Raw genomic sequence first — 49,956 nt, forward strand, 5'->3', positions numbered from 1 at the left:
AGGCAGTAGTTGGTCAGGCCGCGTTCGCAGTTCTTACAGAATCCGCACGAGATGTTGAAAGGGAGCACAACCCGGTCTCCGACCCTGACCTTCTCCACACCACTACCGACCTCGATGACCTCCCCCATGTTCTCGTGACCGAACGTCCGGCCTACCTCGAAGGAGGTCCGCCCCTCGTACATGTGGAGGTCCGAGCCGCAGATGTTCGTCGTCGTCACCCTGACCAGCACATCGGTAGGGCGCTCGATCTTCGCGTCCGGGACGTCCTTCGTGCTGACCTGACGGGGTCCCTCGTACACCACTGCCTTCATGTCCACTCCGTTCCGATGTGTTGCTCGGTGTTTCTTTGGTAGGGCCTCGACAACGCTGGGCCCTGCGCGAGACAGCAAACGCCCCCACCGAACGACATGTCAAGGGGCTCGCCTTGAGTTGATGTGTTTGATGAGGAGCCGGTACCGCAAAGGGGTAAGCGTCACGACTGTGGTCGTCAGCGCGGGCCCTGTGCCAACCAACGCGGCTGTGCGAATCAGCGGTGAGTAGCGCGCCGCTTGCGCTCGCAAGCGCCGCCGGTCACGCGGCGGACGACCCGTCGGGTTCGATGCCGCCGACTACAAGGGCCGCAACGTCATCGAGCGCCACTACTGCCACTCCAAGCAATGGCGTGGACTCGCCACCCACTACGACAAGCATGCGATCGTCCATCGCACCGCAGTGATCCTCAACGCCGTCATCGCCTGGACCCGGCTATTGTCAGACACGCCCTAGGTCGTCAGACGATGGCTGCTCGGAGTTCCGCGGCGGCAGCACCGACATCGGGAGCGCCGTAGATCGCGCCTCCCGCCACAGCCACCTGCGCCCCAGATTCCTGCACCGAAGCGATCGTCGAGCTATTGATGCCGCCTGCGACTGAGAACGGCACGCCCGAAGCTTTGCCGTCCTCGAGCAGGGTGGCAAAGGTGAAGCCCTCTTCGGCCTGCTCGTCGAGGCCCGCGTGCATCTCGACGAACTCCGCTCCAAGTGCAACGACCTCCTTCGCACGCTTCGCCTTGTCGCTCACGCCGATGAGATCGACGACAACGCCCTTACCGTGCTTCTTCGCCGCCTTCACGGCACCGGCAATCGTGCTGTCACCGGCGCTACCGAGAACCGTCACGAGATCGGCACCCGCAGCGAAGGCAATATCAGCCTCGAGCTCGCCGGCATCCATCGTCTTGAGGTCGGCGAAGACGACCTTGTCGGGGTGGGCCTTCTTGATCGCGGTGATCGCCGAAAGGCCAGCACTCTTGATAAGCGGGGTACCGAGCTCGAGGATGTCGACGTGCGGCGCGGCGGCAGCAGCGAGTTCGAGCGCGGCCTCGGTAGAGAGGGTGTCCATGGCAAACTGCAGTTTCATTTGGATTCCTTTCGTGCAGTGGTTTGCGTCATTCGAGATTTGCGTGGCGAGGCCAGAGCTCATCAGCGGTCAAGCCGGAGCGGCACCAGAGTGTGTGGAAAAGCGCGTCGCCGAGGACAACGACCAATTGCTCGAAGAGACTGCCGGCATACTGCTCAGATGCCGTTTCAGAGCGATCAAGCTTGCCCGCAGCCGGCACGACTACCGTGACGGCTGCCAGCGTTGCGAGCGGAGAGTCTGGGACTGTTGTAATCGCCGCCACCCGGGCGCCAGCATCGACGGCTGTCTGTGCCGCGCGCACGATGCCGTCCGTTGTTCCGGAACCGCTGGCAGCGAGGAGCAAGTCACCTGGTTCGATCGCAGGAGCGGTGACCTCCCCGACGACGTGGACGGTCAGGCCAAGATGCATGAGTCGCATCGCGGTCATTCGCAGCGCGAGCCCCGATCGGCCTGCACCCAGCACGAAGACTCGCGGAGCAGCGCCGACGATATCCGCGAGCTCCGCCAATTCCGCCCGGTCGCGAGCGATCAGTCTGTCGGTGGCGAGTTCGAGTTCGCGGGCGATGCGGCTGAGCGAGTTGCCCACACCGATTTCGAGGACGTCCATCGCCCCATCATCACGGCCGTCGGCCGCGTTGGCTCCTCCGCAAAGGACCAGGCCAACCTACCCGTAGGCATGGGCCTACCTGAGTGGGTAGGTTGTCACCGTGGACCTCACCGAACTGGCGTCGCCCGCGTCCCGTCAGCATGTCGCCGACCACGCCCGAATCGTCGCCGAGCATGCTGACCGGCACGCGATCACGCTCGAATCTCTGCTCGCACTTCTGCGATCGCCTCGCCTCGATGACCGCGCAGCACGCAACATGGCGATCGAGGCGGCAACGAGCGCCTTGATCGGGCTGCGCGCTGTCACCGATCAGGAACGCAGCAGCATCCTCGAACCCGTCGTCGGAGCGTTCGCCCGACTGCAGAGCGACCTGCTCCCCCTCGTCCGGTTCGGCGATCTCGACGTGCAGTTCGTTGAGCCGCCCGCGACCGGTCGGGCACTCCCCGGAGAGGTCGCGCACGCGGCGCGCGCCATCGTCCGCAGCTCGGTGCTCGCACTCGCGGATCGCAGCGAGGCTCGGCGGGTGCGCATCCAGTGGGACTGCGACGGCCTAAATCTCCTGATCGGCATCCGAGATGACGGGGCCGGCGAACTTTCCGCACACGACGACTCGATCCGCCCAATCGTCGAACGCGTCACAGCCCTCGACGGCGCGATTGCGGTCTCCTCAACACCCGGCTGGGGGTCCTCAGTCGACATCCGCCTCCCCCTCGATCCGCCGGCGGAACCCGAGCCACTTCCGGAATTCTCACAACTCTCCATGCGCGAACGAGATGTGTTACGGCTTCTCGCATCGGGAGCGCGCAATGCCGAAATCGCGGAGGAGCTCCTCATCTCCGTCAACACGGTGAAGTTCCATGTGTCGAACCTTCTCCGGAAGGTCGGCGCGCGCAATCGGGCGCAGCTTATTGCAACGTCGAGATGATTTTCACCAGCGTCACCCGTGACCTAGGGCATGTCTGACAATAGCCGGGTCCAGGCGATGACGGCGTTGAGGATCACTGCGGCGCGATAGACGATTGAACCGTCCCCGGTTCTCTACCGCTCCTATGCGGGTGCCAGCCCACTAGTGTCGTCGCGCTCGTATCCTGAGCACCATGGACGGACTGGAGACGACCACGACGGGCGCTTCGGTATAGCCGAGGTTCTCGACCACATAGTCACGCGCTGCGCTGTTCTCGCGGATGTCTGCCTCGGTGAACGACGCGCCTCCATCCGCTTCTGATGCCTGCCGGCCGCGCGGTAGACGCTGCTGCGCGACGTGTTGAATAGCGTGGCGATCTCAGCCGGAGTCATCTCGTTGTCCGCGAGGTGCCTGGCGATCGCCGCATCCTTCTCGGGCGACAAGCTCGGCTGCCGGCCTTTCAACTTCGCCCGGACCGCGGGGCGCGCCATCGCCTCCTGGGTCCGGAGACTGATCCATCCACCCTCCGCCTCAGCCATGCCAGCGAGGAAAGTGAGAAACAGCTTCGACCACGGGTCGCGAGGGTCGTACGTGGTGCGCCCCATCTGAAAGATCACGCCGCGTTCGGTGAGCTCACGAACACGCCGGAGCGTCTCTTCCGCATTCCGCGCGAACCGGTCCAGCCGTGGGACGACGAGAGTATCCCCTTCTCGCACCGCGGCCATCGCTTCACGCAGCCCCGAACGCTCGAGGTTCTTACCCGTGAACCCCTCGTCGGTGTAGATCCGGTCGGGGGCGACACCCAGCTCGAGCAGGGCGAGGCGCTGCGTCTCGACGTCCTGGGCGATAGTGGACACCCGCGCGTAGCCAACGATCATCTGACCCTCCTCGTCGTCCCATATAGGGAACCGTCAGCGGGATTCCTTACGAACACGCTATATGGGACGGTCGACATCGTCGGTGGGGCACGTGATTCTGCCTGAGTCGTCAGCAAGCGCGCACGCTCGATGCCGTCCCACAAAGCGATCCCTAAACGGGCAGTTCCGTTATCGAGCCCGGCGGGGCAGCAGCTCTCCGCTATGAACATGCCGGAGGCGCGCTTAACCAACCGGATGGTAAAGTAGATGCATGGCATCGAACTCGCGTGAAGAGATCCTCGCGCACGCTCTCGACATCATCCGTGGCGGTGGGGCGATCTCGTTCGACTCGGTGGCGCAGTCTTCCGGGCTGTCCAAACCGGGTCTGATGTATCACTTCCGAACGAAGGAAGCGCTCATGCTCGGCCTTGTCGATCACGTCGCCGACGAGTGGCAGCGCGAGATGGACGCCCGGCTCACATCCCCGTTCCAGGGCTCGACAATGCGCGAGCGAGCGGGCATCTACGTCGAGGCCTGCGTCACCCGTGAACCCGACCCTGCCGACATCGTGATGCTCACCGACCCCCGCCTGCGCCAAGAGCTCACCGCCCGGTGGGCGGAGCGGATCTCGACCTGGTTCGTGGGCCTCGAGCAGCTGGCGCTCCCTGAGCGCGGATACATCACAGCTGTTCGGCTGCTCGCGGACGGCGCCTGGTTCGCCGGCGCCACAGGCATCAACATCCCCACACCCGACGAACGGGCCGTGATCCTCGCGGCTGCGTATGAACTCCTCTCGAAAGTCGAAGCATGAAGAAGTGGCTCTTCCTCGTCGGCGCGATCCTCAGCGAGGCCGCCGGCTCCCTCTCCCTGAAGGCGGCACTCGACCACCCCGCCTGGTACGCACTCGTGGCAGCCGGATTCATCAGCGCCTTCCTGTTCCTCTCCCTCACTCTGCGGCAGGGGATGGCGCTCGGCGTCGCATACGGGATCTGGGGCGCCTCCGGTGTCGCACTCACCGCCATCCTGTCCGCGGTCATCTTCGGTGAAGCACTCACCCCCGTGATGCTGGGCGGGATCGCGCTGATCATCCTCGGCGTCCTCACCATCGAGCTCGGCTCCCAACGAGCCGCCAAGAAGCGAGAGGCACTCTGATGGCCTGGCTGTTCCTCATCGGCGCGATCCTCTTCGAAGTCGCCGGCACCCTCGCACTGCGCATGGCCACACACGGCAAGAAGATCTGGATCGCCGGCGTCGCGATCGGCTACCTCGCCGCCTTCGCATTCCTGTCCCTCACCCTGAGCGCCGGAATGGGCCTCGGCGTTGCCTACGGCATCTGGGCAGCATCCGGCGTCGCCCTCACCGCCATCCTCAGCAAACTGCTCTTCGACGAACCCTTCACCTGGATCATGGCCGCCGGCATCGCCCTCGTCGTCGGCGGAGTCCTCCTCGTCGAACTCGGCGCCACACACTAACCACGCGAACCGGACGGGCCCCTGCAACAAGTTCGGAGCGGGATCCCGAACTGCGTCCCTGTCGAGGACCCGCTGCTTCGATCAGGCGCGCATGTTCGCCCATCGAGCGGCGCCCGCAAGCCGATCCCCTTACGGGCATGCGATCTGGGCTGACGCCTGTGAACGAGTGTTCAGTGCGCGCTGTATAGTTCAGTTCATGCTGACTATTGCTTCGCGTCTCGACGTGATGAACCGCCTGGGTCGTGCACTGGCCGACCCCACTCGATCCCGGATCATCTTGACCCTGCTCGACCATCCCGCTTACCCGGCGGAACTGGCCCGAGATCTGGACCTGACACGCCCGAACGTGTCCAACCACCTGGCATGCCTGCGCGATTGCGGGATCGTCGTCTCCGAGCCCGAGGGTCGTCGGACACGATATGAGATCGCCGATTCGCACCTGGCGCAGGCGCTGACGGCACTGGTCGATGCCACCCTGGCAGTGGACGAAGACGCCCCGTGCATCGATCCCGCCTGCTCGCTTCCCGGATGCGACGCAGCTGGGGAGGGCGCATGATCCTCACCTCGGTCTTGCAGGCGATGGGCCTGTTCGCAGCGACCAACATCGACGACATCATCGTGCTCTCCCTCTTCTTCGCGCGAGGGGCAGGCCAGCGCGGCACTACCGCCCGCATTCTGGCCGGCCAGTACCTCGGATTCGCCGGCATCCTCGGTGCCGCGGTCCTGGTGACCATCGGTGCCGGAGCATTCCTGCCCTCGGCAGCCATCCCGTACTTCGGTCTCATCCCTCTGGGCCTCGGCCTCTGGGCCGCATGGCAGGCCTGGCGCGGAGACGATGACGACGATGACGACGAGGCCAAGGTTGCCGGCAAGAAGGTCGGCGTGTGGACAGTCGCAGGCGTCACCCTTGCCAACGGCGGCGACAACATCGGCGTCTACACCCCTGTCTTCCTCAGCGTGGAACCTCTCGCAGTAGTCGCCTACTGCATCGTCTTCCTCGCGCTCGTCGCGGTCCTGGTGGCCCTGGCAAAGTTCGTCGCCACCCGCCCCCCGATCGCAGAAGTGCTCGAACGCTGGGAGCACATCCTCTTCCCCATCGTTCTCATCGGCCTCGGCATCGTGATCCTCGTCAGCGGCGGAGCCTTCGGACTCTGACGTAGCGGCAGCGATCCAAACGGCCCCGACCGGGCGCACCCCTCTCGGTTCAGACCGCGACACCTACCTGCAGCCAGTCCTGCGTGATCGCGGCAACAAGACCGCCACGGAGCGCTGCAAAAACCCCGCCACCAAGCGAACCAAGCCACATGTCGCGCAGCTGCCCGTCGATGTCGACGGGCCTGCCGGAAACGATCGTTTTCGGCAGGAACGGACAGAGGTAACGAGGGTCAGGGGGCCGATGGTGAGGCGGGAGATTTCGCGGCATAGGCACGATCGGTGCTGAAGACTCGTTAGGAGCGCTCGGTTTCCTGCGCAACGAGGGACCGCGTTACCGCGGACGCCGAAGCTTGCCGGAAGACGGCATCATGACAGCGCCGCTCCCCAGCTCATGCCGACTGGCTCGGGTCGGAGTAAATCTGGCGAGGTTTAGTGAGACAGGTATGCTCACGCTCTCCGGGCCCTTTTCATTGACCCAATCGATCAAGTCCTCCGTGAGCTCTGGGTCGTTCATCTCACCGAACCAGACGGGGTCGGGCTCGGTATGGCGTGCTGCATCGCCGGGGACAACCACAATGACATTGGAGTGCTCACACGCATCGAGGCACTTGCTGGTGGCGACAAGTGCTGAGTCGGATGCTCCCTCTCTGACCCGGCGCAGCTGTTCCATATGGTTGATCTCGGGATGCTTGGTACGACTACCGCAGTCCCCGCCGCGGCACACCACGATGACAGGTTGGTCTTGCGTGTGCAGCTCATCGGATGTTCGCCGCTGAGTCTTTCGTTGCTTTGTCATGGCAGGAGACGGGTCACGGACGGGCCGTTGTGAGGGAGGTGACGCCTGTCTGATCCACCGTGACGACGTCACCGTCGTTGGTGATGGCGACAGCTTGCACGCTAAGACTGGTACTGCCGGCCTTGTCCCATCCGGTCGCGCCGGCAGTGGTGACCCATACGGTCCCTTCCGTGTCTACGCCCACGATCTGTTCGTGGTCGGGCGAGTTGTTCAGGAGCGCGATGGTGGGGGTGTTGGCCCAGTTGGTGAAGGTTGCTCCCGAGTCTGTGCTGGTCTGCAGTCCGTTCTCTGTGGAGGCGATGACGCGTTTGGTGGCGTCAACGACGAGGTTGTATGCGGGGAGGGTTGCGCCCGCGGGTTCCCAGGTGTGCCCATTGTCTTTGCTGATGAGGAGGTCGGGGCCGTCGGTGGCGATTCCGTAGACGACGCCCCAGGGGGTTCCGGCTAGGACGTGGAAGTCCTTCTCGTTGGTGAATGTCACAGGAGTCCAGGACATCGCCCGGGTGGTGCTTTGGATGATGCCCAGGTGTGGTGTTCCGAGCTCGGCCGGAGTGTCCTCACCGGGATGACCGGATGCCAGCAGGGTGTCTCCCGCAAGGGTGAGACCCATTGCGTCGAATCCGGGCCCGATACGGGCGCCGATCGCACCCTCAGCGGTGGCGGGGATGATTCCCGCGTGGGTGGCGACGAGGAAACCGTCGCCCGCGGGGTCAGTGACGACCCCGTGCACATGGGTGAGTTCCGGTTCGGGAGCCGCAGTGGCATCGCGGGGATTGGCGCCGCATCCGGTGACCAGCATCGCGGCGGCGATCGCTGCTGCTGAGGTCAAGGCGCGGCGGACGGAGTTGGCGGAGGACTTGTGGGCGCTGGGGATGGAGCTGCGGCGCATTGTCGGGACCTGGCAGGGGTCTGACCCGGGTGTGGAGCGCGGGAGCGCTCCACACGTTCGGGGTCAGAGCGTTGCGAGGATGTCCTCCATCTCCGTGATCTCCGCGGTCTGGGTGTCGACGATGTCTTGCGCCATCTGGGTCGCGCCCGGGTTCTGGCCGTTATTGACTTCGTCCTGCGCCATCTCGATCGCCCCTTCGTGGTGCGCCGTCATCTGCTCGAGGAAGAGTCGGGAGGCGTCGTTCCCGGTGGCATCATCGAGGGCCTGCATGTCCTCTTCGTTCATCATCCCGCTGCCGTGGTCCATCCCGTCCATGCTGTCCTTGGCGGGTTCGGCGCCCCACTCTTCCAGCCACTGTTCGAGCTGGTCGATTTCGGGTTGCTGGGCAGCTTTGATCTTCTCGGCCAGTGCGGTCACCCGCTCGTCGACACCGTCCTTGGCTAGGAGGGTGTCGGACATCTCCACGGCCTGGGTGTGATGCGGGATCATCATCTGCGCGAACATCACGTCCGCGTCGTTCGCGTTCGCGGCCTCCGCCGAGGGCGATGAGTCTCCATCGTGGTTCATTCCGGGCATTGAAGAGGAGTTTCCGCCGTCTGCGCACCCGGCAAGGGTGAGAGCGGCGGCGAGGGTGAGTGCGACGGTCGCCGCGGTACGAATCTTCATCAGGGTTCTCCAAATATCGGTGTACGTGACGCCAGCAGCTCGCTGGCAACAGAGCGGGACGAGCGGGTACGAGGTACGCCGCTCAGCCACGGCTCACGTGCGACTGATGCAGAGAACGGATAACGACGGTGTGGGAGGAACGTGGCCGCGAACCCATGCCCGGGCGACGGTGGGTGCTCTGCCGCGCAGCAGTCCCAGGAGGTGCCCGACCCGTGGGGAGAGCAGAACCGTGAGGGCCATTAGGGCGAGGATGCACGCCATCGCGAGCATGTCCGCGTGACCCCCGCCACAGTCGGCGCACTCCGTCGCGGCCGCCGCCTCGTGTCCGTCCGCGTGAGCTGCGCCGTGTCCGGTATCCATCAAGGCGGTGTGAGCCACTGTGGCGGGGTCGTGCCCGTGGGCGGAGCTGAGCGAGTGCATCGCGAGGAGCCCCAGGATCACCGCGCTCGTCACGGCCAGGAGGGTGAGAAGCGTGCGCGTTCGCGTCAGCGTGCGCGAGCGGTTGACGCTCTCAGCGATGTTGATCAGCGACACGATTCACCTCCTCCGTTCCAGGCTACGACCAGCGCCTATCGATCAGCGGCGCCCTGCCACCGCGTCAGGGGTGAGATCCAGTCGGCGCAGCAACTGCGCGTTGAGCGCAACGACGATCGTCGACAGGGACATCAGGATCGCCCCGATCGACATGGGCAGCACGAACCCGACCGGGGCCAGGATGCCCGCGGCAAGGGGAACGGAGATGAGGTTGTAACCGGCCGCCCACCACAGGTTCTGCTTCATCTTCCGGTAGCTCGCGCGGGACAGTTCGATCACCGACAGCACCGACCGCGGGTCGTCGCTAGCGAGGATCACCCCCGCGGAGGCGATCGCGACATCGGTTCCAGCGCCGATCGCGATACCCACGTCGGCCTGAGCAAGAGCGGGGGCGTCGTTGACGCCGTCACCGACCATCGCGACCTTCCGGCCCTCGTCCTGCAGCGCTTTCACCTTTGAGGCTTTGTCCTCGGGGCGGACCCCGGCGAAGTACCGGTTGATCCCGAGTTCCGCGGCGACGGACCCGGCGACAGCGTCGGCATCTCCGGTGATCATCACCACCTGCACGTCCCTTTCGTGAAGGGCAGCCACTGCCGCTCGCGACTCGGACCGCACCTCGTCGGCCAGGCGTAGTGCACCAGCGACCTGCCCGTCGATGAGGACGTGAAGGATGATCGCACCTTCCTTGCGCCACTCCTCCGCGACCGGCAACTCCGTGCCGCCTGCTTGTTCCAGCAGGTACGGTCCACCGACCTGCACGGCGCGTCCTTCCACCTGCGCACGCACCCCCACTGCGGGCGACGATGTGAAGTCGGTGGCAGCAGGGAGGCGTAGCAGCTTCTCTTTCGCGGCGTTCACAATCGCTCGGGCCAGCGGGTGCTCGGAGTCGGACTCCGCTGCCGCGGCGAGAGCGAGCAGCTCGTCCGAGGTGATGGCACCGGCGGGCTTGATCGCAGTAACCGCGGGGGTGCCCTTAGTGAGGGTGCCGGTCTTATCGAACAGGACCGTGTCGACGGTGCGCATGCTTTCCAGCGCGAGCCGGTCCTTGATGAGCACACCGCCGCGAGCGGCCCGCTCGGTCGCGATCGATACCACGAGAGGGATCGCCAGGCCCAAGGCGTGGGGACATGCGATCACCAGCACGGTGATGGTGCGGATCACCGCATCATCGGGCAACCCAACCAGCGTCCACACGATCGCGGTGATCACACCAGCGCCGAGCGCGAACCAGAACAACCACGCGGCCGCACGGTCCGCGATCCGCTGGGCGCGGGATGACGAGTTCTGCGCATCGGTGACAAGCTTCTGGATTCCGGCGAGAGCGGTGTCCTCCCCCACCGCAGTGATCTCCACCCGGACACCCGAGTCGGTCGCGACCGTCCCGGCGACGACCTGGTCGCCGTCGCTGCGGCGGACGGGACGAGACTCGCCGGTAATCATCGACTCGTCCATGCTGGCTGAGCCCTGCACGATCCGCCCGTCTGCGGGAACCCGCCCGCCGGGGCGGACGACCACAACATCCCCCACTTGCAGGTCCGCCGGCGCGACGGTCACGGTGTTGTCCCCGTCGACCTTCTCCGCTTCGTCGGGCAGGAGCGCGGCAAGGGAGTCCAGAGCGGACGTGGTCTGCGCGAGCGAACGCATCTCGATCCAATGCCCGAGCAGCATGATCACGATCAGCAGCGCGAGCTCCCACCAGAAATCAAGCTCATGATCGAGGACCCCAAGGCTCGCACCCCAGGACGCTAGGAACGCGACCGTGATCGCGAGGGCGATCAGCAGCATCATCCCGGGCTTGCGTGCCCGCAGCTCACTAACCGCACCGGTGAGGAACGGGGCACCACCCCACACGTACATGACCGTGCCCAGAACCGGAGAGATCCACCCCACCCACGCCGCATCGGGAAGCTCATACCCGATGAGCATCGCGAACATCATCGAGAACCCGACCACCGGAACCGCCAAGATCAGCATGATCCAGAACAGTCGACGGAAGCTCGCGACGTGGTCCCCGTGGCCAGCATGCCCGCCGTGATCAGCATGCCCATGCGCGGAATGACCCGATGCGGGCGCCCTCTCGTCGTTCGGGCTGTGACCCATCGCGGCATGGTCGTGCTCTGCAGCGACCGCGTAGCCCTGGTGGGCGGCGTGGTCGTGATGCTCGTGCTGGCTCATCAGAGCCTCCCTCTTTTCAGCGCAGCAGGTGCGCGGGTCAATCGGGTGCGCCGACCGCGTTCACGCAGTCGCGCTGGTCAGGGCGTACCCGGCCTCCTCGACTGCAGCCTTCACGGATCCCTCATCGATCGGGCGGTCGCTGTGGATGGTGACACGCGAAACGCCACCGGCATTCAGGTCGACAGTGACGCCTTGAACGCCGTCGATCGCGAATAGCTCCTCAGTCACACTGGACACGCAGTGCGAGCACGTCATGCCCGATACGAGCACCTCGCCCGTTACCGCCGACGTCGCGGCAGCAGTTTCGGACACCGATGATGTCGCGCAGCACGCACACCCCGCGTTGGCGTCCTTCAACCCAAGCTCGATGCGGTCAGTCATATCTCTCTCCCTAAATCAGTCGAATCATGAACGGACCAGGCGCGCGATCGCATCGTTTGCTTCCCGGATCTTCTCGGCCGCCACAGCGCCACCCTCGGCGGTGGCCTCAGCGACGCAATGGTTGAGGTGATCCCCCAACAACGACAACGCCACCGTCTCCAGCGCATTCGTCACGGCCGACACCTGGGTCAGCACGTCGATGCAGTACTTTTCCTCATCGACCATCCGCGCGATCCCGCGCACCTGCCCCTCAATACGGCGAAGTCGCTGCTGCAGATCGTCCTTGCTAGCGGCATACCCATTCATGATGGGCACCGTACCCCCCTAGGGTATGCAGTGCAACCGGTTCAGAGTCATCCGCCCCGATGCTGGCCGGCGGGACGCTCGTCGTGGGGCTGCTCGTCGCCGTGACACTCACCGCGCTCCTCACAGCCACCACGGCCGGCTGGCCCATGCTCCTGGGCACGTGGGTGTTGCTCGGTATGGCGGGGTAGGCGCTGGCGCGTCAGGAACGATCGTTTTCGGCGGGGGGATCGTGACCTACATTCAGTCAGCGAGAATGGATCGATGAGGCTGCACCGGGGTGCTCGCGCTGCGCGCGGTGGCCTGGTCGCGCTGTTTGCGACGTTCGTCGCGCTGATGTCTCACGTTGCGGGTGGCGGTGAGGTTCCAGGCTGGCTGGGGCTGTTCGTGCCACTCGTGCTGGCGGCTGCGGTGTCGACGGTCATTCTCGGCCACCGGTTGTCCATGGTGCGCCTGACGCTGTCGGTCACCGCCTCACAGCTGCTCTTCCATACTCTGTTCACTGTTGGGGCTCCCGGGGGCGCAGCTTCGCTCGACGGGTACGTGCACGGGCACCATCACACCGCGATGATCGCTACCGAAGCTGCTGCCTCGGCGGTGACGCATGATCACGGTGGCAGGACTATGTGGGTGGCCCACGCTGTTGCTGCGGTGATCACGGTCGCCGGCATCTATGTCGGAGAACGATCCGTGCTGCTGGCGGCCGCCGCGGTAGGCGAGGCCCGTGCGTGGCTGCGTCGGAAGACTGCGATCGTCGCCGCCCCCTCGGTCGTGATCCCGGACGGATCCCTCTGGGTGGTCGCCCCTGCGGCGCGTGCCCTGCGGTCGTTGTGCGTCCTCCCTAGTGATCGGCGCCGCGGGCCACCGCTGTCTTTCGGCATCTGACCACTTCACGCGACGGTCTCTCCGTCGCGGACCCGTGCGCGAATCGCGCCGGGTGTCAGTTCGTTCCCGCTCCCTGCCGGGAACTCTCCGAAAGGATGCCCATGCGGCATACACATCTCTTCAGCGGCGCTGCGGCCGCGGTCCTCGCAGCACTCCTCGTCACCGCCGGCGGTGCGCCGGCTTTCGCCCACGAGAGCCTGGCATCAAGCTCACCCTCCGAGGGGCAGCAATTCGACACTGCCCCGGAGCAGGTCGAACTCGTCTTCACCGCCGAAGTTCTCCCGGAAGGCGCAGCCATCGCCGTCGTCGACGACGCCGGCACAGACTGGGTTGACGGTGAGGCAACAATCGACGGCTCGACGGTAACGATCCCCCTCGAAACGGGTATGCCGGACGCCGGCTACGAAGTGCAGTGGCGGGTGGTGTCCGGGGACGGACACCCCATCTCGTCGACTATCCCGTTCGCCGTTGGTGACGCGGAAGTCTCGACCGAGACGCACGACGACGGGCACTCTTCCCACTCCGAAGACTCCGACCCGGACCATGCGGATTCGGAGACGGCAGGTGACTCCGCCGCACTCCCCGCGTGGGCACTCGTGACACTGGGTGTCGGTGGCGCTGTCGTTGCCGCCGGTCTCGCTTTCCTGGCCGTCATCCTCGTCCGCCGTCGCCGCACCTAACCAACGACGCGGCGGCAGCAACAGGGCGGCCCGGGCAGCACCTCACGGTGCGTGACCGGGCCGCCCTTCACATGTACTACTATCTGCGTATGCACGTAGATACGAATGGAGACGACCTCAATCCCGCCAGTGAGTATGTCGAGGTCGCCGTCGAAGTGTTCCGGCTCCTCGCTGACGCGACCCGTATCCGCATCGTGCTGGCGCTGCGCGACGGGGAGCTGTCGGTGAACCATCTCGCGGACATCGTCGACCGCAGCCCCGCAGCGGTTTCGCAGCACCTCGCAAAACTGCGGTGGGGGAAGCTCGTCCGGGTTCGCCAGGACGGGAACAAAGCGTTCTATCGCCTCACCGATGAGCACGCGATGCGGCTCGTCGTCGAGGCGATCCGGCAGGCGGAGCACGCCGTCGACGACGCCCCGGGACACCACGCATGATCCGCGTGCTTCGCAACCCCACCTATCGGGCGTTGTTCTCGGCCCAAGTGCTCGCCCTCCTCGGCACAGGTCTTCTCACCGTTGCTCTCGGGCTGCTCGCGTTCGACCTCGCGGGTGAGTCCGCCGGCGCCGTGCTCGGCACGGCGCTGACGATCAAGATGGTCGCCTACGTCGGCGTGGCACCGCTGGTCGCAGCCCTCGTTGACCGGCTTCCGAAAAAGGTTGTCCTGGTCGGTGCCGACGCGATCCGGTTCGCGATCGCGCTCTCTCTTCCGATGGTGACCGAGACGTGGCAGATCTACGTGCTCGTGTTCGTCCTGCAATCAGCATCCGCGACATTCACACCCGCGTTCCAGTCCCTCATCCCCAGCGTGCTCCCCGAGTCACGCGACTACACCCGCGCCCTTTCGCTGTCCCGCCTCGCGTATGACCTCGAAGCGCTGGTGAGCCCAATCATCGCCGCGGCGCTGCTCACCATCGTCTCCTACAACAACCTGTTCCTCGGGACCGCGCTCGGTTTCGCCTGCTCCGCAGTCCTGGTACTCATCGCGAAGCTCCCCGCTCGAGAACCCAACGCCTCGACCGACACGTTCTGGCAACGCCTCCCCACCGGCGTGCGCGTGTTCGCGCGGACCCCGACGCTGCGGTTCGTGCTGCTGACCAACGTCGTCGTCGCCGCGGGCACGGCGATCGTCCTCGTCAACTCCGTCGTCTACGCCCGCGGGGTCTTCGGGCTCGATGACACCGCGCTCACCCTCGCGCTCGCCTGCTACGGCATCGGCTCCCTGGCCGTCGCGCTCAACGTTCCCTGGCTCGTCGACCGGTTCGGAGTCATCCGCCCCATGCTCGCCGGTGGCACGCTCATCGCCATCGGGTTGCTCGCCGCTGTGGCACTCACCGCGCTCCTCACCGACACCGACGCCGGCTGGCCCGTGCTCCTGGGCACCTGGATGCTGCTCGGCATGGGCACCTCGCTTGTGAACACGCCGTCGTCCCGGCTGCTGGCCGAAGCCTCAACCCCGCAGAACCGAAACCTCGTCTACACGGCACAGTTCGCGCTCTCCCACGCCTGCTTCCTCATCACCTACCCGATCGCCGGGTGGCTCGGAGGCGCAAGCCTGCTGGCAGCAGCCGTAACCCTCGCCGCCCTCGCCATCGGAGCCCTCGCGGCCGCCACTTTCCAGGCACGGAAAGCACGCCCCGAACCCACGAGCCAAACGACCGCAAACGTCCGCCGAAACTAGGTATCGGGGACCGTTTCTGACCCCCAATATGGCGGGGTAGGTGCTGGCGCGTCAGAAACGATCGTTTCTGGCAGGCCTCGTCAAGCGTCAGCCCTTGGACGGCTTACGGCTCTCGCGCGCCTCCTGGGTGGCTCGATCGCGCTCGCCAATCAGTCGGTCGCGTTCCTCGACCAGCGCCTCCGCACGCGCTTCTGCTCGATCGGCCCGGGACCGTTCGCCGGCAAGCTCATCTGCTGTGAGCTGTGCGCGTTGCTCGGCCTCCGCTCGGGCACGCTCCGCGAGCTGCTGTGCCTCCTGCTGCTGCACCTTCGCGTCCGTCACCGCGCTGTCGAGCGCATCCTCAGCCTTGGCGAGGTCATCCGTGAGCGCGTCGCGCTCTGCCTCTAGCTGCGTAAGACGCTGCTGCCAGCCCTCCCGCTCGGCGGCGTGCTCCGCCCGCGCGAGCACGACCGCCTCGGCCCAGATCGCATCGAAGCGAGTCCGTAGCGCGTCAGGGACACTCGGAACATCGCCCTTGCTCTGCTCGCGCTGATTCCACTCGCGTGCCACGTCCGCGGCGACAGACATCTTCACGCCGGAGCGCTCACGCACGGCTCTCGCCGTGACTGCGGCTCCCTCCGCGGCCAACGCTTCGGCGGCCGCAGCCGCGCGGCTCGTCGCGGCTGCCTGCTCGTTTACCTCGGCCATGCGACCACTTCCTTTCGTGAGTAACGCGGGAATCGTTGTTACTTGTTACCCATGTTACCCAGACACCTAGCACCTCGCGGGTGGATCCCTGTCTAGCTTGCGCGGGAGTGGTGGTGTCCGTTGTCATCGGCCTGTGTCTTCCTGTGTGAAGATACGCATCCGTTGCCGGGCGACCGCGAGGCCGCGCTGGCCTTTCTCGGTCGCGGAGTACAGCTTGCGGATGCCGCGCTCAGTTCGTTCGGTTCGTACGGTGAGGTAGCCGTCTTCGGCCATTCTGTGGAGCATGGGGTAGAGGGTGCCCGCTGAGAGGCGGTATCCGTGACTGGCGAGCTCCTCGATCATCCAGGCGCCGTAGATCTCTTCCTGTGACGCGTGGTGCAGCACGTGCATCCTGACGAGCCCAGCGAGGAGGTCACGGTACTCCTCCAGTTCGTCAACGGAAGGTTCGCTCGCCACTCCGGCTTTCTATCGGAGTTCGATATCGAATGTCGATAGGGCAGGTGAACGTGTGCTTAACGCGCCGACGATGCGACGGGGAAGCTGCACACGACAGTGCCGCCCGAGTTCGAGTGGTCGATGGCGACGGTGCCATGGTGTCGCCGCGCGATCTCGCTCACGAGGGCGAGGCCGAGGCCATAGTGTCGCGTGCCGCTGCCCGGAGCGCCGGTGCGGGTGCCTGCTCGGCTGCTGGAGAATCGTTCGAAAGCGGTCGCGGCGATCGTCGGGTCGAACCCGGGCCCGTCATCGGTCACAGTTAGGACCGCTCTGGACGCGCTCGCCGTCACTGTGATGCTGACGGCGTGCTGCGCATGGTCGAGCGCGTTCGTGCACAGTGCGAGGACGAGGCGCAGGAGTGCCGCGGGCGACCCGGTCACGGTTACCGATCCTGACTTGCCTGTGCGTATCAGTTCGATGTGTCGGGCGGTCGCGTCGTCGGCGAGGAGGGCGATGGCCCGGTCGGCGACGGCGACGAGATCGACGGGCTCCTGCGTCGCGCTGCTTCGTGGGTCGGCGGCGATAAGGAGGTCGTCGAGGATTTCGGTGAGGGCGTTCGTGTCGGTGACGACGTCCTCGATGGCATCGGTGACGTCACTCGGCAGGCTGTCCTGCCCTCTGCGTTTGAGCAGCTGGGCACGGGTACTGAGGAGGGTGAGGGGGGTACGGAGCTCGTGGCTGGCGTCTGCGACGAAGCGGCGCTGGAGTGCCAGCGCATCGGCGAGGGGCCGCATGGCACGCTTCGCCATCAGATACGACGCGGCGAACGAGAGCACGACTGCGATCACACCGCCGACAAGAAGCGCGGCCGAAAGACGACTGAGCTCCTCAGCTGTCTCGTGCTGATCGATAGCGACCTGGATGACGCGGTCGTGGTCCCCATCGGCGGTGGTGAGCAGCGCGTAGGTGCGACCGTCGACGGTGCGTTCGGATCGCTGGTCCCCGCCGCCAGCTTCGACGGATTGGATCGCGGCGGTGTCGAGCAGGCCGTCGGGCATACTCTCGGACGTGACGATCTGGCCGCCGCTGTGAGTATCGACGATGGTCACAAAGGTGCCGGAGGCGGCATCCTTCCTGGAGTCGAGTTGGGTGGCGGCGCGCAGCGCATGCTCGCTGGCCTCGGCGATGCTGCTGCTCACGATCGCGAAGACGACCCCGCCGACGACGACGAGCACCACGAGGACGAGCGCGGTGAACTGGGCGGTGAGTCGTAGCGCGGCGCCCCGGAGATCCTCCGGGTCGCGAGGCCTGCGCGCCATCACCGGAGCGGTCCCAGTTGGTAGCCGATGCCGCGGATCGTTTTCACCGATTCGCGGCCGAGTTTTCTGCGCAGATAGTGCACGTAGGTGTCGATCACGCCAGGATCGTCCGCATCGGGGAACACCGTGCCGAGCAGATCGTGCCGTTCGAAGATCTGCGAGGGTCGGCGTGCGAGGTGCTCGAGGAGTTGAGATTCCCGCTCGGAGAGGTCGATCGTGTCACCGTCGCGAGTCGTGACGGTGCGGCTCCTCGTGTCCAGGGCTCCGTTTGGGAGGGGAAGCGTGGGCACGATGTTGAGATGTCTGCGCAGCAGCGCGCGGATCCGGGCGAGGAGTTCGTCAATGTCGAACGGCTTGCCGAGGTAGTCCTCGGCTCCCCGGTCCAGCCCCTCCACACGGTCGGCGGGGTTGCTGAGGGCGGACAGGATCAGCGCAGGGGTGAGCACGCCGCGTTTGCGGAGCCTGTTGAGCACGTCGAGACCCTCGATAGCCGGCAGGCCACGGTCCAGGATCATGGCATCGAAGCTCTGAGTCAGTCCTTCGTGCAAGGCTCGCTGCCCGTCGCGGGCAAGGACGGTGTCATACCCCTCGGAGCGCAGCAACTGCTCGAGCATGCCGGCGAGGCGGGCGTCGTCTTCGACGAGCAGGATCCGCGCACGCTCGGGCATGATCGCAGTATAGGCAGGGCCTGACGCGCTCATCCGAGGATTAGGCTTGCGGCTTCCCGCAGCCCGGGCGATGCGGTGATCCCCCCGTGGTCGTCGACGGTGAGGGCGTCGACGTCGAACCGGTCGAGGATGTCGTCGCACCACTGAGGACCGCCGGCCAGGATCGCGGTCGCAAGCACATCGGCGGTGACGATGTCATCGGCGACGACCGTCACCTGCCGGTAACGGACGAGAGTGTCCGATGTAGCCGGGGCTCGCCAGATGTGCTCGCCGCGTTCTGCGGTGCCGGAGGTGGCCACCGCCTGCCGTGGGTTCTGCACTTCGAGGGCGCACAGGAGGGATGTTCGGGCGTCGGGGTCTGTGATCCCGATCCGCCACGCGGAGCCGTTGATGCTGCCGCGGGTGAGGATGTCGCCGCCGACGTTGAGCACCCAGGAGGGCATGCCGAAGGTGTCGAGAATGGTGCCAGCCGCTGCGATGGCCGCGGCTTTCACGATGCCGGACAGATCCAGGACACCGTCCGGCCGGTGAGACGTGAACACGCCAGCCGTACGATGCGACCACATCATCGCCTCCCTGTAGCAGTCGCGCACGGCATCGCTGGAGTGCGCGAGCGTCAACTCCCCTGTCGCGATGCGGCTGAGCTCTGAGTCGGCACGGTAGAGGCTGAACCGGCGGTCGAACTCGGCGAAGGCATCTTCCACCTGGAGCAGCACCTCATCGCTCGGCACCGGCCCCGCGAAGCGGAGGCTCGCCGTCGTGCCCATCGTGTTGAACACATGCGTCGTCACGGTCACAGTCCAGCCTGGTCGAGGGCGGACTGGAGCGAGGTCAGGTAGGCGTTGCTCGTGTAGGTGGCACCTGAGACGCTGTGCACGTTCGCTGATTGTGCGGACAGGACTTCCTGACGAAGGATCGGGGCAGCGCGGTTGCTGATCGACACCGACCGGGAATCCTGGTCGGTGAGCTGCAGCGCGGTCACGTCGCTGAGGATGCCGTCCTGCACGGTGATCTGCACCTGGACGTCACCGAAACGCGTATGAACGGATGTCCCCGTGAAAGTCCCCGAGACAGCTGACGTCGTGGTCTCCGACGCGGACGCACTGGGTGTCGGTGCGGGCGTCGCTGTGCTGCTTCCGGCATCCGCCGACGGCGTGACAGTCGAAGTCGGTGCTGATCCGGCAGCCGTATCGGATGTCGTTGTCTCTGACTGCTGGCCATCAGCGCCGAGCTGCCAACCGACCGCGAGTACGGCAATCGAGGACAGGGCGCCCAGTATCGTAGCGCGCGCCCTCACCAGTCGAACCTCTCCACGTGGATCTGCGCTTCCCGCAATCCTGCGGCGCGGGCATCGCGAATCACCAGATCCGTCCACGCCTGCGGCCCGCACACGTAAAGGTCCGAGCGCAGCAAGTCAGGGAACGCCGAGGTGATCGTCACCCCACGCGACAGCGCCTCGGCAGACATCCAGGTGGCAAGGCCCGGAGGCCGTGCACCGAGCATCGTATACACGGTATTGCCGCGCATGCTGGGCAGTGCGCCGATCTCGCTCCACAGGTAGCTCTGGGTGGAATCGGTGCCGCGGAGGACGACGGTGGCTTCACCCGGACTGAGCGGGGAATGCTCCAGCAGGGATCGGATCGGCGTGATGCCGATGCCCGCCGCGACGACTGCGAGTTTCGGAGCGACCCGGTGCGCGTCAGTGAAGACACCGTACGGACCTTCGATCGAGACGCGCGCGCCCGGACGCACGCGTCCGATCGCGGCACTGCCGCGCCCGAGGTCACGCACTGTGATGCGCGCCGTCGTGGCGGTCGGCACAGCGGAGAAGGAGATGGGATGCGCATGCCACCACGTCGCACCCGTCCAGAACCGCCAAATCGCGTACTGGCCGCCGGCCGTGTGCAGCCGATCCAGGTTCCGCCCCGTGAGGTGGAGCGACACGACACCCGGAGCGACCTGCTCGACCCCGGCGACGCGGATGCCGTGACGCGCGCTGCGGATCATCGGCACCAGGAAGCGGAAGACACCGATCGAACCGAACGCGAGCACGTACAGGGCGAGCCAGTACACCCGCTGTCCGGTGCCTTCGGCGAGCACACCGCCCGCGCTCAGCTGGTGAGGCACGGCGACCAGCACGGCGAGGTAGCTGAGCAAGTGGATCAGATGCCAGGCCTCATAGGAGAAGCGACGGCGGACGGCGACGAGCGAAGTGACCACGACCGCGACGAGCAGCCCGAACCCGAGATAGGCGAGCAGCAGGTCCTTGCTCTGGAGGAACCCGATCGTCTCGGCAACCACGTTCGACCCGTCGCTCATCGCGTAACCGACGGTGAGGAGGGCTGCGTGGGCGAGGATCAGTGAGAGGGCGGGCTTGCCGAGCCTGCGGTGGAGGGCCATCGCCTTGTCCTGGCCGAAGACGCGGTCGATCGCCGGAATGCGAGCGGCGAGCACCAGCATCACCAGGATCAGGTCGGTACCCACAAGTCCCGTGACGATGCCGAGCGCGGTGATCGCGGAAGCGGGATCGGTGACCTGGTTCATCCCGCCGTAGGCGAGCCACAGGGAGATCGCGACGGCGACCGACAGCCAGACCGCAACAACCATCAGGTCGGCCGCGCGCATCCGTCGACGAGTGCGGACCCGCCGGACCCGCGCAACCGTATCGTCAGTGCGGAACGTTGCCGCCCGTGAAAGGGGGGCCGTATCTGTCGCCATTCTCAACTCACTTCGCGTAGCTCCGGCTATCGACAGTTCCCACGATCCCCCTCCTTTCTTCCAGGATTCTTAGCCGCCTGGCCGCGGCACGCTTAGCCTCACCAACGTTGCTCACCGGGACCAGCGGTGCTTGTATTGGGGTCATGTCGACAGATCTGCCCGCAGACAACCCCGCGCTCCAGCCGCACCCCGATGAGCCGCATCGCGACGGCATTGCGCAACGGTTGAACTGGCTGCGTGCCGGCGTGCTCGGCGCAAATGACGGCATCGTCTCTGTTGCCGCGATCGTGGTCGGCGTCGCCGGCGCGACCACCGCCTCCGGGCCCATCCTCACCGCCGGGCTGGCGGGGTTGGTCGGGGGTGCGATCTCGATGGCCCTCGGCGAGTACGTCTCCGTCAGCAGCCAGAGCGACAGCGAACGCGCCCTGATCGCGAAGGAACGGCAGGAACTGCGCGACATGCCGGAGGAAGAGCTCGACGAGCTCACCGGGCTCTACCGGGCCCGTGGGCTCAGCGAGCAGACCGCACGACAGGTAGCCGTGGAGCTCACCGCGCACGACGCCCTTGCCGCGCACCTATCAGCCGAGCTCAACATCGACGAGGACGACGTCGTGAGCCCCTGGCACGCGGCGGTCGCTTCCGCAGCCGCGTTCACGATCGGCGCGATCCTCCCCATGCTCGCCATCCTCCTACCCCCACCAGAGTGGCGTGTTCCGGTGACCTTCGCGGCCGTCCTCATCGCCCTCGCCATCACCGGCGCCATCTCCGCACACATCGGCGGCAGCTCCCGACCCCGCGCCATGATCCGCGTCGTCACCGGCGGCGCCCTCGCACTCGCCGCCACCTACGGGGTCGGGGTGCTCCTGGGCGCCTCGGGAGTGGCCTGATACTGAGCGAGGATCTGCTCCCGTTCGCGGTCACCGGTGCCCATCAGCCGCTTATGAAGCGGAGCAGCCAAGGAATGCTGCAAGTTCCGGTGGCTTATTCAGCACCGTTGTAAGGTTTGCAAGGAGGACGAGCCCGACGATGCGGAGGAGGGAGACCGTTGCTGCTTCAGCCAGTACCAGACTCCAGATTCGTCGGTCAGGCCGACGAGACCATCGCATCCAGATATGCGCACCGCCATGACTGCAATCCCGACGGCGGTCATCATGGTGCTCGTTTCCCTCCGGGGGGCACCATGGCCCCGCCGCCGGCCGTCCGCTGCGCGGCTTCGGGTGCCGCTGCAGCGGACACCCCTGCCCACGGCGCGAGCTGGATAGAACAAATGTTCGAACGCGGTTACCCTGGTTCCGAGAGGGGCAGGTGTGACCGTGGGGACGAACAAGCGCTATGCGGCCTCGGTCGACCGGCGGATGGATCAGAAGATCCTGGAACGCATCGCGCGCGACGCCGGCCCGCTGCAGTCTCTCTCCCGCGAAGAGATCGGCCTCGACACCGAGCCCGTGACGATCGACCCGAAACCAAGGCCCGTCCGGGCGTGGGTGCGGTTCAGCGCAACACCCGTGTGGGTCGAAGCCGAGGCGTGCCGGTGGACACCGGATGCCGTAGCTATCCGGTTCCCCGTGGGCGGTGTTGAGCATCGCGCGTGGGTATGGGCGTCTGCGGTGACGCCTCTCAGCGCGAAGCCGCCCGCCGGGTGAGCGCGAACGCGGTCATCTGTCGCCGCCCGTCGCGCACGCTGCCCACAGGCCGCGACCGTCGCGCTCGGCGGCGTTCTGAGCGGCCCTGTAGGCCTCCTGGCCGTCATAAGCGGCGTCGTAGGTGTATTCACCCAGCGCCCGCCTCGATGAGTGTCAGGGCGATGCTGTGGCCGTCGTGGCGGACGTGCCGCAGTAGTCGGCCGCACCGGTCGACGTCGGCTTGGGTGGGGTCCGCGATCAGCTCGACGTCGCTGCGGTAGATCAGCTCATCCAGGATCTCGCGCGCCTCCTGCGCGTAACACTCGTCTGTGTTCCCACCCCGGCCGATCTCGGGGGTGTCTATCCCGATGATCCGCACCCGCTGCGCGCCGGCGCCGGTGTCGACGTCGATCGTGTCGCCGTCAACGACCGCGACCACGACACCGCTCGTCGACGAGCTGCCGGCGTCGGGACCGCCGAGAGGCACACACGCGGTAACGCAGATGCTCGCCCCGATCAGGATCGGAGCGAGCATCAAGCGCCGCGGGCTCAGCGCCATGAGACTCGGCGGCGCTGCCAGCGCACGGCCACGACGATGACGATCGCGAGCACGAGGCCAGCCACGACCGCGATCGCGGGCCGCCAGTCACCCACAGCGACGCAGCAGAAGACCGTGACAACCGCCGCGACGCTGCCGATCGTGACGGTCACAACACCCAGCCGCCACCGATCACCCAAAGCGGCGAATACCGCGGTTAGAACGAGCGCGACGAACGCGATGCCCCCGGCAACGGCGCCGAACCCCGCGATCGACTCAGCAAGTCCGGGAATGGGTGGGATTTGCGGCTGGATGTCGGGCATGCCGGATTGCGAGAACATGCGCGGTCAGCTTTCTGCGGAGGCCGGCGCTGCTGTAGCAGGGGCACGGCGGATGGGATCGACGGTGGCTGTCGCGTGGGCGAGGTCGGGACCGATCGCGGAGGCGTCGATGATGCGCCGGTACACGGTGCCCTCTCGGCCCCCGAACGAGGCATCCCGCTCGGCGCCGACGACGATCACCGCGTCGCCTTTGTGCAGCGAGCTCGCGGCATTCGCGCCGAGCTCGAACTTCGCCTCGACATAGTGAGCGAGGGGCTGGTGCCCCTCGATTCGCTCCTCGCCGCGGTACTCGTAGGTGTTCTCGAGCACCGTGAACTTGGTGATCTGGATGCGGCCCGCCTGCTGCACCTCAGGGTCGGCAGAGAGACGGCCGGTAATGAATCGAGTGGACATGGGTAGTTCCTTTCGAGGTCGAGGTCGAGGTCACTCGGACAGCGACTGATGAGCGCGTGTCGTGAAGCCCAGTAGAGCCCGCTCCTTGTCGTTCGCGTCCGGCCACGCCTTCCCGGTGACGTCGACCGGCACGTACCGGTGAGTGGTGCCGTCCTCTCCGAGCTGAACGAACAGAATGAGCGTGCTCTTCACGACGGCATCGCTGCCGTCAAGGTCATCAGCTGCCTCTACCCACACGCGGCGAATGTGGGTGACGTTGATGAGGTCCGTGTTCCCGCTGTTGCGGCGGATCAGGGGTAGAAACATGCGGTTTCCTTTCTTGGCGGTCACCCCGGCAGCGGTGCGCCGGCGTTTTGCATGAACGGCTCGGGATTGATCGGCTTGCCGCTGTGGTGGATCTCAAAGTGGAGGTGGCACCCGAACGAGAACCCTGTCTCGCCCATCGTGCCGATCTGTGTTCCCGCGGCGATCTGATCGCCCTTGGCCACCCGCAGGCTGCCGTCTTCCATATGGAAGTAGCCGGACTCGATGCCGTTGCCGTGGTCGATCCACACGACGTTTCCGCGGTAGGGCTGCACGCCGGCGAAGGTCACGGTGCCGCTGCCAGCGGCCCAGATCGGGCTCCCGCATGACCCGGTGGCCAAGTCGGTCCCCTTGTGGCAGCTATCGCCCGGGCGGTTGATCTCGCACGAGCCGAATCGGTCGGTCATCTTCCCCCGGGCGGGAACGACCCACTCCCCCGTGCCTGCGCTGCACGCCGTGGTCAACGCCGTAACGATCGCTTTCGCGTCAGCCTCGAACGGGGCGTAGTGCTGGGGGTTGTCGTTGACCTGCACGGCGTGGATCGCGAGGGTCGCGGGCATCGTCTGCCACCCGTCCACGCTCGTCAGCCGGCCGTAGAACAGTGCGGCCGAGCGGGAGGGGTCCATTCGCTCCTGGACGGTGCCCCACGAATCCTGCTGCTGGAACAGTCCGATCGACGTCGTACGCGACCCGTCCGGGTTCGTCACCCCCGACGTCTCCCAGTCTCCATAGGTGACGTTCCGCAGTGACGACTCCCCCATCGCGGTCATCACCGCGAGGATCTGGCCGTGCTGGTCGATGCCGAGATCCATGCCGGCGCGGACGATCGCCGCGGCGTTGGTGAGCTGGTCACGCTTATAGCCGTTGACCTCGGCCGGCAGTGAGCCGGTGTCGGCCATACACATGTCGGCGGCATCGGCGCGCTGCACCGATGCGAGGATGAACGCCACCCCGAAGGTCAGGACGAACCCAACCACCGCGACGATCGCAACCAGCTTGATCTTCATGCGTCAGCCTGGCCGTCCCCTCGCGTCTCCTCGGCGGTTTCAGCCTGGCCGTCGCCTCGCATGCCCTCGTCGGTGTCGGTCAACCCGATCTCGATCGATGAGCGCACGTGCTGCACATGCGTCTCGGGAACGCTGCCGTACTTGAAGACGAAGTGTCCGGGGGCAAGGTTCTGCAACGTCTCAGCGGTCGACGGGTCGAACCCGAACGTCTGCACCGCCCAGTTGGCATCTTCCTGGCGGTCCTGCCGGAAGATGTAGATGCTCTGGGCTTCGCTGATGACAGTGCGGCCGGGGGAATCGACGGGGATATCGGCGCCCTTGTGGAACACGAACACGTTGCTCAGGCCGAGGCCACGAGAGAGCTTCTGGTTCGACTTCAGCAGGTGCGCGGTGGGGCCTTGAACCATGTCCCACCCTTCCTCGTTGATGCAGGTCGTCTGCCAGCCCGGATCGGCACGAAGCCGGCCCAGCATCCACTGGTTGCCGATCGCGCGGACCACGTGCGAGGACGGACCCTCACCGGGGAGCTGAGAGATATCGAAGCTCGTCAGCTTGCCGGTCAGCGCCACCTCTTTGCTGGTGTCGCCGTCGAGCAGGCCGCCGTACTCCTCCAACAGCCCTTCGAGGGTGAACCGGACCCCAAGGCCGGCCTGATGCAGCCGGTCGCGTGCTTGCTCGCTGCCGTTCAGCTCCTCGGCATCGACGTCGCCCAGCAGCGGCAGCAGATCGCTCATGGTGGGTACGCGCCGCGCGTCCTCGAACTGCACGAGAGCCCGGGTGAGGGCCGAGCGTGCCGCCTTCTCCTCCCACTCGTCGATGCGCTCACCGTCACGAGCGATACGGAGGATCGCGTGCAGCAGCCGGTAGGTGCCGGCTGAGCCGATCTGGTTGACGATGAGCGGGTCGAGCAGGTTCAGCCGCGACCCGGAACCGTCCGTGGTGAACCGGATCGGTTCACCAGTCCCCCACTCACGCACCAGCTCCGCGTACTCGCCTTCGCCGCCGCGGTTCTTCTTGTCAAAGATCACCGCGCGCCGGCGCCGGATCAGCAGCGGCCGGATCACGTAAACCGTCTTCACGAACGACGATTTGCCTCCTCCGACACCGCCGGCGACCACGGTGTTCGGGGAGGAGATCAGGCGGGGGTTCGAGTTGTACGCGGTGATCGGATCATGGGCGATGAGGGTGTGCGAGAGCATGTCGCGACCGTTCGCGACGCCGGCGGTTCCCGTCACCGGGCCGATGAGCGCAGTGTTCAGCACGGAGGTCTGCCGGGTCGTCGAGGGGGCTCCCTCGAATACCGGCGCGTAGTACCCACGTCCCGCCTTTCGAGTGTTCGCACGCCGGTTACGCCCGGGCAGCTCATAGGGCGAGACCTCGCCGTGCGTCTCCTCGACGTCAGCGGGGATCTCCGCAACGGCAACGTCGGACTGCTTCTTGCTCCGCCGCGACCGGCGGGGCGTCGTGCTCTCGCTCACGCGATCGCCTCCTTGTCTCCCCCGCCCGCGATGACGCGCATAGCGCGTGCACCGAAGGTGGGTACGTGCGGGCGCAGCCCGCGCGCGATGGGCCAGGTCGTGCCGCTTGCTGCGGCCTGGTACGAGTCCAGCCACTCCAACCGCTGGATGCCGACTTCGTTGGCGCAGACCTCCGCGAGTTCCCGGCTCGCTGAGGCGAGACGGTCGCGGCTGTCGGTGGTGATGGTGATGAAACCGACCCAGTTCGCGCCGTGGTGTCCGCTGCCTTCCGCGAGGTCGCTGCGTCGACGCTGGGCGGCGAGGATCTTCACCTTGCCCTCGTCCAGCGGGATCTTCCCGTTCGATGTTTCGGAGATCTCCGCGGCCATGTCCGACACGAGGTCACGACGTGCGGCATGGCGGGCTTCCCCGGCGGGGATCAGCTCGACGTGGAAGCTGACGGTGCGGATCATGTCCAGCTCGCGGCCGACCAGCAGCTCGAGCAGCCACAGCGGGCGCCGCTGCGCGACGGTGAGCGATTCCGCGCGGATCACCGCGGTGCGGTGCCACCACTCAACGTGCTCGCCCGATTCCGGGTCGATGCCCTCTACGACGTGAGCGGAGTACTCCCCGCCCCGGGCTCGTTCTCCGGTGCTCGTGGGTTCCATGTCGCGCACCAGGTCGAGGGGCCGTGAGGGGTTCTGCATGTGGCGGATCACCGCCGCCGTTCCGCGGGCGGTGAGCGGTTCCGCCCATGAGTGGCGGGAGTCGAGCAGCCCGCGGCGGAACGACTCGATCTCGGCTGCCATGAGCTTGCGCCACCCGTCACGACCGGTGCCGTACTCGCGTGCCTGCTCGACGAACCGAGCGTTCACGGGCCAGCGGCCCACGACGTAGTGGCGCTGCACCATGGCTCCACGAGACGACTCGATCAGCACCTCTTCGTAGGACTTCTTCGCCCAATCGGGCGCGTCCTCGTCGATGTTGTTGAGCACCCAGAACTCCTGCAGCGCGGTGTCTGCCGGCAGAACCCGGGTGACCGACTGCATCATGCGCATCAGCGAGCCCGGAGCGGCCTTACTGGCCTGGAAGGCTCCGAACGCTTCGGCGCCGCGTACGACGTTCTCGGACGACTCCATGCCGCGCAGCTGGCCACTCACCGAGAACGCGACACTCAGGTAGGGCTCTTCCCCGGTCGGGCCGTGCCAGGCGATCCCGGGGACGCCACGGCCGGACTGCAACCAGCCCATACCGTCGCAGCCGTCCGGGTTGGCTCGCATCGCGTTCAGCTCACGCGCCCATTCGATGCGGCCGGCCCGGTCAGCCTTGTCCTTGGTCTTGTTCGTCTGCTCAAGCGCGGTGGTCAGCAGCGCCGCACGATCGGCGTCGTACGGGATGAACTCATCCGCGTGCGTGCGCTGGGCGAGCTGGTGCCGCCGCGAGCGGCGCCGACGTTCGATGATGCTCCCGTTATGGGTGCCGCTCGTGAGGATGACGAGGACCGTCACGCCCACCAAAGCGGAGACGATCGCGACCCACCCGAGGGCCGGCGTGAAGACCATGCCGACACCGATAATCGCCACCGTGCCCCATCCCCGGGACTTGCTCTGAGTGCCCCAGAATCCGCGGTGGCGGCCCTCGCCGCCGAGGATGTAGATGCCGCGCTCGGACTCGTACTGTGACTCGCTCACTGCGGGCGCTCCTTACCTTGAACGGGCGGGGGTGTGACGGATTCGTGTGCTGTCTCGCTTGCCTTCCTCGCGACGGTCTGCGCACCCTTCGCGGCCACGGCGGTCCCCGCGTTAAATGCCGTCGACGCCTTGGTGCCCGCACTTGCCAGGGCGGGCGTGCCGGCGCCGGTGGGCTGCTTCGCGCGTACCTTCCCCGCGTTCTGGGCGCCGAGCTTGGGGGCAATGGAGCCCGCAGCGTCGCTCGGCCGCGCAGATGTGCGAACGGTCTGACGCGTGGGCGCTGCGGGCGCCTCACGGCTGGGAGCGCGGTGCGACCGGCCGGGCGACGTCGGCCCGATCGGTGTCGTCGGCGTCGAATCCGACGTCGGCGCCGCGGCAATGCTCTTCCGAGCCCACGTGATCAGCACGAACGGCAGGAAGACGGCCAGCACGATCGCCATGACGGCGATGATGACGCGGGCGAGGTTCTTGAACCCGTCGTTACCCCATGCGGCCACCGAGTCGATCGGCAACCGGAACGCGAATCCGAGTGCGAGGAAGAGCAGAGGCTGCACAAGGAGCATCCCGACCCACAGGCCAACGGCTCGCGACGCGGCAGCACGGCGACGCGGGTCGACCATCCATGCAATAGCGATGGGGATGAGCGCGCCGGTGAAGTACTGGACGACGAGTTGGAAGATGAAGATGAACGGGATGATGAGCATGCCCAGCGTCATCGCCCAGATGACGATCATGCCCACGACGGCCGCGCCGGTCATCTTCGCGGGGTCATCCGGGGCGATGGTCGAGAACGTCTCAACCATCTGCTCGATCGATCCGCCATAGGCCCAATCGATGATGCTGCGGGTCAGCAGTCGCAGCAGCTCGATGATCGACAGCCCAATGAGAGGGCCGAACATCGCGCCCATGATGAAACCGGGGAAGTACAGCCCGATCGCCTCGAAAAGCTCCTGCCCGCTCTGGTCGCCCTTCGCGACGCGCACGAACTGCGGGAACAGCAACAGAACGGCGAGCATCAACGCGAGCGCGAACGACACGGCGTAGGTGCTTAGGAACGACTGCAACGTGAGATCCGGGAGAGTCGACTCGGTGATCGCCGGAATGACGTCCCGGCTGAGGCTGATCGTCGCGTCGCGGCCCGACTTGTACATGTTCCCGAACGGATCGGACCAGAAGTTGACGACCCCGCCCACGGCGTCGACAGCACCGGACACACCGTCGGTGAAGTCACCCCAAAGGTCGATGCGGTGCATCAGCAGCCCTCCGGGATGACCGTTCCTGTGGTGCGAAGTGTGTTCGCATCGTCCTTGAACTCACCGTCTTCGATCGCCCACCCGTTATCGGTCCAAACGACGCCATAGGAAGGCATGAAGTTGAGCGTCGGATCGATCGCCCCCTGAAGCACCAGCGGCAGCATCAGCGTGAGATCCACTCGCTGATCCGTGAAGCTGTCCACCCGGTAGTAGCCGTTCAGGCTGGTGAGGTAGAACTGCGACGCATCGACCTTCTCGGCAGATGCAGCCGACTGCGCGAGGTTCGGCGCGACAGACGCCACACCGTCGATGAGCGCAACCTCTTCGGCGGGTACGACCGGCTTCTGCCCGATCCACCGCGTGAACGCGATCGCGAACGAGACGGCGCCTTCGGGGGTTTGCGGTGCCGCGGCCTGCGCGTCGAGCACGGCCTGCGGTCCACGGGAGTCGCCTCCGAGGCAGCCGTCGACGCCCGCCACGGCAGGGGGGGGAGGTCGTGGCGGACGTCGACGGGGTTTGTGGGGTTGTGGGCTGAGCGGGCGGCTCGGGCGCCGCGGTGTTGTCCCCGCGGCTGCCGAGGAATACGCCGAGCCCGATGCCGCCGGCGACGAGAATCGCGGCGGCCGCGATGACCGCGACCCATACCCAGCGGCGGCGCGGTGCTGTCGTCGGCGTGCTCATGGTCAGGCGAAGATCGCGATGATGGCGCCAACAACGACGGCGAGGGCGACCAAGACGCCGAGGGAGATGCTGGCCCACAGCACCTGCTTTTTGCCCTCTGCGACGGCGGCGGGGTTGCTCTCGCCGTTCTGGCCAACCTTCACGATCGCTTGGATGAGGAAAACGATGCTGATGACGATTGCGATCGCCCAGACACCGGCGAGGATCTTCTGCCACAGCTCAGTGAACTGCGCTCCAAAGATCGTGAAGTCGGGGATGATCCCATCAAGCGGATTCTGCATGTCACTGCGCCTTTCGTAGTTCGGTGTTGAGTTGCTCGACCACGCCGGCTGTCAGTCGGGTGATTGCGTCCTTCGTGGCAGGCGCGAGCTGGCCGTAGACGAGCGTCGTGCGCTCAGCGATGTGGTGATCCATCGGCAGGTGGTAGACCGCTCGGATGCCGGCCTTCTCGATCAGCTCGTCTGCGTAAGCGCTGACCTCGGCATCCTCGGGCCGGCCGTCGTGGGTACGGACGACGATCGCGTTTCGTGCCAGATGCGCGGCGTGGCCGCCGCCCTGGTGGAGGTGCCGGAGGAGCTGCATAGCGCCTTGCAGGGCGTCGAGAGCATCCAGCACGGGGATCACGAGAACGTCGGTGACATCGAGTGCCCCGTGGAACGCGCTCGAGCTGGGCTGGTTACCGGTGTCCATGACGCGGACGGGGAAGAACTCGTCGATCTTGCTCGTGATCCGCTTGACGTCCTCGCCGCTCAGGGGCTCCCGGTCGCCCACGGTGCCGATCACGGATGCGTAGCTGGTTTGCTGCGAGACATAGCCGGCGAGGTGGCCGGCGCCGCGGATCTGGTCGAGGTCGCGCAGCAGCTCGGCAACGCCGACGTTCGCGCGACCTTCGGAACGCACCGACAGGGCGCCGGGGTCGTCTGCGACCTCGACAACAACTGTCCCTCCCCCACGGGTGGTAGCAAAGCAGCCACCGATCGCGAGCGAGAGGGGTGTCTTCCCGACGCCGCCTTTGGGATTGGCAACGAGAATCCCGACGCTGCGCTGCCAGCGCGACAGTCGGATGAGCGATCGAGCGCTACCCAGCTCGGCCGCGGCCAGTTCCGCGGGGCCCTGCTTCACCTTGAAACCCAGGTTTCGTGCGACGGCCCGCCAGCCAAGCGACGGCGCCTCTGCGGCACGTTCGCGACGGTTAATTCGGAGATCTACCGACGGGACGCCGCCGGCAGCCTCCGGCGCGCCCTGCGCTTCATCCGGCAGGGGCACGTCGTCGATCACCGCCGGAGGCTCGGCCGGTGCAACATCGTTGCGAAACCGGTCGAGCAGATCGTCCGTCGGTGAAGCTTGCGCTTTATGCGTCTTGTCCCCCATTTGGGGGACAGATTCACCCGCTCGCGGCGATGACGGCAGCTCGACCGACTCGACGTAGCCCTCGGCGCGTGACGCGCCTCGGAAGCTTGTATTTTCGACCTTTTCAGTCACTTCGCACCCCCTGCGTGCACCATGCTAACGACGGGCGATGACATGCTCCCCGCGGGAGGCGATAACTCGCCCTCGAATCAACGGTAACGCGTTACCCGAGATGTTGGATGAGAGTGCTTTAACAATCTGGGTCATGCCACTACTGGCACAATGAAGCCATGCCGATTCGCACCCCGATACCCGACCTGACGGGGGAACCGCTGAACGCGCATCGGGTCATTCAGAACGAATCGCGCCTGATCTGCCTGCGGTACCTCCTCAGCGTCGAGTCCGCATCCCGCGCCGAGATCACACAGGCCACCGGCCTTGCGGTGACGACGACTGTCGAAGCCCTCACAGAGCTTGAAGAGCGCGGCTACGTGACAGACCCGAACATGCCCGCGCATTCTCGTGCCGGCAGGCGTCCGCAGTACAAGGCGAATCGGGAACGAGTCACGACCGAACTTCTCGCGTTCGTGAGCTGGGTTCTCAGGTAGTCACGCCCGCCGACATGGCACTCGGGGTTGACACGTACGTGTCAACCCCGAGTAGCGTCCGCACTGTCAGCTAACTGGCTGTTCCGTACTGAAAGGTGGAAGCAGCCCAGCCAAGGATGATCCACGTCAGGGCGGGGGCGATAACGCTCACGGAAGCCAGACCCCACAGCAGGCGGTCGCGTGTCCGGTGTGCAATGTAGCCCGCCCACACAGCAAGCAAGATGCAGACGGCGGTGGCACCAACTGTCAGGAATGTGACTGTCCAGCTCGAGTGAATCGTGGCTGTAGTGCCGTCTGCGAGCAGCCAGGTGCACTGCCGCCCGATGGGCCACGCGGAGGCCTCGGCGTACGTCAGCGCCTGCTCTGTCAAGGCAACGTTGGCAGGGGGCGCAAGTTGACATTGCGCCTCTGCGCTGACCCTCGTTTCCAGGTACTGCGCAGCAAGTCCGACTACGAGAAACGATCCCGCCACAAAGAAAACGGCCGTGAGGGCGGCTCTGAGCCGCCCGTGCCCTTTGTTTCTCATAGTCGGACCTCCGCTAAGAAAGTACTGGAGTCAGCACGGGTACTTGCTGGGGGGAATCTCTCCGTAGCCCCCAGAGTTCCAGCACACAGTCGGTGCCGTCCAGTTTCGCCACGAGGCGAGCGTGCCGCGCGACTGGTATCCGGTCTGCGTGAGCCCCATGCAGTCGGTGTTGGACAGCCAGGGCTGAAGAAGGCAGCCTGTGGAGTTGACGGGCTGGATGTTCCCCGAGATCCGTCCGATGTTGTCGAGTCCACGGGGCGCGGTGACGAGGATGAGCATCTCTTGCATCCCGTTCGGCCACGCGCCGAGAGTTTGCGGGCTCCGGATGCCGATGCCAATCGAGTTGCGGTTGCACTCGTCGAAGAGATCGTTGTAGTCGGCGTATGCGCCGAGACGCGAGGGCAGCGGGTTCAAGCCGAAGCCCGAGTCGTACATCACCGACCAGTTCCACCCGTAGTTCTTCGCGAACGGTCGATCTTTGTAGTTGGCCGCAGCGACCGAGCAGTTAGGACGTTGGTTGACCTGGTAAGCCGACGCATCTGTGTACACGTTCACCTCGGCTTCCCATCCGTCCTCGCCGTTCATGACATCTGTGGAAGCTTGACCCGGGTACCAGTTCAAGTACTGATCGAACAGAACAGTGCTGCTGGTGGGTCTTGTGATCTGGACGTCGACCGAGGTGGGCTCCCAACGCGTGGCCGCCCGGGCGGCGCCCCTCGCCTGCTGGTCCACGCCTGCCATATCGATTCCTGCTCGCTCCCGACGAGATTCGAACAGCTGCTCGATGCGTGCCGGATCGGCAGCCGGGGCAACGTAACTCGAGGAACGAGCTGTAGAGCTGAGAGGCGGACTCACGGTGAGCCCCTTAGACATGTAGAGGCTTTTCGCTTGCTCCGTCGGCATCTCTACAACAACGTGAGATATCTCTGGCTGCGTCCCATAGAGATCGTTGAACTCCGCGAGATACGTCTCCACGTCCACGCCAGAGCTCGGGGAGTACTCACCGACCACCACATCGTTCTCGAACCGGAACGCCGAAACGGGGTAGCCGAGAGCCTCCTCCATGCTCACAACATCCTGAAGACGCTGATGAGAAGTGAGGGGCACGTCGACCCGGGCAGTGGCGGGAGCAGAGACAGCGGTGGGCGGGCTCCCTGTAGCCTCGCCCCCCGGTTCGGCGGCATAGCTCGGGGCGGTCGCTACGAGAGCCAAAACCGCTGCGGTTGCTCCAGTTGCCATGAGTCGGGACTTCTTCATCGATCGCTCCGCATCTTCTTTCACGCTGGGGTGAGGTTGGGATCGGTGCACGGTCATACGAGATGACATGCAGCCGTCGAGACACATACTCCTTGTGCCCCATGCCGCACGCGTTACGTCGCAAGCCGCCCCACGCCATTCAAGGCGGCTCTCAACGCGAGACCTGTCGCTGTGTGGCCGCGCCACCGGGCTGATCAGGCCGCCCAATTTTTCCGATGGATCTCATCCATATGGATGATGGTCAGCTGGGCGCTGCGGCTATTGGCTCCAGAGCGCGAGGATCGCTTCTTCGATGAGGACGCGCTTTGACGCCTTGCTTCCGCGCCTTGCCTTCTCGCGCGCGACTGCGGCATCGAGCACGGCCGCGACGTCGGGGCTGATGCGCGTCGCGAGCTGCACGGTCACTTCCGAACCCCCAGCCACGGGGGCCGGCGCGGGCGATGCCGCGAACCGCGTGTTCGTCGTCGGAGCAGGCGACGGGGCTGCCGCGGGCGCCTCGGCGCCCTTGCCCTCGACAGGGCTTTTGGACACGGTTGCCGGCGCCGGCGTCGGTGCGGGGCTGGGTTTGTAATCGATCGGGTCAACCCCGGCGTCGGGAGCGGGACGTGGGCGGGAACGGGCGGGCCGGTCGGGCTGGTTCGCGGTCATCGGATCACCTTTCGCATCACTTCGCTGTATGCCTCTCGCACCGGCGTTCCCTTGCGGTACGCGCCGTACCACTCCCCCGCCATGCGGACCTCGGGAACGATCGCCAGGTGCGGGACGATCGGCTCGATGATCGGCGCGAGCTCGCGCACCTGGTCGATCGCGTCCTGTTCGGCGTAGGACAAGAAGCCCGTGCCGTCGCGGGTCATCGTGACTCCGGCTTCTTCGATCCCGGTTGCCGCTCCCAGGCGCGCCATGCTGCGCCTGAACGCCTCCACGGTGCGCTTCGCACCGGTCACCCCATCGATGCCCGAATCGGACGCCGTAGCGGCGTACAGCACCCGATCCGAGGCGTGCAGAGCAGACAGCGTCAGAGGACCGCCCTGACGGTTCGCGCAGTCGATCACCACAACGTCGGCGTCGAGGTCGACCAGCGACGCCTTGAGCCGCAGCTCGGCGTAGTCGTCGCGCTCGCTCTCGCGGTTGCTGAGGTCACGAGCGGAGGGGATCACGCGCAACAGCTCATGCCAACGGCTCGGCACGGCGAGATCCTGCGCCCAACCAGTGGGCTCTTCCTTGGCCCCGAGGATCGCGCCAACGTGCAGCCCCTCCCCCACCGGCTCAGTGCGCGTCCACTTCGTCGATGCCGCACGTGGGTCGAGGTCGATAAGCACCGTGCGATGCCCGGCTTCGGCCGAGGTCATCGCCACCGATACCGCCGCGGTCGTCTTACTGACTCCGCCCGCCTCGCTGTAGACCATCACGATTTGCATGCTTCCATCCTACCTTCTAGCTAACGTTCCAGCTAGCTTTCTTTCTGCCTATCTGACTAGCTAGCTTTCTAGAAAGACAGCTAGCTACCGCCTTGTCTCAGACGGTTCGTCTGAGACGCTTACGACGCGAGTTCGCTGGTCCGCACGGGCGCAGCCTTGCCGAGCTGGTCGATGCGTTGGCGGCTGATGCCGAGCGCTGCCGCCGCGGCCTCTGCGGGGTAGCCCTGAGCGCGGAGGGCTCGAACGGCGTCACGGCGGAGCATGGCTGCGCGGGTCTGCTGTTCGCGGGCGGCTTCTTCGGCGGCGGTGCTGTCTTTCCAGAGCTGGGCGACGTCTTCGGGGATCACGACGTCGACATCGACGGTTACCGCGTCGTCATCGAGCCACGCCGCTGCGAGTTCGTGAGCCGCCTTGTCGATGCCTCGGAAGGTCGTCGCGGTGCCGGTCGCGATGATCGTGCCGCCGGCGGGGGAGGGACTGGTGAGTTCGGGGATCTCGATCGTCCACCATCCGTCTTCGTCTCGGTACGCGCGAGCTGCAAGCTGTCGGGTCATCTGTCGGCTCCTTTCAGTTCCAGTTGGCCGGGGTGTCGTCGAATGCGTTCTGAATCTGTCGCACGATGCCCGCGGACACCTCGCCGCCGTGAGCGGCGATCACCAGCGTCATGGCGCCGTCTGACGATTTCCACGTCTCGTGACTGCCTTTGGTTCGCACGTGCTCCCAGCCCTTTGAGCGCAGGAACTTCGCTACGTCCCGGTGCTTCTGTCGCTTGGTCATAAGACTATGCTAGTCCCCCTAGCACTGCAATGCAAGGGGGACTAGCTATTTTCTTCGGATTCGAACGCGGTGCCGCAGATGCCGCAGATGATGGGGCCTGCCTCGATGACGCTGAGAGAGGCGCGGATCTTCCGCCCGCATCCGCAGACGACGGCGGCGCCGTTGTTGTTGCTCTTCCGTCCTCCGCCGGTGGCGATCGCTTCGGCGCGGCGGTGAGCGGTGATCGCGGTGTGCAGCGTCGCGATCGTCTCGGCGTACTCGGCTTCGGTGTGACGGGGGAGTGTCGTCACGCTCCACCCGATGCTCTGATCGTGCTCGATGGTGAGCCCGAGGCCTTCGGCAATGCTCTTGAATCGCTGGTTGTGGTAGCGGCCCTGACGGCTGGTGTCCTGGATGCCGCGGGACTGTGCGGCCGCGTGTGCGGCCTCGTGCAGCAGCGTCGCGAGGACGGACGCGGCGCCCCCGGCCAGGCCCTCACCGCCGACGAACAGCTCGTGCAGCTCGTCCTCTCCGCGCACCCATCGCGCTGCGGCGAAGTGTCCGAGCTTCATCCCCTTTGCCTCGCTCCCGCTGCCGATCGTGACGACGACCTCGGGAACCTCGGGGGTGACGCTTGCGGATATCGGCCCACGCCTGCTCGATTGCGGCGACCAGGGGAGCGGCGACGGTGGCGCTCATGCGTTCACCGCCTCGGGGACCGGCGGAGAGTCAATATTGAGGGTTGCGCTATTCGCAAGCACGCGTCGATCCGCTCATGCCTTTGAGCGACAGCTAGCAGATCGTCGTCCGCCGAGTGTGGTGGGCTTGTACCTCTCCTCTGTTGCGGAGATGTCCGGGCAGGCGCGTCCCGCTGACGAGAGCCACAAACTCCAGGCGGAGTCTCTTCGGTGGTTGCTCTGATCACGTCGTTCGATACACTCGGAATGTGCATTTGTACTTCCTGTGACGGCTGAGTAAGGCCTACCGCGCTCGTTGAGTCATCCGAGCCTGCGGCGGCCGCTCGTTCTCGACCCTGCACGGGTCGCCGTCACCTTGCGCACCCTCGCACGCTTCATAGCCGTGCGGTGCGTCGTTTCCGAAGGATACGAATGCTCTCCCTCAACACCCCTCTACCAGCGCGCCATCGCGCGCAGCTCATCGCCTCCGACGTCTCCGTAACGCGCGGAGCCACCCCCGTCCTCAGCCACGTCGACCTCACGGTCACGGCCACCTCGCGAGTAGCGATCGTGGGCGAGAACGGCCGGGGGAAGTCGACGCTCCTGCACGTCCTCAGCGGCGCTCTCACCCCGGACAGCGGAGTAGTGCAGCGACTCGGGACGGTCGGCATAGCCGAACAAGAGATGCCGACCGGCGGCAACCGCACAGTGGGCCAGGCGGTCGCGGAAGCGATCGCGCAGCCGCTCGCCGCCGTTGCGGCCCTCGATTCGGCCGCGGTGTCACTCGCCGCAGGCGTCCCCGGCGCCGAAGAACGATACGCCGCCGCATTGGAACACGCCGAAGTCCTCGATGCGTGGGATGCCGAACGGCGGGTGCAGATCGCGTTGGAAGCACTCGACGCCGAAACGGAGCCATCCCGGCGCCTGGACGACCTCTCCGTCGGGCAGCGCTATCGAGTCCGTCTGGCGTGCCTGCTCGGCGCCGACGACGATTTCCTGCTCCTCGACGAACCCACAAATCACCTCGATCGAAGCGGCCTCGAGTTTCTGACCACGCAACTGCGGTCGCGAAACGGCGGCGTGGTCGTCGTCACCCATGATCGCGCGCTGCTCTCCGACGTCGCGGAGACGATCGTGGACCTCGACCCGACCCCGGATGACCGGGTGCGCGTGTACGGCAACGGTTATGCCGGCTACCGCGAGGGCCGGCGCGCCGAGCGCGAACGGTGGGAGCACGAATTCGAGCGACAGCAGACCGAGCTCGCGCGGCTGCAGGACAGTCTCAGCTCGGCGCAGAACCGACTCGTCTCGGGGTGGCGACCAGAGAAGGGAACCAACAAGCACGGACGGGCCACGCGCGCGGGCGGGCTCGTGCAGAGCGTGCATCGCCGGCAGGAGCAACTCGAAGCGCACGCGGTGACTGTTCCCGAGCCGCCGCAAGTGTTTCGCTTCCCGGAGCTTGCGACCCGAACCGGAGCGGTGCTGTTGAGCGTGGAGGACGTGACCGTGACCGGCAGGCTTACGCGCCCGGCGGCGTTCTCTCTGTCACACCGCGGGCGTCTCGTAGTGACCGGACCCAACGGGGCCGGCAAGTCCACACTGCTGAGCGTCGCAGCGGGAGACCTCCGCCCGGACACCGGCACCGTTCGTCGCCCGCAGAACGTGCGGCTCGCTTTTCTGCGCCAAGAGTCGGAGCTGCCGCTGGATCGTCGCGCGAGCGAGTTCTACGCAGCCCACGTCGACGCGCTCGTTCCATCGCGTGAGGCAGTCGGTCTCTCGCAGCTCGGGCTCCTGCGCGCCCGCGAATCGAGCAAGCGGATAGGTGAGCTGTCGATGGGCCAGCAACGGCGCCTCGAGCTGGCCCTGGTGCTCGCCACCAAGCCGCACGTGCTCTTGCTCGACGAACCGACCAACCACCTATCGATCGCGCTCGTCGACGAACTGACCGACGCGCTCAACGCCACCCAAGCGGCTGTTGTCGTATCCACCCACGACCGGCAGCTTCTCCGCGACGTCGAAGGCTGGCCGGCACTGCAACTGGAAGCTACGACCGAAAGCGAGGCGCTCGTATGACCCGCGAGACTCCCGACCGGCTGCGGGCGCTGCGCCCTCTCGCTACCCGCGACTACCGGCTGCTGTTCGCGGCCGTCGGTATCGAAGTCTTCGGCACCGGCATGTGGACCATCGTCATGGTGTTTCAGGTGCTCGCACTCGACGACAGCCCCCTTGCCCTGTCAGCCGTCGCTACCGGGCTCAGCCTCGGCCTCTTCGCTTTCTCGGTCCTCGGCGGGGTGGTAGCCGATCGCTTCTCGAAGCGGCGGATCATCATCACCGTGCAGGGACTCACCGCGGCGGTCATGGCCGCCGTCGCGGTGCTGTCCCTCACGGGCGCGATCGAGTTGTGGCATGTCGGGCTCGCCTCGTTCGCCATGGGCGCGGGTAGTGCGTTCTTCTACCCGGCCTACAGCGCCTACCTCCCCCAAGTACTACCGCCCGAACAACTGCTCGCCGCAAACGGGCTCGAAGGGGCTCTCCGGCCCTCGATGGGGCAGGGCCTCGGACCCGCCCTCGGAGGGATCATCGTCGGGGCGTTCTTCCCCGCCATCGGAGCGGTCATCGTCGCCGCGTCCTACGCAGTCGCGTTCGTCATCACACTGTTCCTCAGCCGCCGGGAGGAAACCACCGAACCGGAACAGTCGCAGCAACGCACGAGCGTGTGGGGCGACCTCAAAGCCGGGGTCCGCTACGTCGCCCGCACCCGCTGGCTGCTATGGACCCTGATCTTCGGATCATCCCTCGCGCTCATCATCCAGGGCCCAATCGAGGTACTTCTCCCCTTCCTCACCCGCGACCGATTCGACGACGCCGAAGCAACGTTCGGACTACTACTCGCCGCCTACGGAATCGGAGGCGCCATCGGATCGCTCATCGTGTCGTCACTCAAACTGCCCCGGCGATACCTGACACTGATGATCGGCCTCTGGGGCGGCGGAACCCTCCCGCTCGTGCTCATCGGCCTCGCCAACAACCTAATAGTGATGCTCGCCACACTGTTCGCGGTCGGAGCTGCCACAGGAGCCGGCGTGGTGATCTGGGGCACACTGCTTCAACGCCTCGTGCCACCCGAAATGATCGGCCGTGTCGCCAGTCTCGACTTCTTCGTCTCCATCGCGTTCATGCCCGTCTCGATCGCCATCGCCGGGCCCCTATCGCTGATCGTGCCGATACCAGCCATCTTCATCGTGGCCGGCGTCGCGCCGACGCTGCTCGCCATCGTCGCGCTTCTAGCCGGACGCATGCGGGACGTCGAGACGAGACACCCCCTGGACACTTGACCCAGCGCCGCACTGCGTCCCTGATTGTTAGCGTCCTGGAAGGAATTGACTCGGCTTGGAGTTCTCGGGCCGCGGCTGCCTGAACCCACTCCGATGTGCCCTCAGCGGGGGAGGAAATCTGCTCTCGCGGCGACGAACTCGGAATTGTCGCGTTGCGAGAACTGCGACCATCGGCTCGCTGTCTGCGGCGTGATTCCCATCTGAACGGCCACGATAGCGGCGGGGAGGTCGCTAGCGAGGGCGAGCATGGCGTAGTTCCGGGCGATCCGCGGGCTGACCCCGGCCCGCGCTATCCACCGTCCGAGGGTCGTGGGATGGATCGGCTCGTGGTGTCGTCGGGGAGATGGGAATAGATACGATCCCTCACCGGCTCGCCGAGTCGCCCCCGGATTCTGCTCAGCTTCTTTCACGAGCTGCGCGAAGAGTTGAGCGACCGAGTTCGGGATCTCGATGGGTTCTGTCGATAGCGCGAGATACGTTCGTCCTCCGGCTGTACTGGTGTCGACAGTGGTGAGCCGGTGGATGCGGTCGGTTCGAGCTCCGTAAAGGAGCACGAGCAGCGCGGCAACCCTGGTCGCGAGGCTCACCGTGTCGTCCGACCCGGCGATAAACGTGCGGACCAGAGCGTGATGCTCGTCCTCCCCGCTGACCTCGCTCGGCCTGGCCTGCTGTCCGCGCTCGACGCGGAGTCCCGGATACTGGCCGGTGGACCTGAGCCACGAGATGAACGGTGCGATGTCGCCGGTGCGGGCTGCGTTGCCGCCGACCCACCGGTCTAGGACCTCCTGTGTCAGCGCGGAGAAGCCCGCCCCTTCTTGCTCGACGTGCTGCAGGAGTCGCGCGGCCGCGCGGATCCGTTCACGCGCGGAATCTGCGACACCGACCGTGGTACGGCGGCGTCCTGCCCGCCGCCGCACAGTCCGCAGCACCTTCCATTGTGCATAGGGAGTGATCTCGGCGGCATGGTGTGAAGGAAGCTGGATCAGGTACTCGTCGACCCATGTTTCGAGCCGCTCAGTCTGCTCATCTCGTACCGGGAGAACGCCGACGTCGACCAGGAGCGCACGGAGATGATGTCGCGCCTGCCCAGGCGGACACGCGTCAACGCGCGCATGCGTGATCGACTCTTCCGACCCGATCGCTCGGAGCAGAGCTCTCGGGGTGGGCTTGAGCAGCCATCTCATGGTCGAGTCCACGCGACCTCGATAAACGAGCGCGTCCGGGAGCCCGGCCAAACGCCCGGGGATCACCCCCGTCGCGGACGCGAGGAGGTCGCCGGCGGCTCGAACGACGGAGCAGCGGATGCAGGTGTTCTCGAAGTGCTGCTCACCCGGGGCGCCACACGTGGCACAGACGTAGTCGCGCGTCGACCCTGCACACGGCCCGCAAACGCGCTCCCCTCGGTCATCGCGACCGATGAGCGCTTTCACCTGCCCACAAGACCCGCAGCCGTCGGGGTGGCGGAGCTCGCGTCGATAGCACACGCCGCATATAGACCCGAGGGGCCAGGTCGTATGAACCGCGCGCTTCTCACCGCAGATGGCGCACTCGGCGATGGGGGTGCGGTAGCAGCTGTGGCACAGATCTGCTACGCCATTCTGGTGGCGGGTTGCGACGCGTCGCTCCCGTCCGCATTGTCCGCACGCTCTGACCGGTGCGGAGTAGCAGCGCTGGCAGAGATCCTGACCGTCCACGATGGCGGTGACGTGATCGACACGGCCGCATCCCGCACACGCCCGCTTAGGGCGCGCGCAGTGCCCGCAGAGTGGTGCGCCGTCCTCGGCTCGAGCGCTGGGCGCACGGATGCGACCACAGCGCGAGCACTCCATACGTCGGCTGACGTTGTAGCACGGTCGGCAGAGCCCTCCACCGTCGGGGAGTCGTTTCACCCGCGGGGCGCGGCTTCCGCACTCGGAGCAAGGATGCTCCGGCACCACGGTCATTTCGAATGCCCGGGCCGATTGATCGTCGTTCGGCGGGCGGATACTCGGCTCTTCCGCGGGATGACTTCCCCGGAAGCCTTCCTGGCGGACGCCTCGACGATGCGGGGTTCGATGAGGTCGTTGGGTGTGCACTCAAGGATGTCGCACAGCGCGATCAGCGTAACCATGCTCAGGCGCTGCGGCTGACCCGTCACCAGCCGGTAGGTCTGCTCCCGGGAGAGCGCGACTCCACGCTCAGCGAGCAGCGGCTGCAGGTCCGTCGTGGCGAACATTCCACGCTCCGCCATCTTCGCTCGCAGATGCCAGACGTAGTCCATCTCTTTCACCGTGCTGCCTCCTCGAAGTCGGCGCCGTAGCGGGTGTGAATAGCTTGGGTGAGCAGCCGGTTCCGGTACTCGTTAGAGACGCCGACGTAGATCGCGGTCGTCGAGGAAAACGAGTGCCCCACCTGCTCCTGAATGAACCGCTCCGGGTAGTCGAACTCCACCAGGTGCGTCACGTACGAGTGCCGCAACGAATGCAGATCCAACGAAGAGTCGATCCCCGCGGCATCACGAGCTGTACAGAACGCTTCGTTCGCCGCACGCCTGCTCAGCCTCGTGCCCCGTTCGGTCACCCACAGAGCAGGCGACGAACTCGACGATGACGACAACGCCGGCCGAACCTCATCGAGGTAGTGCGCCAGCGTCTCCGCGATCCAGCCCATCTCCGGAACGGTGAGCACCGTGCGCCGCTTCGACGGGCCCCCGCGGCTCGCTTTGCCATGGCGCACCGACAGTGCACCGAATCGGTCTAGGTGCGGCAGCTTCGCGTTGCGGCGGAGATCCACGAGATCAAGCATGACCGCCTCACGTCTTCGCAACCCGAACGCATAGACGCACTTGAGAAGCGCGGCGTCCCGCACGGCCTGAACCGCACCCTTTCGCCGTCGCGACAGGATCCGTGCGGCGAGCCCGTCGGCCGCATCGAACAGCGCCTGGACTTCGTCGAATGTCAACGGTCGCCGCGCGGCATCGCCCTCGTACTCGCTGACATGCACAATCGAGTTGTCCTCATGGAACACCTGTCTGGGTGCAGCGCCAAAACGCGCTTCACACTCGGACAGCCAGGGATATCGAGGATCAGTGATGTACTCGCAGAACATCTTGATGTCGATCTCGTATCCACGCAGCGTCGATAGCCGCAACGGCTTCACGCCCGAGCGCAGCTCACTGATCCACGCCTCCGCCTCCGCCGGCGTCCATTGCCACGGGTACATACCCGTGAAGTCCACGAACCGGCGCACGAGCCGCTCTCTCGCCGCAATCGTCGGAGCCTTCAAGAAGCGAGCAATCTGCTGGGCTCGCCACCCATTCAACATCCCGTCGAGCACGGCTCCCTCAGGGTCAAGATGAATGACATTCCGCGCGGAGACGAGCCGCTGCGCAGACGATGGATCAACTTCAAGCACATCCTCATGATGCATCCAATACAACATTGATGCAAATGAAGTACTCTGGGTGATCAAGAGTGGCGCAGAGACCCCCGGCCCCCTCGACATCCTTCTTGAGCTCAGGCTCTACCGCGCGGGCGATCGCGCTTCGCGCGTTGCATCGGATGGCAATATCGCCCGTTTGTCGATCTCTGCGATGAGGTCGGGACGGAACCCGGACCATGCCGAAGTGCCGGGGACTTTCACCACGGGGAGGCGGGTGAACCCGAGGGCTCGCAGCTCCTCGGCCGCGCCCTCGCGCAGCTCGTCGACGTCAACGATCCGGTAGTCGACGCCGTGACCGTCGAGGGCCCGATATGTGGCGTTGCACTGCACGCATCCCTCACGGCTGAACACCGTGACCCGGCCTGTGGTTGTTGCGCCCATGATCTTCTCTCCTCCCCTTCACGTTTTTTTGCCGTGAAGGCGACTTGTCGCCGCTAGGCCGTGTTGATCAAGAGGGTTCACTCTCCGCTGGGCGAGTCTTGAACGGTGACGCGGCAGGAGATCTCGGACGAGGTGTGGGCCGTGCTGGAGCCGTTGATGCCGACGGTGACCGGGAGGTCGAGGCCGTGGACGGATCATCGCCCCGCGGTCGAGGGTATGACGTGGAAGTACCGCACCGGGGCGCCGTGGCGGGACGTGCCGGAGCGGTTCGGTAAGTGGAACTCGATCTACAAGCGGTTCAACCGGTGGGCCGAGGACGGCACCTGGGAGAAGCTGCTGGCCGAGGTGCAGAAGCAGGCCGACGCCGCCGGGAAGATCGACTGGGTCGTCTCGATCGACTCCACGATTGCACGTGTGCATCAGCACGGCGCGACACTGAAGCGTGACACAGGGGGCTCTGCCGAATCACAAGAATCCGTGGTTCGAGCCGTCTGATCACGGGATTGGACGTTCCCGGGGCGGACTGACGACCAAGCTGCACCTGGTCTGCGACGGCCGCGGAAGGCCGCTAGGCATGGTCATCACCGGTGGGAATGTCAACGACACCACGATGATGCCCGCCGTGCTTGAGGACATCCGCGTGCCCCGCGATGGGGAGGGCCGGCCGCGCACCCGCCCCGACCGGGTGCTCGCCGACAAAGGCTACCCGTCGAAGGCAAACCGTGCATGGCTGCGCGCGAGAGGGATCGCGGCCACGATCCCCGAGCGGGACGATCAGATCGCGCACCGCCGCAAGAGGCCAGGCCGACCGATCGACTTCGGCGATCAGCAGCAGGAACGCTACAAGGGCCGCAACGTCGTCGAACGCTGCTTCAACAAGCTCAAGCAGTGGCGCGGCATCGCGATGCGTTCGGACAAGCTCGCTCGCAACTATCGTGCCGCGATCAGCCTCGCTGCGACGCTGATCTGGATCAAGACGGACCTGTCCCGTCCGGCCTGGCCATAGGCCGGCCGGCGCCGCGCCGATGCGGCAGGATGACGGGATGAGTTCCTACGTTCGCCCTCTGATCGAAGCGCCGGTGTTCCGCGACGCTGACGGCGCGGTGATCAACTACGGGAGCCGGTGGCACGAGTCACCTCCGGAAGACACCTACTCGGTCGACACGCATCCCGAGCGGTTCGCACCGCTGCACGTTGTCGCTGACGCCCTTATCGCCCACCTCCGAGAGACGTATGACGTCGAGGTCGATGAGGGCGTTGAGGTGACAGCGGATCTGCTGCGTCCCGCGTTTCATGATGTGGTGCGCGCGGTGCGGATACGTCCTAATGATCCGAAGTGCGCGTCCTTGACGTTGGTCTTCACCGCTTATCCGGGGATCTACATGCACGCGGGACTATTGCACGACTTCCACTACCCAGTCTGCGGTTGCGACGCTTGCGACTCGAACTGGGAGGCCGAAGCCGATGAACTCGAGCAGCAAGTATTCGCGACCGTCAGCGGCAACTACCGAGAGACGATCGAAAGCGGACTTCGCCCCTGGGTCGATTACGCCTTCACCTATCCCGACGGCGCGAGCTCCGGGAAATCCCGCTCCCAAGATCTTCCTGCCCACCGCCTCAAAGACGCCAAGCCCGTCCTCCGCGACCTTCCCGACGGATGGAATCACTGGCCGCGCCCGGCCCCGCCTCTCGATCAACACGGCCTAGCTCGACGGTAGGCCGAGCCTGTCGAAGAACGCCCTGTTCTGCTCCGTGGCCGCGTTGACGAGGCCGTCGAAACTGATGACCTCGACATACGCCTTGTACGGCTCGACGTAGCCGAAGTACCCGAGCCCGTCATGCGTCTTGATCAAGTTCGACAGCTTGCACATGCGCTCCATCGTTGGCGTCAGGTCGGCGATGACGTAGCAGAAGGCCGGCGGCTCCTGCGCGCTCGACGGAATCAGCCGCCCGGTTGCCGTCGTTACTTTGCCCTCGCGAACCCGCGCGACGTAGTCAAGGCACTGCGCGATGGGGTTCTTGTCCTCCGTCGTCGCGTCGTTGCGCATGGGGCGCTTGAGCTCGACGACGATCGACTGCAGCGGCAACTTCTGCCCCGCGGTCGCGAGCACGGGCGAGTCCGCCTCGAGCACGCGTGTCGCCAGTATGTCCGGTCGGTTCGTCGAGGCGTCGTCCGTGACGGGCATGCTCTTGAGAGTCTTGTCGGACGCGAGGTAGTGTGGAAGACGAGCCGCTCGTCCAGATTCCACAGGTTCGACGCATCGACCCAGACATCGTTCGAGTCCTTGCGCATGGGGAAAAGCAGCTCGTGGACGCGGTCTTCGCGAGCATACTTGCCATCTCCGTCCGACTCGATGAGTTTTGCGAGGATGTCGAGGGTCGTGCGGCGCCGAGCAACGTGCCTTCGGGCGACCTTATCTCGGAGCGCGACAGCGCTTCATCGAACCATGAAGGAGTAGTCGGAATGTCCACTGCCAAGGTCGCTCTCGTCTCGGGCGCAGGTCAGGGAATCGGTCGCGGAATCGCGCTCCAGCTCGCGAAGGACGGCTTCGACGTCGCCGTCGCAGACCTCACGTTCCAGGAGGAGAAGGCGCGCGGCGTCGTCGCGGAGATCGAGGCGCTGGGCCGCCGTGCGATCTTCGTGGCTGCCGACGTGTCGAAGAAGGAAGACGTCGTCGCCGCTGTGGACGCAGCCGCCACGCAGCTCGGTGGGTTCGACGTCATCGTGAACAACGCGGGCATCGCGCAGGTCAAGCCGATCCTCGACGTGACGGCGGAAGAGCTCGACAAGATCTTCTCCATCAACGTGAACAGCGTGGTCTTCGGCATCCAGGCCGCTGCCGACAAGTTCATCGAGCTCGGTGTGAAGGGCAAGATCATCTCCGCCGCCTCGATCGCGTCGATCAAGGGCTTCCCGATCCTCGGCGCGTACTCGGCGTCGAAGTTCGCCGTGCGCGGCCTCACGCAGGTCGCGGCGCAGGAGCTCGCCCCGAAGGGCATCACCGTCAACGCGTACGCTCCCGGCATCGTCGGCACGGGCATGTGGGACCTCATCGACGAGAAGCTGTCGGAGATCAACGGCAAGCCGCGGGGCCAGAACCTCAAGGAGAACGTCGAGAGCATCGCCCTCGGCCGCATCGAGACGCCCGAAGACGTCGCGAACGTCGTGTCGTTCCTCGCAAGCGAGAAAGCCGACTACGTGACCGGCCAGGTGCTGCTCGTGGACGGCGGAATGCTCTACAACTGATGCATCCGAAGGGGGCGCGGGGAGGACATGTCCTTCCCGCGCCCCCTTTTTTGCGAAGTCTTCGCGAGGACGCCGCGCCCGGCCGGTTCCTCATCAGGCCGCCGGCAGGTGCCGGCGCCAGCTGAGCGCGACGATCCCGACGCTGACCGCCGCCAGGACCGCGCCGGCGAGGAACATCGTCGTGTACGGGATCCACGCGCCGAGCGCGGCGAGGATCGCCGGGATGAAGAACCCGAGATACGTCAGTGAGTAGTACACCGCGGTGAGTCCGGCAAGATCGCGCGGACCGGCGATCCGCTGAATCTCGCGCAGTCCCCCGACGAGCAGCATGCCGTAGGCCGCGCCGAGTGCCGCGGCGGCCACGAACGCCCAGGCTAGCGAGTTGAGGCTCACCGCGACGGCGGCCAGGATCATGGCGGGAACGGTGACCGTCAGCGCGATCCCGATGCCGCGGGCCGACAGCGGGGTGTCGACCTTCGCGGCGAACCGCTGCACCGCGACACCGCAGCCGAGCGCGACGACGCACAGCAGACCCGACACACCGATCTGCAGTCCCGGCGCCTGCGACATCATGAGGCCCGGCAGGATCGCGTACGCGCTTGCGGCGGTGCCGAAGACCCACGGCGCCATCGGGACGACGACGAGGAGGAACCGGCGGTGCATCGCGGTGGGGATGCGCAGGTCGGCGAGGAGCGGCCCAGAGGTGTCTGGGCGCGGCCGGCTCTCCGGCGCCGCCCACAGCAGCACGAGCGCGACGAGGGTGAGAGCGATGTGCAGGAGGTAGGGCGACGCGGCGGGGATCGGGCCGAACTGCCCGAGCGCCGCAGCGAATCCGGCGCCCAGCGCGAACCCGGACGTCAGTGCGAGTGCAGCGCGTGAGGCGCCACGGCCGTCGACGGCGCGGGTCGTGAACGGAGGCTCGGAGAGCTCTTTCACCCAGCTCGTGCCGACTGCCATCACGAGCCCCAGCGCGATACCCGACAGCACCCGCCCGGCGAACAGGAGCGGCATCGAGGAAGCCCCGACGGCGAGGAGCGTGCTGCCCGCAATCGCGATGATCGGGGCGGGGACGAACAGCGGTCGGCGGCCGTACCGGTCGGACAGCGGGCCGCCGAGAAGGAGCGCGGGCACGATGCCCAGGACATATGCCCCGAGCAGTACATTCACGCTGAAGGCGCTCATCTGGTCGATCTGGCGGTACATCACGAGCAGCGGTGTGAACTCGTTTCCACCCCACGCGACAGCGAACAGGGCAGCGCTCACGCGCATCCAGGAGACGATCGCGATCCGCTCTCCGGCGGCGGCTCCCTCGGAGGACATCTCACTCATGACAGCAGCTCCCGGTGGGTCTTCTTGATGTGACGGCCGAGTGCCACCTCGAACGCCGCGGTCTCGCCATCGCCGATGAGGCGGACGAGCAATCCGTGATCGTCGAGCACCTGCTCGGCTCGGTCGTCGCGTCGCCAGAGCGACCACGCGAGCATCCGCCTCTGCCGATCGCGCAGCGTCGCGAAGAACTCTGCGAGCAGGGCGTTCCCGCCGGCCGCGACGATCCGGGCGTGGAAGGCCGTGTCTGCCTCGGCGAGCCGCGCGAGGTCGGATGCCTCGTACGCGCGGCGTTGCTCGTCGAGGATGTCGGAGAGCTCGTCGACGACGTCCTGCACCCGTTCGGAGTCACGGACGAGCCGCCGCACGGCATCGGTCTCGATGAGGATGCGCGCCTCGACGACGTCGTCGAGCTCTCCCGGCGTCACATCGCGGATCAGCGCACCGCGCTTGGGGTACAGCCGCATCCACCCCTCGACCTGCAAGCGCAGGAACGCCTCGCGGACGGGGGTGCGGCTCATCCCGAGTTCGTCGGCGATCGTTCCCTCGCTGACCATCGTCCCGCCGGCGAGATCGCCGTCGAGGATCCGCTCCTTGACCTTCGCGTACGCGGCATCCGCGGCGGATGCCTCCGTCTCCTGATGCTCCATGACCCCGTCCCCGTGCTGATGAACAAGATAGATACTAGTTGCATCTCAGCCCGGTGCAAAGTGGCTCTTCGGACATTCGGTGGGGGTCATGGAGTGAGGCCGCCGGCGGCGAGGAGCATGCGGAGGCGGTAGTTGTGCCGGTTGCGATAGCCGCGGGCGAGGCGCCGGTGCAGCTCGATGATTCCGTTGATCGCCTCGGTGCCGCCGTTGTTCGCGCGCCCGGTCGCGAAATACGCGAGGAACGCTGACCGCCACCGGCGCAGGGTGCGACCGAGGCGGGCGATCTCCGGGATCGGGCAGGTGTGGAATGTCTCGGCGACTCGCTCCGCGATTCGGCGGCCCTCGGCGAGATCCTTCGCGTGGTAGGCGGATCGCAGTTGCTGCGCGGCATGACGCCATCCTCTCAACTCGAAAAGATGCGGCACCAAACCTGGGACGGTTCAAGCGGCGCTAGGCGAGTCTGATTGCTGCGTCGATCTATGGGGTGAGGGCAGTGGCCGACATCGCGGTCCGAACT

General features: G+C 66.0%; 60 protein-coding genes and 2 pseudogenes. 20 read left to right on the plus strand and 42 right to left on the minus strand.

Annotated features, from left to right (window positions below; translation table 11 throughout):
• Positions 1-311, minus strand: a 311-nt coding sequence (locus ACI2K6_RS16085) for an alcohol dehydrogenase catalytic domain-containing protein (protein ID WP_404568979.1), incomplete at its 3' end; no start/stop codon positions are given.
• A 244-nt stretch (positions 312-555) separates the two neighbouring features.
• Between ACI2K6_RS16085 and ACI2K6_RS16090 the strand changes: the two are divergent.
• A pseudogene (locus ACI2K6_RS16090) lies at positions 556-765 on the plus strand (IS5/IS1182 family transposase); the annotation flags it as partial.
• Between the two features lie 4 nt (positions 766-769).
• On the opposite strand, the gene hxlA reads toward ACI2K6_RS16090, so the two are convergent.
• Both hxlA and hxlB read right to left on the minus strand, forming a co-directional pair.
• On the minus strand, positions 770-1,393 hold the full coding sequence (gene hxlA, locus ACI2K6_RS16095; RefSeq protein WP_271174940.1) for a 3-hexulose-6-phosphate synthase: 624 nt from the start codon (positions 1,391-1,393) through the stop codon (positions 770-772).
• 28 nt (positions 1,394-1,421) lie between these two features.
• A complete protein-coding gene (gene hxlB, locus ACI2K6_RS16100; RefSeq protein WP_323986749.1) occupies positions 1,422-2,000 on the minus strand; it encodes a 6-phospho-3-hexuloisomerase in 579 nt (192 codons plus the stop codon).
• A gap of 100 nt (positions 2,001-2,100) precedes the next feature.
• On the opposite strand from hxlB, the gene ACI2K6_RS16105 reads away from it, so the two are divergent.
• Positions 2,101-2,925 (plus strand): LuxR C-terminal-related transcriptional regulator, encoded by an 825-nt coding sequence (locus ACI2K6_RS16105; protein ID WP_323986750.1) that lies wholly within the window; start codon positions 2,101-2,103, stop codon positions 2,923-2,925.
• Positions 2,926-3,047: 122 nt separating this feature from the next.
• On the opposite strand, the gene ACI2K6_RS16110 is transcribed toward ACI2K6_RS16105, so the two are convergent.
• Positions 3,048-3,782: a recombinase family protein gene (locus tag ACI2K6_RS16110; RefSeq protein WP_323986751.1), complete on the minus strand. Its 735-nt coding sequence runs from the start codon at positions 3,780-3,782 to the stop codon at positions 3,048-3,050.
• Positions 3,783-4,032: 250 nt separating this feature from the next.
• Between ACI2K6_RS16110 and ACI2K6_RS16115 the strand changes: the two genes are divergently transcribed.
• The 5 genes from ACI2K6_RS16115 to ACI2K6_RS16135 all read left to right on the plus strand — a co-directional run bounded on the left by ACI2K6_RS16115 (position 4,033) and on the right by ACI2K6_RS16135 (position 6,388).
• A complete protein-coding gene (locus ACI2K6_RS16115) occupies positions 4,033-4,572 on the plus strand; it encodes a TetR/AcrR family transcriptional regulator (protein WP_239281895.1) in 540 nt (179 codons plus the stop codon).
• The gene (locus ACI2K6_RS16120) at positions 4,569-4,913 is read left to right on the plus strand and encodes a multidrug efflux SMR transporter (RefSeq protein ID WP_239281897.1); all 345 of its coding nucleotides are present in this window, start codon (positions 4,569-4,571) and stop codon (positions 4,911-4,913) included. Before ACI2K6_RS16115 ends, ACI2K6_RS16120 begins: the two co-directional genes overlap by 4 nt.
• Positions 4,913-5,233 (plus strand): multidrug efflux SMR transporter, encoded by a 321-nt coding sequence (locus ACI2K6_RS16125; protein ID WP_239281899.1) that lies wholly within the window; start codon positions 4,913-4,915, stop codon positions 5,231-5,233. The genes ACI2K6_RS16120 and ACI2K6_RS16125 overlap by 1 nt, the downstream gene beginning before the upstream one ends.
• Before the next feature lie 196 nt (positions 5,234-5,429).
• Complete coding sequence (locus ACI2K6_RS16130) at positions 5,430-5,789, plus strand: helix-turn-helix transcriptional regulator (RefSeq protein ID WP_006590980.1); 360 nt, start codon at positions 5,430-5,432, stop codon at positions 5,787-5,789.
• Positions 5,786-6,388 carry a cadmium resistance transporter gene (locus ACI2K6_RS16135; RefSeq protein WP_016997609.1) on the plus strand — a complete coding sequence of 201 codons (603 nt, stop codon included), beginning with the start codon at positions 5,786-5,788 and terminating at the stop codon, positions 6,386-6,388. The genes ACI2K6_RS16130 and ACI2K6_RS16135 overlap by 4 nt, the downstream gene beginning before the upstream one ends.
• An 809-nt stretch (positions 6,389-7,197) precedes the next feature.
• On the opposite strand, the gene ACI2K6_RS16140 is transcribed toward ACI2K6_RS16135, so the two are convergent.
• The 6 genes from ACI2K6_RS16140 to ACI2K6_RS16165 form a co-directional block, all read right to left on the minus strand.
• On the minus strand, positions 7,198-8,073 hold the full coding sequence (locus ACI2K6_RS16140; RefSeq protein ID WP_323986752.1) for a hypothetical protein: 876 nt from the start codon (positions 8,071-8,073) through the stop codon (positions 7,198-7,200).
• 63 nt (positions 8,074-8,136) lie between these two features.
• Positions 8,137-8,739, minus strand: coding sequence for a DUF305 domain-containing protein (locus ACI2K6_RS16145; RefSeq protein ID WP_323987777.1), 603 nt, complete (start codon positions 8,737-8,739; stop codon positions 8,137-8,139).
• 93 nt (positions 8,740-8,832) lie between these two features.
• On the minus strand, positions 8,833-9,273 hold the full coding sequence (locus ACI2K6_RS16150) for a DUF6153 family protein (RefSeq protein WP_323986753.1): 441 nt from the start codon (positions 9,271-9,273) through the stop codon (positions 8,833-8,835).
• Positions 9,274-9,315: 42 nt separating this feature from the next.
• Positions 9,316-11,448 (minus strand): heavy metal translocating P-type ATPase, encoded by a 2,133-nt coding sequence (locus ACI2K6_RS16155; RefSeq protein ID WP_323986754.1) that lies wholly within the window; start codon positions 11,446-11,448, stop codon positions 9,316-9,318.
• A gap of 60 nt (positions 11,449-11,508) precedes the next feature.
• On the minus strand, positions 11,509-11,829 hold the full coding sequence (locus ACI2K6_RS16160) for a cation transporter (RefSeq protein ID WP_323986755.1): 321 nt from the start codon (positions 11,827-11,829) through the stop codon (positions 11,509-11,511).
• Between the two features lie 24 nt (positions 11,830-11,853).
• A complete protein-coding gene (locus tag ACI2K6_RS16165) occupies positions 11,854-12,135 on the minus strand; it encodes a metal-sensitive transcriptional regulator (RefSeq protein WP_323987779.1) in 282 nt (93 codons plus the stop codon).
• A 59-nt stretch (positions 12,136-12,194) separates the two neighbouring features.
• On the opposite strand from ACI2K6_RS16165, the gene ACI2K6_RS16170 reads away from it, so the two are divergent.
• From ACI2K6_RS16170 to ACI2K6_RS16190, 5 genes are all read left to right on the plus strand, one after another.
• Positions 12,195-12,323 carry a hypothetical protein gene (locus ACI2K6_RS16170; protein ID WP_323986756.1) on the plus strand — a complete coding sequence of 43 codons (129 nt, stop codon included), beginning with the start codon at positions 12,195-12,197 and terminating at the stop codon, positions 12,321-12,323.
• Between the two features lie 73 nt (positions 12,324-12,396).
• Positions 12,397-13,017: a hypothetical protein gene (locus tag ACI2K6_RS16175; protein ID WP_323986757.1), complete on the plus strand. Its 621-nt coding sequence runs from the start codon at positions 12,397-12,399 to the stop codon at positions 13,015-13,017.
• Positions 13,018-13,118: 101 nt separating this feature from the next.
• Complete coding sequence (locus tag ACI2K6_RS16180; protein WP_323986758.1) at positions 13,119-13,697, plus strand: copper resistance CopC family protein; 579 nt, start codon at positions 13,119-13,121, stop codon at positions 13,695-13,697.
• 89 nt (positions 13,698-13,786) lie between these two features.
• Entirely contained in the window at positions 13,787-14,131 is a 345-nt protein-coding gene (locus ACI2K6_RS16185) for a metalloregulator ArsR/SmtB family transcription factor (protein ID WP_282501776.1), read from the plus strand.
• Positions 14,128-15,375 carry an MFS transporter gene (locus ACI2K6_RS16190; protein ID WP_282501775.1) on the plus strand — a complete coding sequence of 416 codons (1,248 nt, stop codon included), beginning with the start codon at positions 14,128-14,130 and terminating at the stop codon, positions 15,373-15,375. The genes ACI2K6_RS16185 and ACI2K6_RS16190 overlap by 4 nt, the downstream gene beginning before the upstream one ends.
• A gap of 87 nt (positions 15,376-15,462) precedes the next feature.
• On the opposite strand, the gene ACI2K6_RS16195 is transcribed toward ACI2K6_RS16190, so the two are convergent.
• The 7 genes from ACI2K6_RS16195 to ACI2K6_RS16225 form a co-directional block, all read right to left on the minus strand.
• Positions 15,463-16,062: a DNA-binding protein gene (locus ACI2K6_RS16195; RefSeq protein WP_282502681.1), complete on the minus strand. Its 600-nt coding sequence runs from the start codon at positions 16,060-16,062 to the stop codon at positions 15,463-15,465.
• 123 nt (positions 16,063-16,185) lie between these two features.
• Positions 16,186-16,452 (minus strand): PadR family transcriptional regulator, encoded by a 267-nt coding sequence (locus ACI2K6_RS16200; protein ID WP_282502691.1) that lies wholly within the window; start codon positions 16,450-16,452, stop codon positions 16,186-16,188.
• A 122-nt stretch (positions 16,453-16,574) separates the two neighbouring features.
• Positions 16,575-17,816, minus strand: a complete 1,242-nt coding sequence (locus tag ACI2K6_RS16205) for a HAMP domain-containing sensor histidine kinase (protein WP_269268750.1) — start codon at positions 17,814-17,816, stop codon at positions 16,575-16,577.
• Complete coding sequence (locus ACI2K6_RS16210; protein ID WP_269268749.1) at positions 17,816-18,484, minus strand: response regulator transcription factor; 669 nt, start codon at positions 18,482-18,484, stop codon at positions 17,816-17,818. The genes ACI2K6_RS16205 and ACI2K6_RS16210 overlap by 1 nt, the downstream gene beginning before the upstream one ends.
• Before the next feature lie 29 nt (positions 18,485-18,513).
• Complete coding sequence (locus tag ACI2K6_RS16215; RefSeq protein ID WP_269268748.1) at positions 18,514-19,275, minus strand: FAD:protein FMN transferase; 762 nt, start codon at positions 19,273-19,275, stop codon at positions 18,514-18,516.
• Between the two features lie 2 nt (positions 19,276-19,277).
• Positions 19,278-19,502, minus strand: coding sequence for an FMN-binding protein (locus ACI2K6_RS16220; RefSeq protein WP_311200160.1), 225 nt, complete (start codon positions 19,500-19,502; stop codon positions 19,278-19,280).
• Positions 19,503-19,777: 275 nt separating this feature from the next.
• Complete coding sequence (locus tag ACI2K6_RS16225) at positions 19,778-21,109, minus strand: ferredoxin reductase family protein (RefSeq protein ID WP_282502679.1); 1,332 nt, start codon at positions 21,107-21,109, stop codon at positions 19,778-19,780.
• Positions 21,110-21,345: 236 nt separating this feature from the next.
• On the opposite strand from ACI2K6_RS16225, the gene ACI2K6_RS16230 reads away from it, so the two are divergent.
• Together ACI2K6_RS16230 and ACI2K6_RS16235 are read left to right on the plus strand one after the other, a co-directional pair.
• The gene (locus tag ACI2K6_RS16230; RefSeq protein ID WP_269268746.1) at positions 21,346-22,089 is read left to right on the plus strand and encodes a VIT family protein; all 744 of its coding nucleotides are present in this window, start codon (positions 21,346-21,348) and stop codon (positions 22,087-22,089) included.
• A gap of 420 nt (positions 22,090-22,509) precedes the next feature.
• Entirely contained in the window at positions 22,510-22,845 is a 336-nt protein-coding gene (locus tag ACI2K6_RS16235; protein ID WP_269268745.1) for a hypothetical protein, read from the plus strand.
• A 127-nt stretch (positions 22,846-22,972) separates the two neighbouring features.
• Here ACI2K6_RS16235 and ACI2K6_RS16240 read toward each other — a convergent pair whose 3' ends face one another.
• The 11 genes from ACI2K6_RS16240 to ACI2K6_RS16290 all read right to left on the minus strand — a co-directional run bounded on the left by ACI2K6_RS16240 (position 22,973) and on the right by ACI2K6_RS16290 (position 31,766).
• Complete coding sequence (locus tag ACI2K6_RS16240; RefSeq protein ID WP_404568980.1) at positions 22,973-23,359, minus strand: thermonuclease family protein; 387 nt, start codon at positions 23,357-23,359, stop codon at positions 22,973-22,975.
• 14 nt (positions 23,360-23,373) lie between these two features.
• Positions 23,374-23,703, minus strand: a complete 330-nt coding sequence (locus ACI2K6_RS16245) for a hypothetical protein (protein WP_269268743.1) — start codon at positions 23,701-23,703, stop codon at positions 23,374-23,376.
• A 6-nt stretch (positions 23,704-23,709) separates the two neighbouring features.
• Positions 23,710-24,096, minus strand: a complete 387-nt coding sequence (locus ACI2K6_RS16250; RefSeq protein WP_269268742.1) for a single-stranded DNA-binding protein — start codon at positions 24,094-24,096, stop codon at positions 23,710-23,712.
• A gap of 30 nt (positions 24,097-24,126) precedes the next feature.
• Positions 24,127-24,426, minus strand: coding sequence for a hypothetical protein (locus ACI2K6_RS16255; RefSeq protein WP_269268741.1), 300 nt, complete (start codon positions 24,424-24,426; stop codon positions 24,127-24,129).
• Positions 24,423-25,406, minus strand: a complete 984-nt coding sequence (locus tag ACI2K6_RS16260) for a M23 family metallopeptidase (protein ID WP_269268740.1) — start codon at positions 25,404-25,406, stop codon at positions 24,423-24,425. Before ACI2K6_RS16260 ends, ACI2K6_RS16255 begins: the two co-directional genes overlap by 4 nt.
• On the minus strand, positions 25,403-26,884 hold the full coding sequence (locus ACI2K6_RS16265) for an ATP/GTP-binding protein (protein ID WP_269268739.1): 1,482 nt from the start codon (positions 26,882-26,884) through the stop codon (positions 25,403-25,405). The genes ACI2K6_RS16260 and ACI2K6_RS16265 overlap by 4 nt, the downstream gene beginning before the upstream one ends.
• Positions 26,881-28,554 (minus strand): SCO6880 family protein, encoded by a 1,674-nt coding sequence (locus ACI2K6_RS16270; RefSeq protein WP_404568981.1) that lies wholly within the window; start codon positions 28,552-28,554, stop codon positions 26,881-26,883. Before ACI2K6_RS16270 ends, ACI2K6_RS16265 begins: the two co-directional genes overlap by 4 nt.
• Complete coding sequence (locus ACI2K6_RS16275; protein WP_269268737.1) at positions 28,551-29,807, minus strand: hypothetical protein; 1,257 nt, start codon at positions 29,805-29,807, stop codon at positions 28,551-28,553. Before ACI2K6_RS16275 ends, ACI2K6_RS16270 begins: the two co-directional genes overlap by 4 nt.
• Positions 29,807-30,286 (minus strand): hypothetical protein, encoded by a 480-nt coding sequence (locus ACI2K6_RS16280; protein WP_323986759.1) that lies wholly within the window; start codon positions 30,284-30,286, stop codon positions 29,807-29,809. The genes ACI2K6_RS16275 and ACI2K6_RS16280 overlap by 1 nt, the downstream gene beginning before the upstream one ends.
• A 204-nt stretch (positions 30,287-30,490) precedes the next feature.
• Positions 30,491-30,769, minus strand: coding sequence for a hypothetical protein (locus tag ACI2K6_RS16285; protein WP_269268735.1), 279 nt, complete (start codon positions 30,767-30,769; stop codon positions 30,491-30,493).
• Between the two features lies 1 nt (position 30,770).
• A complete protein-coding gene (locus tag ACI2K6_RS16290) occupies positions 30,771-31,766 on the minus strand; it encodes a MinD/ParA family protein (RefSeq protein ID WP_404568982.1) in 996 nt (331 codons plus the stop codon).
• A gap of 362 nt (positions 31,767-32,128) precedes the next feature.
• Here ACI2K6_RS16290 and ACI2K6_RS16295 point away from each other — a divergent pair, with 362 nt between their 5' ends.
• Positions 32,129-32,446, plus strand: a complete 318-nt coding sequence (locus tag ACI2K6_RS16295) for a hypothetical protein (RefSeq protein WP_269268733.1) — start codon at positions 32,129-32,131, stop codon at positions 32,444-32,446.
• 556 nt (positions 32,447-33,002) lie between these two features.
• On the opposite strand, the gene ACI2K6_RS16300 is transcribed toward ACI2K6_RS16295, so the two are convergent.
• The 6 genes from ACI2K6_RS16300 to ACI2K6_RS16325 all read right to left on the minus strand — a co-directional run bounded on the left by ACI2K6_RS16300 (position 33,003) and on the right by ACI2K6_RS16325 (position 36,975).
• Positions 33,003-34,229, minus strand: a complete 1,227-nt coding sequence (locus ACI2K6_RS16300) for a hypothetical protein (protein ID WP_282502688.1) — start codon at positions 34,227-34,229, stop codon at positions 33,003-33,005.
• Positions 34,230-34,487: 258 nt separating this feature from the next.
• On the minus strand, positions 34,488-34,877 hold the full coding sequence (locus ACI2K6_RS16305) for a hypothetical protein (RefSeq protein ID WP_269268792.1): 390 nt from the start codon (positions 34,875-34,877) through the stop codon (positions 34,488-34,490).
• Positions 34,874-35,647, minus strand: coding sequence for a ParA family protein (locus ACI2K6_RS16310; RefSeq protein WP_269268791.1), 774 nt, complete (start codon positions 35,645-35,647; stop codon positions 34,874-34,876). The genes ACI2K6_RS16305 and ACI2K6_RS16310 overlap by 4 nt, the downstream gene beginning before the upstream one ends.
• Before the next feature lie 119 nt (positions 35,648-35,766).
• Positions 35,767-36,201: a hypothetical protein gene (locus ACI2K6_RS16315; protein WP_269268790.1), complete on the minus strand. Its 435-nt coding sequence runs from the start codon at positions 36,199-36,201 to the stop codon at positions 35,767-35,769.
• 13 nt (positions 36,202-36,214) lie between these two features.
• Complete coding sequence (locus ACI2K6_RS16320) at positions 36,215-36,424, minus strand: type II toxin-antitoxin system HicA family toxin (RefSeq protein ID WP_269268789.1); 210 nt, start codon at positions 36,422-36,424, stop codon at positions 36,215-36,217.
• Between the two features lie 41 nt (positions 36,425-36,465).
• Entirely contained in the window at positions 36,466-36,975 is a 510-nt protein-coding gene (locus ACI2K6_RS16325; RefSeq protein ID WP_404568983.1) for a hypothetical protein, read from the minus strand.
• 537 nt (positions 36,976-37,512) lie between these two features.
• On the opposite strand from ACI2K6_RS16325, the gene ACI2K6_RS16330 reads away from it, so the two are divergent.
• Together ACI2K6_RS16330 and ACI2K6_RS16335 are read left to right on the plus strand one after the other, a co-directional pair.
• On the plus strand, positions 37,513-39,153 hold the full coding sequence (locus ACI2K6_RS16330) for an ABC-F family ATP-binding cassette domain-containing protein (RefSeq protein WP_184219691.1): 1,641 nt from the start codon (positions 37,513-37,515) through the stop codon (positions 39,151-39,153).
• Positions 39,150-40,415 carry an MFS transporter gene (locus ACI2K6_RS16335; RefSeq protein ID WP_071329986.1) on the plus strand — a complete coding sequence of 422 codons (1,266 nt, stop codon included), beginning with the start codon at positions 39,150-39,152 and terminating at the stop codon, positions 40,413-40,415. The genes ACI2K6_RS16330 and ACI2K6_RS16335 overlap by 4 nt, the downstream gene beginning before the upstream one ends.
• A gap of 101 nt (positions 40,416-40,516) precedes the next feature.
• On the opposite strand, the gene ACI2K6_RS16340 is transcribed toward ACI2K6_RS16335, so the two are convergent.
• From ACI2K6_RS16340 to ACI2K6_RS16355, 4 genes are all read right to left on the minus strand, one after another.
• The gene (locus ACI2K6_RS16340; RefSeq protein ID WP_071329987.1) at positions 40,517-41,611 is read right to left on the minus strand and encodes a hypothetical protein; all 1,095 of its coding nucleotides are present in this window, start codon (positions 41,609-41,611) and stop codon (positions 40,517-40,519) included.
• 743 nt (positions 41,612-42,354) lie between these two features.
• Positions 42,355-42,675, minus strand: a complete 321-nt coding sequence (locus tag ACI2K6_RS16345; protein ID WP_071330018.1) for a helix-turn-helix transcriptional regulator — start codon at positions 42,673-42,675, stop codon at positions 42,355-42,357.
• 5 nt (positions 42,676-42,680) lie between these two features.
• Complete coding sequence (locus ACI2K6_RS16350; RefSeq protein ID WP_071330019.1) at positions 42,681-43,823, minus strand: tyrosine-type recombinase/integrase; 1,143 nt, start codon at positions 43,821-43,823, stop codon at positions 42,681-42,683.
• A gap of 93 nt (positions 43,824-43,916) precedes the next feature.
• Positions 43,917-44,216, minus strand: coding sequence for a glutaredoxin domain-containing protein (locus tag ACI2K6_RS16355; RefSeq protein ID WP_404568984.1), 300 nt, complete (start codon positions 44,214-44,216; stop codon positions 43,917-43,919).
• Positions 44,217-44,372: 156 nt separating this feature from the next.
• On the opposite strand from ACI2K6_RS16355, the gene ACI2K6_RS16360 reads away from it, so the two are divergent.
• Positions 44,373-45,222, plus strand: a protein-coding gene (locus ACI2K6_RS16360) for an IS5 family transposase (RefSeq protein ID WP_404568988.1) whose coding sequence is annotated in 2 segments (ribosomal slippage) — positions 44,373-44,678 and positions 44,680-45,222 — 849 coding nt in all. Because the reading frame shifts where the segments join, the coding sequence is not laid out codon by codon here.
• A gap of 37 nt (positions 45,223-45,259) precedes the next feature.
• Positions 45,260-45,934: a DUF6226 family protein gene (locus ACI2K6_RS16365; protein ID WP_404568985.1), complete on the plus strand. Its 675-nt coding sequence runs from the start codon at positions 45,260-45,262 to the stop codon at positions 45,932-45,934.
• Here ACI2K6_RS16365 and ACI2K6_RS16370 read toward each other — a convergent pair.
• Positions 45,920-46,402, minus strand: coding sequence for a hypothetical protein (locus ACI2K6_RS16370; RefSeq protein ID WP_404568986.1), 483 nt, complete (start codon positions 46,400-46,402; stop codon positions 45,920-45,922). The genes ACI2K6_RS16365 and ACI2K6_RS16370 overlap by 15 nt on opposite strands.
• Before the next feature lie 278 nt (positions 46,403-46,680).
• Here ACI2K6_RS16370 and ACI2K6_RS16375 point away from each other — a divergent pair, with 278 nt between their 5' ends.
• Positions 46,681-47,463: an acetoin reductase gene (locus tag ACI2K6_RS16375; RefSeq protein WP_155049184.1), complete on the plus strand. Its 783-nt coding sequence runs from the start codon at positions 46,681-46,683 to the stop codon at positions 47,461-47,463.
• Between the two features lie 93 nt (positions 47,464-47,556).
• On the opposite strand, the gene ACI2K6_RS16380 is transcribed toward ACI2K6_RS16375, so the two are convergent.
• The 3 genes and pseudogenes from ACI2K6_RS16380 to ACI2K6_RS16390 form a co-directional block, all read right to left on the minus strand.
• Complete coding sequence (locus ACI2K6_RS16380) at positions 47,557-48,792, minus strand: MFS transporter (protein WP_404568987.1); 1,236 nt, start codon at positions 48,790-48,792, stop codon at positions 47,557-47,559.
• Entirely contained in the window at positions 48,789-49,439 is a 651-nt protein-coding gene (locus tag ACI2K6_RS16385; RefSeq protein WP_114306374.1) for a GntR family transcriptional regulator, read from the minus strand. Before ACI2K6_RS16385 ends, ACI2K6_RS16380 begins: the two co-directional genes overlap by 4 nt.
• 86 nt (positions 49,440-49,525) lie before the next feature.
• A pseudogene (locus ACI2K6_RS16390) lies at positions 49,526-49,825 on the minus strand (transposase); the annotation flags it as partial.
• Positions 49,826-49,956 lie beyond the last annotated feature (131 nt).

Source organism: Microbacterium sp. NPDC006705, from assembly GCF_044903545.1.
GTDB lineage: Bacteria > Actinomycetota > Actinomycetes > Actinomycetales > Microbacteriaceae > Microbacterium > Microbacterium plantarum.

Excerpts from the sequence above, each read along its gene's own strand:
- hxlA (WP_271174940.1), bottom strand. The coding sequence starts at position 1,393 with ATGAAACTGCAGTTTGCCATGGACACCCTCTCTACCGAGGCCGCGCTC.
- hxlB (WP_323986749.1), bottom strand. The coding sequence starts at position 2,000 with ATGGACGTCCTCGAAATCGGTGTGGGCAACTCGCTCAGCCGCATCGCC.
- ACI2K6_RS16110 (WP_323986751.1), bottom strand. The coding sequence starts at position 3,782 with ATGATCGTTGGCTACGCGCGGGTGTCCACTATCGCCCAGGACGTCGAG.
- ACI2K6_RS16115 (WP_239281895.1), top strand. The coding sequence starts at position 4,033 with ATGGCATCGAACTCGCGTGAAGAGATCCTCGCGCACGCTCTCGACATC.
- ACI2K6_RS16120 (WP_239281897.1), top strand. The coding sequence starts at position 4,569 with ATGAAGAAGTGGCTCTTCCTCGTCGGCGCGATCCTCAGCGAGGCCGCC.
- ACI2K6_RS16125 (WP_239281899.1), top strand. The coding sequence starts at position 4,913 with ATGGCCTGGCTGTTCCTCATCGGCGCGATCCTCTTCGAAGTCGCCGGC.
- ACI2K6_RS16130 (WP_006590980.1), top strand. The coding sequence starts at position 5,430 with ATGCTGACTATTGCTTCGCGTCTCGACGTGATGAACCGCCTGGGTCGT.
- ACI2K6_RS16135 (WP_016997609.1), top strand. The coding sequence starts at position 5,786 with ATGATCCTCACCTCGGTCTTGCAGGCGATGGGCCTGTTCGCAGCGACC.
- ACI2K6_RS16140 (WP_323986752.1), bottom strand. The coding sequence starts at position 8,073 with ATGCGCCGCAGCTCCATCCCCAGCGCCCACAAGTCCTCCGCCAACTCC.
- ACI2K6_RS16145 (WP_323987777.1), bottom strand. The coding sequence starts at position 8,739 with ATGAAGATTCGTACCGCGGCGACCGTCGCACTCACCCTCGCCGCCGCT.
- ACI2K6_RS16155 (WP_323986754.1), bottom strand. The coding sequence starts at position 11,448 with ATGAGCCAGCACGAGCATCACGACCACGCCGCCCACCAGGGCTACGCG.
- ACI2K6_RS16160 (WP_323986755.1), bottom strand. The coding sequence starts at position 11,829 with ATGACTGACCGCATCGAGCTTGGGTTGAAGGACGCCAACGCGGGGTGT.
- ACI2K6_RS16165 (WP_323987779.1), bottom strand. The coding sequence starts at position 12,135 with ATGAATGGGTATGCCGCTAGCAAGGACGATCTGCAGCAGCGACTTCGC.
- ACI2K6_RS16170 (WP_323986756.1), top strand. The coding sequence starts at position 12,195 with ATGCTGGCCGGCGGGACGCTCGTCGTGGGGCTGCTCGTCGCCGTGACA.
- ACI2K6_RS16175 (WP_323986757.1), top strand. The coding sequence starts at position 12,397 with ATGAGGCTGCACCGGGGTGCTCGCGCTGCGCGCGGTGGCCTGGTCGCG.
- ACI2K6_RS16180 (WP_323986758.1), top strand. The coding sequence starts at position 13,119 with ATGCGGCATACACATCTCTTCAGCGGCGCTGCGGCCGCGGTCCTCGCA.
- ACI2K6_RS16185 (WP_282501776.1), top strand. The coding sequence starts at position 13,787 with ATGCACGTAGATACGAATGGAGACGACCTCAATCCCGCCAGTGAGTAT.
- ACI2K6_RS16190 (WP_282501775.1), top strand. The coding sequence starts at position 14,128 with ATGATCCGCGTGCTTCGCAACCCCACCTATCGGGCGTTGTTCTCGGCC.
- ACI2K6_RS16195 (WP_282502681.1), bottom strand. The coding sequence starts at position 16,062 with ATGGCCGAGGTAAACGAGCAGGCAGCCGCGACGAGCCGCGCGGCTGCG.
- ACI2K6_RS16200 (WP_282502691.1), bottom strand. The coding sequence starts at position 16,452 with ATGCACGTGCTGCACCACGCGTCACAGGAAGAGATCTACGGCGCCTGG.
- ACI2K6_RS16205 (WP_269268750.1), bottom strand. The coding sequence starts at position 17,816 with ATGGCGCGCAGGCCTCGCGACCCGGAGGATCTCCGGGGCGCCGCGCTA.
- ACI2K6_RS16210 (WP_269268749.1), bottom strand. The coding sequence starts at position 18,484 with ATGCCCGAGCGTGCGCGGATCCTGCTCGTCGAAGACGACGCCCGCCTC.
- ACI2K6_RS16225 (WP_282502679.1), bottom strand. The coding sequence starts at position 21,109 with ATGCGCGCGGCCGACCTGATGGTTGTTGCGGTCTGGCTGTCGGTCGCC.
- ACI2K6_RS16230 (WP_269268746.1), top strand. The coding sequence starts at position 21,346 with ATGTCGACAGATCTGCCCGCAGACAACCCCGCGCTCCAGCCGCACCCC.
- ACI2K6_RS16240 (WP_404568980.1), bottom strand. The coding sequence starts at position 23,359 with ATGCTCGCTCCGATCCTGATCGGGGCGAGCATCTGCGTTACCGCGTGT.
- ACI2K6_RS16245 (WP_269268743.1), bottom strand. The coding sequence starts at position 23,703 with ATGTTCTCGCAATCCGGCATGCCCGACATCCAGCCGCAAATCCCACCC.
- ACI2K6_RS16250 (WP_269268742.1), bottom strand. The coding sequence starts at position 24,096 with ATGTCCACTCGATTCATTACCGGCCGTCTCTCTGCCGACCCTGAGGTG.
- ACI2K6_RS16260 (WP_269268740.1), bottom strand. The coding sequence starts at position 25,406 with ATGAAGATCAAGCTGGTTGCGATCGTCGCGGTGGTTGGGTTCGTCCTG.
- ACI2K6_RS16275 (WP_269268737.1), bottom strand. The coding sequence starts at position 29,807 with ATGCACCGCATCGACCTTTGGGGTGACTTCACCGACGGTGTGTCCGGT.
- ACI2K6_RS16285 (WP_269268735.1), bottom strand. The coding sequence starts at position 30,769 with ATGCAGAATCCGCTTGATGGGATCATCCCCGACTTCACGATCTTTGGA.
- ACI2K6_RS16295 (WP_269268733.1), top strand. The coding sequence starts at position 32,129 with ATGCCGATTCGCACCCCGATACCCGACCTGACGGGGGAACCGCTGAAC.
- ACI2K6_RS16300 (WP_282502688.1), bottom strand. The coding sequence starts at position 34,229 with ATGAAGAAGTCCCGACTCATGGCAACTGGAGCAACCGCAGCGGTTTTG.
- ACI2K6_RS16305 (WP_269268792.1), bottom strand. The coding sequence starts at position 34,877 with ATGACCGCGAACCAGCCCGACCGGCCCGCCCGTTCCCGCCCACGTCCC.
- ACI2K6_RS16310 (WP_269268791.1), bottom strand. The coding sequence starts at position 35,647 with ATGCAAATCGTGATGGTCTACAGCGAGGCGGGCGGAGTCAGTAAGACG.
- ACI2K6_RS16315 (WP_269268790.1), bottom strand. The coding sequence starts at position 36,201 with ATGACCCGACAGCTTGCAGCTCGCGCGTACCGAGACGAAGACGGATGG.
- ACI2K6_RS16320 (WP_269268789.1), bottom strand. The coding sequence starts at position 36,424 with ATGACCAAGCGACAGAAGCACCGGGACGTAGCGAAGTTCCTGCGCTCA.
- ACI2K6_RS16325 (WP_404568983.1), bottom strand. The coding sequence starts at position 36,975 with ATGAAGCTCGGACACTTCGCCGCAGCGCGATGGGTGCGCGGAGAGGAC.
- ACI2K6_RS16330 (WP_184219691.1), top strand. The coding sequence starts at position 37,513 with ATGCTCTCCCTCAACACCCCTCTACCAGCGCGCCATCGCGCGCAGCTC.
- ACI2K6_RS16335 (WP_071329986.1), top strand. The coding sequence starts at position 39,150 with ATGACCCGCGAGACTCCCGACCGGCTGCGGGCGCTGCGCCCTCTCGCT.
- ACI2K6_RS16345 (WP_071330018.1), bottom strand. The coding sequence starts at position 42,675 with ATGGACTACGTCTGGCATCTGCGAGCGAAGATGGCGGAGCGTGGAATG.
- ACI2K6_RS16350 (WP_071330019.1), bottom strand. The coding sequence starts at position 43,823 with ATGCATCATGAGGATGTGCTTGAAGTTGATCCATCGTCTGCGCAGCGG.
- ACI2K6_RS16355 (WP_404568984.1), bottom strand. The coding sequence starts at position 44,216 with ATGGGCGCAACAACCACAGGCCGGGTCACGGTGTTCAGCCGTGAGGGA.
- ACI2K6_RS16365 (WP_404568985.1), top strand. The coding sequence starts at position 45,260 with ATGAGTTCCTACGTTCGCCCTCTGATCGAAGCGCCGGTGTTCCGCGAC.
- ACI2K6_RS16370 (WP_404568986.1), bottom strand. The coding sequence starts at position 46,402 with ATGCCCGTCACGGACGACGCCTCGACGAACCGACCGGACATACTGGCG.
- ACI2K6_RS16375 (WP_155049184.1), top strand. The coding sequence starts at position 46,681 with ATGTCCACTGCCAAGGTCGCTCTCGTCTCGGGCGCAGGTCAGGGAATC.
- ACI2K6_RS16380 (WP_404568987.1), bottom strand. The coding sequence starts at position 48,792 with ATGAGTGAGATGTCCTCCGAGGGAGCCGCCGCCGGAGAGCGGATCGCG.
- ACI2K6_RS16385 (WP_114306374.1), bottom strand. The coding sequence starts at position 49,439 with ATGGAGCATCAGGAGACGGAGGCATCCGCCGCGGATGCCGCGTACGCG.